This is a genomic window from Bradyrhizobium liaoningense (assembly GCF_018130955.1).
Classification (GTDB): Bacteria; Pseudomonadota; Alphaproteobacteria; order Rhizobiales; family Xanthobacteraceae; genus Bradyrhizobium; species Bradyrhizobium liaoningense_C.
Genome location: NZ_JAFCJM010000010.1, coordinates 55,956 through 113,076, shown reverse-complemented (window position 1 = coordinate 113,076; position 57,121 = coordinate 55,956). Strand labels below are relative to the sequence as shown.

At 64.9% G+C, this 57,121-nt stretch carries 49 protein-coding genes and 1 tRNA gene (2 of these 50 only partly in view); 22 read left to right on the top strand and 28 right to left on the bottom strand.

Annotated elements, in window-relative coordinates; translation table 11 throughout:
• The 3 genes from JQ632_RS11190 to JQ632_RS11180 all read right to left on the bottom strand — a co-directional run.
• On the bottom strand, positions 1-2,311 hold the 5' portion of the coding sequence (locus JQ632_RS11190; RefSeq protein WP_212402362.1) for a xanthine dehydrogenase family protein molybdopterin-binding subunit. The gene continues 11 nt to the left of window position 1, outside the view; only the first 2,311 of its 2,322 coding nucleotides appear in the window; its start codon is at positions 2,309-2,311; its stop codon lies off the left edge, out of view.
• A 233-nt stretch (positions 2,312-2,544) separates the two neighbouring features.
• Positions 2,545-3,420 (bottom strand): dihydrodipicolinate synthase family protein, encoded by an 876-nt coding sequence (locus JQ632_RS11185; protein ID WP_212402361.1) that lies wholly within the window; start codon positions 3,418-3,420, stop codon positions 2,545-2,547.
• Positions 3,421-3,485: 65 nt separating this feature from the next.
• Entirely contained in the window at positions 3,486-4,451 is a 966-nt protein-coding gene (locus JQ632_RS11180; RefSeq protein ID WP_212402360.1) for a VOC family protein, read from the bottom strand.
• A 266-nt stretch (positions 4,452-4,717) separates the two neighbouring features.
• On the opposite strand from JQ632_RS11180, the gene JQ632_RS11175 reads away from it, so the two are divergent.
• Together JQ632_RS11175 and JQ632_RS11170 are read left to right on the top strand one after the other, a co-directional pair.
• On the top strand, positions 4,718-5,584 hold the full coding sequence (locus JQ632_RS11175; RefSeq protein ID WP_212402359.1) for a S1C family serine protease: 867 nt from the start codon (positions 4,718-4,720) through the stop codon (positions 5,582-5,584).
• Positions 5,581-5,952 (top strand): LuxR C-terminal-related transcriptional regulator, encoded by a 372-nt coding sequence (locus tag JQ632_RS11170; protein ID WP_212402358.1) that lies wholly within the window; start codon positions 5,581-5,583, stop codon positions 5,950-5,952. The genes JQ632_RS11175 and JQ632_RS11170 overlap by 4 nt, the downstream gene beginning before the upstream one ends.
• 2 nt (positions 5,953-5,954) lie before the next feature.
• On the opposite strand, the gene JQ632_RS11165 is transcribed toward JQ632_RS11170, so the two are convergent.
• From JQ632_RS11165 to JQ632_RS11150, 4 genes are all read right to left on the bottom strand, one after another.
• Positions 5,955-7,028 carry a HAMP domain-containing sensor histidine kinase gene (locus tag JQ632_RS11165; protein WP_212402357.1) on the bottom strand — a complete coding sequence of 358 codons (1,074 nt, stop codon included), beginning with the start codon at positions 7,026-7,028 and terminating at the stop codon, positions 5,955-5,957.
• Positions 7,015-7,707: a response regulator transcription factor gene (locus JQ632_RS11160; protein ID WP_212402356.1), complete on the bottom strand. Its 693-nt coding sequence runs from the start codon at positions 7,705-7,707 to the stop codon at positions 7,015-7,017. The genes JQ632_RS11165 and JQ632_RS11160 overlap by 14 nt, the downstream gene beginning before the upstream one ends.
• Positions 7,708-7,804: 97 nt before the next feature.
• A complete protein-coding gene (locus tag JQ632_RS11155; protein ID WP_212402355.1) occupies positions 7,805-8,335 on the bottom strand; it encodes a hypothetical protein in 531 nt (176 codons plus the stop codon).
• A 129-nt stretch (positions 8,336-8,464) separates the two neighbouring features.
• Positions 8,465-10,801, bottom strand: coding sequence for a Tex family protein (locus JQ632_RS11150; RefSeq protein ID WP_212402354.1), 2,337 nt, complete (start codon positions 10,799-10,801; stop codon positions 8,465-8,467).
• A gap of 390 nt (positions 10,802-11,191) precedes the next feature.
• On the opposite strand from JQ632_RS11150, the gene JQ632_RS11145 reads away from it, so the two are divergent.
• Both JQ632_RS11145 and JQ632_RS11140 read left to right on the top strand, forming a co-directional pair.
• Entirely contained in the window at positions 11,192-11,479 is a 288-nt protein-coding gene (locus tag JQ632_RS11145) for a hypothetical protein (protein WP_212402353.1), read from the top strand.
• Positions 11,480-11,734: 255 nt separating this feature from the next.
• Positions 11,735-13,210: an amidase gene (locus JQ632_RS11140; protein WP_212402441.1), complete on the top strand. Its 1,476-nt coding sequence runs from the start codon at positions 11,735-11,737 to the stop codon at positions 13,208-13,210.
• A 19-nt stretch (positions 13,211-13,229) separates the two neighbouring features.
• Here the strand turns inward: JQ632_RS11140 and JQ632_RS11135 are convergent, their stop codons facing one another.
• Positions 13,230-13,544, bottom strand: a complete 315-nt coding sequence (locus tag JQ632_RS11135) for a hypothetical protein (RefSeq protein WP_212402352.1) — start codon at positions 13,542-13,544, stop codon at positions 13,230-13,232.
• A gap of 229 nt (positions 13,545-13,773) precedes the next feature.
• Between JQ632_RS11135 and JQ632_RS11130 the strand changes: the two genes are divergently transcribed.
• Both JQ632_RS11130 and JQ632_RS11125 read left to right on the top strand, forming a co-directional pair.
• Positions 13,774-14,685, top strand: a complete 912-nt coding sequence (locus tag JQ632_RS11130; RefSeq protein ID WP_212402351.1) for a PaaI family thioesterase — start codon at positions 13,774-13,776, stop codon at positions 14,683-14,685.
• 68 nt (positions 14,686-14,753) lie between these two features.
• Complete coding sequence (locus JQ632_RS11125; RefSeq protein WP_212402350.1) at positions 14,754-15,119, top strand: hypothetical protein; 366 nt, start codon at positions 14,754-14,756, stop codon at positions 15,117-15,119.
• Between the two features lie 5 nt (positions 15,120-15,124).
• Here JQ632_RS11125 and JQ632_RS11120 read toward each other — a convergent pair whose 3' ends face one another.
• Together JQ632_RS11120 and JQ632_RS11115 are read right to left on the bottom strand one after the other, a co-directional pair.
• A complete protein-coding gene (locus JQ632_RS11120; protein WP_212402349.1) occupies positions 15,125-15,757 on the bottom strand; it encodes a 2-dehydro-3-deoxy-6-phosphogalactonate aldolase in 633 nt (210 codons plus the stop codon).
• Positions 15,758-15,770: 13 nt separating this feature from the next.
• Entirely contained in the window at positions 15,771-16,682 is a 912-nt protein-coding gene (locus tag JQ632_RS11115) for a 2-dehydro-3-deoxygalactonokinase (protein WP_212402440.1), read from the bottom strand.
• Positions 16,683-16,919: 237 nt separating this feature from the next.
• Between JQ632_RS11115 and JQ632_RS11110 the strand changes: the two genes are divergently transcribed.
• Both JQ632_RS11110 and JQ632_RS11105 read left to right on the top strand, forming a co-directional pair.
• Positions 16,920-18,017: an LLM class flavin-dependent oxidoreductase gene (locus JQ632_RS11110; RefSeq protein ID WP_212402348.1), complete on the top strand. Its 1,098-nt coding sequence runs from the start codon at positions 16,920-16,922 to the stop codon at positions 18,015-18,017.
• 122 nt (positions 18,018-18,139) lie between these two features.
• Complete coding sequence (locus JQ632_RS11105) at positions 18,140-18,694, top strand: flavin reductase family protein (protein ID WP_212402347.1); 555 nt, start codon at positions 18,140-18,142, stop codon at positions 18,692-18,694.
• A gap of 165 nt (positions 18,695-18,859) precedes the next feature.
• Here JQ632_RS11105 and JQ632_RS11100 read toward each other — a convergent pair whose 3' ends face one another.
• The 5 genes from JQ632_RS11100 to JQ632_RS11080 all read right to left on the bottom strand — a co-directional run bounded on the left by JQ632_RS11100 (position 18,860) and on the right by JQ632_RS11080 (position 27,836).
• Positions 18,860-20,716 (bottom strand): sigma-54-dependent Fis family transcriptional regulator, encoded by a 1,857-nt coding sequence (locus tag JQ632_RS11100; RefSeq protein ID WP_212402346.1) that lies wholly within the window; start codon positions 20,714-20,716, stop codon positions 18,860-18,862.
• Positions 20,717-20,813: 97 nt separating this feature from the next.
• Positions 20,814-24,119, bottom strand: a complete 3,306-nt coding sequence (locus JQ632_RS11095) for a carboxyl transferase domain-containing protein (RefSeq protein ID WP_212402345.1) — start codon at positions 24,117-24,119, stop codon at positions 20,814-20,816.
• Positions 24,120-24,256: 137 nt separating this feature from the next.
• A complete protein-coding gene (locus JQ632_RS11090; RefSeq protein WP_212402344.1) occupies positions 24,257-24,661 on the bottom strand; it encodes a YccF domain-containing protein in 405 nt (134 codons plus the stop codon).
• Positions 24,662-24,766: 105 nt separating this feature from the next.
• Positions 24,767-26,449, bottom strand: coding sequence for a methyl-accepting chemotaxis protein (locus JQ632_RS11085; RefSeq protein WP_212402343.1), 1,683 nt, complete (start codon positions 26,447-26,449; stop codon positions 24,767-24,769).
• A 124-nt stretch (positions 26,450-26,573) separates the two neighbouring features.
• Entirely contained in the window at positions 26,574-27,836 is a 1,263-nt protein-coding gene (locus JQ632_RS11080; RefSeq protein ID WP_249151736.1) for a serine hydrolase, read from the bottom strand.
• Positions 27,837-27,993: 157 nt separating this feature from the next.
• Here JQ632_RS11080 and JQ632_RS11075 point away from each other — a divergent pair, with 157 nt between their 5' ends.
• Positions 27,994-28,365, top strand: a complete 372-nt coding sequence (locus tag JQ632_RS11075; protein ID WP_212402342.1) for a hypothetical protein — start codon at positions 27,994-27,996, stop codon at positions 28,363-28,365.
• Between the two features lie 161 nt (positions 28,366-28,526).
• On the opposite strand, the gene JQ632_RS11070 is transcribed toward JQ632_RS11075, so the two are convergent.
• Entirely contained in the window at positions 28,527-29,234 is a 708-nt protein-coding gene (locus JQ632_RS11070) for a hypothetical protein (RefSeq protein ID WP_212402341.1), read from the bottom strand.
• A gap of 242 nt (positions 29,235-29,476) precedes the next feature.
• Here JQ632_RS11070 and JQ632_RS11065 point away from each other — a divergent pair, with 242 nt between their 5' ends.
• Together JQ632_RS11065 and JQ632_RS11060 are read left to right on the top strand one after the other, a co-directional pair.
• Entirely contained in the window at positions 29,477-30,196 is a 720-nt protein-coding gene (locus JQ632_RS11065) for a hypothetical protein (RefSeq protein ID WP_212402340.1), read from the top strand.
• Entirely contained in the window at positions 30,186-30,461 is a 276-nt protein-coding gene (locus tag JQ632_RS11060; RefSeq protein WP_249151734.1) for an Hsp20/alpha crystallin family protein, read from the top strand. Before JQ632_RS11065 ends, JQ632_RS11060 begins: the two co-directional genes overlap by 11 nt.
• Here JQ632_RS11060 and JQ632_RS11055 read toward each other — a convergent pair.
• Positions 30,450-31,280, bottom strand: coding sequence for a dienelactone hydrolase family protein (locus JQ632_RS11055; RefSeq protein ID WP_212402339.1), 831 nt, complete (start codon positions 31,278-31,280; stop codon positions 30,450-30,452). The two genes, JQ632_RS11060 and JQ632_RS11055, sit on opposite strands and share 12 nt — an antisense overlap.
• Before the next feature lie 94 nt (positions 31,281-31,374).
• Between JQ632_RS11055 and JQ632_RS11050 the strand changes: the two genes are divergently transcribed.
• The 4 genes from JQ632_RS11050 to JQ632_RS11035 all read left to right on the top strand — a co-directional run bounded on the left by JQ632_RS11050 (position 31,375) and on the right by JQ632_RS11035 (position 35,229).
• The gene (locus tag JQ632_RS11050) at positions 31,375-32,304 is read left to right on the top strand and encodes a GlxA family transcriptional regulator (RefSeq protein ID WP_212402338.1); all 930 of its coding nucleotides are present in this window, start codon (positions 31,375-31,377) and stop codon (positions 32,302-32,304) included.
• A gap of 328 nt (positions 32,305-32,632) precedes the next feature.
• Positions 32,633-33,898, top strand: a complete 1,266-nt coding sequence (locus JQ632_RS11045; RefSeq protein ID WP_212402337.1) for a glycosyltransferase family 2 protein — start codon at positions 32,633-32,635, stop codon at positions 33,896-33,898.
• Positions 33,895-34,941 carry an HlyD family secretion protein gene (locus JQ632_RS11040; protein ID WP_212402336.1) on the top strand — a complete coding sequence of 349 codons (1,047 nt, stop codon included), beginning with the start codon at positions 33,895-33,897 and terminating at the stop codon, positions 34,939-34,941. The genes JQ632_RS11045 and JQ632_RS11040 overlap by 4 nt, the downstream gene beginning before the upstream one ends.
• A 12-nt stretch (positions 34,942-34,953) precedes the next feature.
• Positions 34,954-35,229 (top strand): hypothetical protein, encoded by a 276-nt coding sequence (locus JQ632_RS11035; protein WP_212402335.1) that lies wholly within the window; start codon positions 34,954-34,956, stop codon positions 35,227-35,229.
• Between the two features lie 30 nt (positions 35,230-35,259).
• On the opposite strand, the gene JQ632_RS11030 is transcribed toward JQ632_RS11035, so the two are convergent.
• Complete coding sequence (locus JQ632_RS11030) at positions 35,260-36,129, bottom strand: DUF1989 domain-containing protein (protein ID WP_212402334.1); 870 nt, start codon at positions 36,127-36,129, stop codon at positions 35,260-35,262.
• A 94-nt stretch (positions 36,130-36,223) separates the two neighbouring features.
• Positions 36,224-39,007, bottom strand: a complete 2,784-nt coding sequence (locus JQ632_RS11025; protein ID WP_212402333.1) for a UPF0182 family protein — start codon at positions 39,005-39,007, stop codon at positions 36,224-36,226.
• A 491-nt stretch (positions 39,008-39,498) separates the two neighbouring features.
• Between JQ632_RS11025 and JQ632_RS11020 the strand changes: the two genes are divergently transcribed.
• The 4 genes from JQ632_RS11020 (at position 39,499) to JQ632_RS11005 (ending at position 45,972) form a co-directional block, all read left to right on the top strand.
• Positions 39,499-39,969 carry an aminoacyl-tRNA deacylase gene (locus JQ632_RS11020; RefSeq protein WP_212402332.1) on the top strand — a complete coding sequence of 157 codons (471 nt, stop codon included), beginning with the start codon at positions 39,499-39,501 and terminating at the stop codon, positions 39,967-39,969.
• Between the two features lie 230 nt (positions 39,970-40,199).
• Entirely contained in the window at positions 40,200-40,619 is a 420-nt protein-coding gene (locus tag JQ632_RS11015) for a CBS domain-containing protein (RefSeq protein WP_212402331.1), read from the top strand.
• A 140-nt stretch (positions 40,620-40,759) separates the two neighbouring features.
• Positions 40,760-45,586, top strand: coding sequence for an NAD-glutamate dehydrogenase (locus tag JQ632_RS11010; protein WP_212402330.1), 4,827 nt, complete (start codon positions 40,760-40,762; stop codon positions 45,584-45,586).
• Positions 45,587-45,651: 65 nt separating this feature from the next.
• Complete coding sequence (locus tag JQ632_RS11005; RefSeq protein WP_212402329.1) at positions 45,652-45,972, top strand: hypothetical protein; 321 nt, start codon at positions 45,652-45,654, stop codon at positions 45,970-45,972.
• Positions 45,973-46,035: 63 nt separating this feature from the next.
• On the opposite strand, the gene JQ632_RS11000 is transcribed toward JQ632_RS11005, so the two are convergent.
• Positions 46,036-46,110: transfer RNA gene (locus tag JQ632_RS11000), tRNA-Glu, on the bottom strand.
• Between the two features lie 163 nt (positions 46,111-46,273).
• A complete protein-coding gene (locus JQ632_RS10995) occupies positions 46,274-46,609 on the bottom strand; it encodes a hypothetical protein (RefSeq protein WP_212402328.1) in 336 nt (111 codons plus the stop codon).
• On the opposite strand from JQ632_RS10995, the gene JQ632_RS10990 reads away from it, so the two are divergent.
• Both JQ632_RS10990 and rpoH read left to right on the top strand, forming a co-directional pair.
• Entirely contained in the window at positions 46,608-47,615 is a 1,008-nt protein-coding gene (locus JQ632_RS10990) for an RluA family pseudouridine synthase (protein WP_212402327.1), read from the top strand. The two genes, JQ632_RS10995 and JQ632_RS10990, sit on opposite strands and share 2 nt — an antisense overlap.
• Positions 47,616-47,832: 217 nt before the next feature.
• Positions 47,833-48,732 (top strand): RNA polymerase sigma factor RpoH, encoded by a 900-nt coding sequence (rpoH, locus tag JQ632_RS10985; protein ID WP_212402326.1) that lies wholly within the window; start codon positions 47,833-47,835, stop codon positions 48,730-48,732.
• Between the two features lie 122 nt (positions 48,733-48,854).
• Here the strand turns inward: rpoH and JQ632_RS10980 are convergent, their stop codons facing one another.
• The 6 genes from JQ632_RS10980 to JQ632_RS10955 all read right to left on the bottom strand — a co-directional run bounded on the left by JQ632_RS10980 (position 48,855) and on the right by JQ632_RS10955 (position 54,878).
• Positions 48,855-49,484: a peptidoglycan recognition family protein gene (locus tag JQ632_RS10980; protein ID WP_212402325.1), complete on the bottom strand. Its 630-nt coding sequence runs from the start codon at positions 49,482-49,484 to the stop codon at positions 48,855-48,857.
• Positions 49,485-49,518: 34 nt separating this feature from the next.
• The gene (locus JQ632_RS10975; RefSeq protein ID WP_212402324.1) at positions 49,519-50,484 is read right to left on the bottom strand and encodes an ABC transporter ATP-binding protein; all 966 of its coding nucleotides are present in this window, start codon (positions 50,482-50,484) and stop codon (positions 49,519-49,521) included.
• Complete coding sequence (locus tag JQ632_RS10970) at positions 50,481-51,455, bottom strand: ABC transporter ATP-binding protein (RefSeq protein ID WP_212402323.1); 975 nt, start codon at positions 51,453-51,455, stop codon at positions 50,481-50,483. Before JQ632_RS10970 ends, JQ632_RS10975 begins: the two co-directional genes overlap by 4 nt.
• Before the next feature lie 3 nt (positions 51,456-51,458).
• Positions 51,459-52,319, bottom strand: coding sequence for an ABC transporter permease (locus JQ632_RS10965; protein WP_212402322.1), 861 nt, complete (start codon positions 52,317-52,319; stop codon positions 51,459-51,461).
• The gene (locus JQ632_RS10960; protein ID WP_212402321.1) at positions 52,316-53,260 is read right to left on the bottom strand and encodes an ABC transporter permease; all 945 of its coding nucleotides are present in this window, start codon (positions 53,258-53,260) and stop codon (positions 52,316-52,318) included. Before JQ632_RS10960 ends, JQ632_RS10965 begins: the two co-directional genes overlap by 4 nt.
• A gap of 79 nt (positions 53,261-53,339) precedes the next feature.
• Entirely contained in the window at positions 53,340-54,878 is a 1,539-nt protein-coding gene (locus tag JQ632_RS10955) for an ABC transporter substrate-binding protein (protein ID WP_212402320.1), read from the bottom strand.
• A 241-nt stretch (positions 54,879-55,119) separates the two neighbouring features.
• Here JQ632_RS10955 and JQ632_RS10950 point away from each other — a divergent pair, with 241 nt between their 5' ends.
• Positions 55,120-56,076 (top strand): MurR/RpiR family transcriptional regulator, encoded by a 957-nt coding sequence (locus JQ632_RS10950; RefSeq protein ID WP_212402319.1) that lies wholly within the window; start codon positions 55,120-55,122, stop codon positions 56,074-56,076.
• Between the two features lie 48 nt (positions 56,077-56,124).
• On the opposite strand, the gene JQ632_RS10945 is transcribed toward JQ632_RS10950, so the two are convergent.
• On the bottom strand, positions 56,125-57,121 hold the 3' portion of the coding sequence (locus JQ632_RS10945) for a GGDEF domain-containing protein (RefSeq protein ID WP_212402438.1). The gene runs 212 nt beyond the window's last position; 997 of the gene's 1,209 nt are visible here — the last part of the coding sequence; its start codon lies beyond the right edge, outside the window — the gene reads right to left on this strand; its stop codon occupies positions 56,125-56,127.

Sequence of the window (57,121 nt, the reverse complement as noted above, 5' to 3'; positions counted from 1 at the left end):
TCGCGCCCTTGATCGCCTGCCAGATCTTCTGCGGCGTCAGGGGCGTGTTGAGCTGGGTGATGCCGAGTTCGCTCAACGCGTCCATTACGCCGTTGGTGACGCAGGGCGGGCCGCCGATGGCGCCGGACTCGCCGCAGCCTTTTGCGCCCAGCGGATTGGTGCGGCAGGGCGCGGAATCATCCAGCGTCACCACGATCGGCGGGACGTCGTCGGCGCGGGGGATGCAGTAGTCCTGGTAGCTCGCGGTGAGGAGCTGGCCTTCGGCATCGTAGGCGACGCCTTCGTAGAGCGCCTGCCCGATGCCCTGCGCGACGCCGCCATGGATCTGGCCCGTGACCAGCATCGGGTTCACCGCGACGCCGACGTCGTCGACCGTAGTGTAGCGCACGACGCGGGAGACGCCCGTTTCCGGATCGATCTCGACCTCGCAGATATGCGTGCCGTTCGGCCAGCTCGGCCCGTCAGCCTTGCCCTCGGAATCGACGCTGAGCTTGGCGCCGTTCTCCTTCTCCGCGAGCTCGAACAGGCTGATGCGGCGGTCGGTGCCGACGACAGTGAGAACGCCATCGCGGTATTCGATATCCTCGACGGAGGTCTCCAGCACGTTCGCCGCCTTCTCGCGCGCCTTCTGGATCATGTCGTTGGAGGAGACCGCCACGGCCGTGCCGCCGACGAACAGCGAGCGCGAGCCGACGCTGCCAAAACCGGTGGCGAGATCGGTGTCGCCCTGCACGACTTCGATCTTGTCCATGGGGATGCCGAGCGTGTCTGATATCATCTGGGTGTAGGTCGTCTGCAGGCCCTGCCCCATCGCCATGGTGCCGGAATGCAGGATGACGCGACCTTGCGCAGTCGCGTGCAGGCTCACTTTCTCGGTGTGGACGTTGCCGCCGGTCCATTCGATGTAGGAGGTGAGGCCGCGCCCGTAGAGCAGGCCCTTCTTCTTCGCGGCACGCTTGCGTGCGGCAAAGCCGTCCCAGTCAGCGAGCTTGGCGGCGCGATCGAGCAGGTGCGCGAAGGCACCGGAATCGTAGACCTGGCCGGCGGCATTCTTGTAGGGCAGTTGCGCCGGCTTGATGTAGTTGGCCTTCCGGATCGCGCGCGGATCCATGCCGATCTTACGTGCAGCGGCGTCGAACAGGCGCTCCACGATGAACACGGCCTCGGGGCGGCCCGCGCCGCGATAGGCGCCGACCGGTGCGGTGTGGGTCATCACCGTCTTCACCTCGAAATGCACCAGCGGCAGATCGTAGACGCCGGTCTGCACGAAGGGCCCGAGCACCAGCGGGATGATGTTGGCCGCACCCGACGAATAGGCGCCGGTGCAACCGATCGACTTGACGCGATAGGCCAGCACCTTGCCCTTCTCGTCGAGTGCGAAGGATGCGGTCGAGGTGAGATCACGGCCATGGGTGCCGCCGATGAACTCGTCGGTGCGATCGCCGCGCCAGCGGATCTTCTTGTTCAGCTTGGTCGCGGCATAGGCGACGATGCCGTCTTCCGGATAGAGATTGGTCTTCTGGCCAAAGCCGCCGCCGATGTCGCCGACCAGGACGCGCACGCTGTCCGGCGGCCGCTTCAGCACGGCACCCGCGAGCACGTCGCGGGTCGAGGCCGGTGTCTGCGACTGCACATGCAGCAGGAGGCGACCGGTCTTCTTCTCAACCTCGGCAATGGTCGAGCGCGGCTCCATGGCCGATGGCACCAGCCGCTGGCTGACGACGTCCAGCTCGACCGTATGCGTGGCCTTCGCGAAGGCGTCATCAACCTTGGCGGCGTCGCCATAGCTCATCGCGCCGACGATGTTGTCGGGCGCCTCGTCCCACACCACGGGCGCGCCGGGTTTCACGGCCTCGACGGGATCGACCACTGCGGGCAGCACCTCGTACTCGACCACGATCGCCTCGGCCGCGCCCTGCGCCAGCACGCGTGAGGTCGCGACCACGGCCGCGACCGACTCGCCCGCATAGCGCACGGTCTCATGAGCGAGCAGCCGCCGCGGCGGCACCGTCATCGGCTTGCCATCAGGGCGCTTGAAGATGTTCAGTGTGGGAATGTCACCGATATTGTCCCTGACGAGATCGGCGCCGGTGTAGATCGCAGTCACGCCGTCCATCGCAGCGGCCGCGCTGGTGTTGATCGACACGATCCTGGCATGCGCATGGGGCGAGCGCAGCACGTGCAGCCACAGCGCGCCGTCTTCCGGCTTGTCGTCGATGAACTGTCCCTTCCCGGTGAGCAGCCTCTGGTCTTCCAAACGCTTGACGGGCAGCCCCGCTCCGAAACGCAAATTGCCGGGAAGAATGTTCATTCCAATGGGTCCTTAAAGTGAAGCGCGGGCCGCCTTTTAGCGGATCGATGCCGGGCAGGCCAGACGCGGTTTTGGGCTGCCCAACCCACATTTCCGTCATGCCCGGGCTTGTCCCGCCTGCGGGGCGCCGAAGCCCCTTCGGCGCGGCGAAGGCCCGGGCATCCACGTTCTTGCTTCCGAGCGGAACGACGTGGATGGCCGGGTCAAGCCCGGCCATGACGGGGGGAGAGAGCTCAACCCACTTCGCGCAGCGCCGCCTCCACGACCTTGCGCTGGTCGGCCGTCAGCGCGGCCTGCGGCGGGACGGGATCGCCGACGTCATAGCCCTGGATCGAAAGGCCCGCCTTGATGCAGGCGGCGAGGTTGAAGCGGGCAAAAGCCTCGTTGATCCGCCACAGCTTCCGCTGCAGCGTCATGGCTGCATCCCAGCGGCCGGCCTTGCAGAGGTTGTAGAGCTCGACGCTCTGGCGCGGGATGATGCAGGCGGGCCCGGCCATCCAGCCGAGGCCGCCGATCAGCATGACAGCCGCGGGAATGTGGGCGGAGGCCGAGAACACGCGAATGCCGTCGCCACAGCGATTCATGATCGAGAGCAGCCGGCCGGTGTTGGTCGAGGCATCCTTGATGTAGCCGATGCGAGGATGCTCGGCGAGGCGCGCGATCACGTCGAGCGTCAGGTCCGAGCGCTGGAATTGCGGATTGGTGTAGATGACGACGGGAATGTCGACGGCGTCAGCGATGCTGCGGAAATAGGATTCGATCTGCGCATCGGCAATCGGGAAGTAGGCTTCCATGATCGCCAAAATGCCGTTGGCGCCAAGTTTTTGGTAGTCCTTTGCCTGCGCCACCGCATCCGCTGTCGCGGTCGAAGCAACTCCAGCGACCACGGGGACACGGCCCTTCGCGGCTTCGATCGTGGTCCGCACCACCTCGGTCCGCTGCGCGGCGTTGAGATAGGCGAACTCGCCGGTCGAGCCGAGCGACGTCAGCCCATGGACACCGGCGCCGATCAGATCGTCGCAGAGTTGTCCGAGGACATTTGTGCGCACGGTGCCATCAGCATCGACGGGCGAGACGAGATAGGGAAAGACGCCGTGAAATTCGGACATGTCGGGGGTGGATCCCGGAAAGCTGGTTTACGCTCTCCGGGTCTTAGCAACGCGCGCACCCTTGATCAAACCTTGATCAGCCGCACCCGCGTGCCCCAGGGATCGACGGCCTCGACGCCGTTCGTGAGCGCCTCGACCTTGGCGCCCGCCTTGCGCAGGCGCGCTTCCTGGGCGGCCAGCAGGTCCGGCTTCTCCGTCACTAGCGAGAACCAGGCAAGGCCCGTCATGCTGTCGTCGCGGGCGCCGGCGCCCTGGCTCTGCCAGACGTTCATGCCGAGGTGGTGGTGATAGCGGCCCGACGAGAGGAACGCGGCGCCGTTGCGGCGGCGGGTCGGATCGAGGCCGACCGTGCCGTGATAGAAATTCTCTGCCTGCGCGAGATCGCCGACGCGTAAGTGCATATGGCCGACGCGCAGGCCATCCGGCGCCTTGGCGTAGTCGCTGACGCGCGTGTTGGTGAGCGACAACAGGTCTGGGATGTTGAGCTCGTCGGTCGCCATCTTCACGGAACCCTCGCTCCACTGCCATTGCGATGGGTCGCGGTCGGCATAGACTTCGATGCCGTTACCTTCGGGATCATCGAGATAGACGGATTCAGAGACGAGATGGTCGGCAAAGCCCGACAGCGGCACGCGATGGCTCGCGGCATGCACCAGCCAGCGTGCGAGATCCTTTCGCGTCGGCATCAGGAACGCGGTGTGATAGAGGCCGGCCGCGTTGCGCGGCTCGATCACCGCCTCGGGACGCGCCTCCAACACCAGCAGCTTGACGCCGCCGGCGCCGAGCTGCGCTGAGGCTGTGGAGCGCTCCATCACCGTCAAGCCGAGCACGTCGCGATAATAGTCCGTGACGACATCGATCTGCTTGACCCGCAGCGTTACCATGCCGACCCGCATCGGTGTGCGGCTGGCGTAGGTGGGCCCGCTGCTCTCTGCATTGCTTTCGGCGCGCGCGGCGCCTGCGGCGGCCGCCGCGAGCGACGTCGCGCCGGCGAGTTGAAGGAGGGTGCGGCGGGTGAGGTCGATGGTCATCGTCGTGAGGCTCGCTGAAATGTCTTGTGCGCCCCGGGGAGCGCAAACTGCACCCCAGGGAGCGCAAACTCTGCGCCCCAGGGGGAGCGCAAACCTGCGCCCCCGGGAGCGCCAACCCGGCCGATTGCTACACTTTCCCGTGACCGGCTCCCAATCACATGTTCGTCGGATCGGCCTATCCGGGCACCACAAAGCGACGTCCTGCCCATCCGGCCAGTTTTCGTAAGGCACGCGACATCCCAGATTGTGGACAACAGGAGCCTGCCATGACCGACCTCACCCCCCTCACCTCGCTCTCGTCCGCTGTTGCCGACGTCGTCGCGCGTACTGCGCCTTCCATCGTCTCCGTGCATTCCCATCGCCTGCGGGCCTCCGGCTTCGTCTGGAAGCCCGGCCTGATCGTGACCGCCGACGAGGCGCTGGCCGATGACGGCGACGTCGAAGTGAAGCTGCCCGACGGCAGCACGAAGCCGGCCAAAATTGCCGGTCGCGACCACACCACCGATATCGCGCTGCTGCGGGTCGAGACCGACATCGCCCCGATCACGCTGTCAACCGCCGTGCCCACGCTGGGCTCGCTCTCGGTCGTCGTTGCCGCCGACCGCGGCGCGGCGACGGCAGCGCTCGGCATGGTTTCGCTTGCGGGCGCGCCATGGAAGAGCCTGCGCGGCGGTGAGATCGACGCCCGGATCGAGCTCGATGTGCGCCTGCGCCACAGCCAGCAGGGCGGGCTCGCGCTCGACGCGTCCGGGAAGGCGTTTGGCATGGCCGTGCTGGGGCCGCGGCGCGTGCTGGTGATCCCCACTGCGACCATCGCGCGCGTGGCAGCGCAGCTCGAGACAAGCGGCCGCATTGCCCGCGGTTATCTCGGGCTCGGCCTCCAGCCGGTGCGGCTCGACGACGGCGTCGGCGCGATGGTGATGAGCGTCGACAAGGCCGGCCCCTCCGCCGCTGCCGGCATCAGGCAGGGCGACGTGATCGTCGCGGTCAACGCCGAAAAACTCTCCGGTGTGCGCGCGCTGGCGCGGACGTTGGGTCCGCAGAGCGTCGGGGCGACCGTCGACGTCGCGGTGCGCCGCGGCGGTGAACCCGTCAGCTTCAAGGTCACGATCGCCGAGAGGCCCGAGGCGTGAGCGACGACGACACGCCCGACATCGCGATCGCGCTCGAGGTCGACGATCCCGTGCTGGCCGACCGGCTGGCGGCGCTGCTCGACGGCGTCGCCGGCCTGCGTCTCGCCGCACCGGGCGAAGCCGCGCTGGCAATCGTCTCGCGCGACCGGCGTGCGGCGCCGCCCGCCGATATCGCGCTGACGCCGCGCGAGCTCGATGTGCTCGGCCTGATGGCCGAGGGCGCCTCGAACAAGATGATCGCGCGCCAGCTCCGAATTTCAGTGCACACCGTGAAATTCCACGTCGGCTCGCTGCTCGACAAGCTCGATGCCACCGGCCGCACGGATGCAGTCGCGCATGCGGCCCGTCGCGGCGTGATCAATCTGTAGGGCTAGCCCTTGGTGCTCGGGAATGAGAGCTTGAATTCCAGCCCCGGCGCGTTGTCGGAGAGCTCGATCTCGGCGCCATGGAGGCGCGCGATCGCCGCGACGAGGCTGAGGCCAAGACCGTTGCCGGGCGTGTAGCGGCTCTGCTCGAGCCGATAGAAGCGCTTGAACACGTGGTCATGCTGCTCGGCGGGAATGCCGGGGCCGTCGTCGGCGACCGCGATCACCGCACCGCCTTCCGCAGCCTTGCAGGTCACGCGCACGCGCCCCTTGGCGCGGCCGTGCTTGATCGCGTTGTCGACGAGATTGGCGATGGCGTCGAACAGCAGGTCGCGATCCCCGGTCACCAGCACGTTCTTTTCGCCGGCGAGACTGAGATCCGTTCCATTCTGCTCGGCCGCGGCGTCATAGAGCTCGACAACTTCGCCTGCGATCTCCGTCAGGTTGAGTTCGCGAAAGGCACCCTTGCGGGCGCGGGTCTCGATCTCCGAGATCCGCGTGATCGAGGTGAACATGCCGAGCACGGCGTCGAGATCGGCGATGGTGTCGCCGATCAGGGCCGCATCGGTCTCGCTGTTGCGGGGCGCATGATAAGCCTTCTCTAACCGCCCGCGCATCCGCGTCAGCGGCGTGCGCAAATCATGCGCGACGTTGTCGCTGACCTGCTTCACCTCCCCCATCAGGGTCTCGATGCGGTCGAGCATCTGGTTGAGATTTTCCGCGACGCTGTCCCATTCGTCATGGCTGCCGCGCAGTGGAATGCGCTGGTCGAGCCCCGACAGCATGATGGCGCGGCTGGTGGCGTTGATCTGCTCGATCCGTCCGACAGTTCGCCGCGTCACCAGCACGGCGGCGAGGCCGGCCAGCACCAGGAGCAGCACGGCGAACACGATCAGCGCCAGCTCGATCGTGGCCGCAAAGCCGTCGTGGTCGCCGACATGGCCGAGGCGGCTCTCCACATAGGCGAGCGTCGCGAAATAGACATAGGCGATGATCGCGCAGACGATCAGGCCGAACGTCGCGATCGCGACCAGCGCCAGCTTGAACGTCGAGGACTTGAGCGTCTTAGCCAGGAGCACGGAGACAATATCCGATGCCGCGGATGGTATGGATCAGCGGATAGGCCTGGGTATCGTCGACCTTGCGGCGGACGCGGCCGACATAGACGTCGATGATGTTGGTCGAGGGATCGAAATGCAGGTCCCAGACGTGCTGAAGCAGCATCGCGCGAGAGACGACACGGCCCTCGTTGCGCACGAGATATTCGAGCAGCTGGAATTCGCGCGGCAGAAGCGGAATCTTGCGGCCGCGCCGGCTCGCGGTGCGCGCGATCAGGTCGACGGCGAGGTCACCGACACGCAAAATGGTTTCCTTGGCGATGGTCTCGCTGCGGCGGCCAAGCGCCTCCAGCCGCGCCAGGAGCTCGACGAAGGAATACGGCTTGACCAGATAGTCGTCGCCGCCGGCGCGCAAGCCGCGGACGCGATCATCGATCTCGCCGAGCGCCGAGATGATCAGGAACGGCGTGCTGACGCCGTCGTCGCGGAGCTGCCGCATCACGGTGATGCCGTCGATGTCGGGCAGCATGCGGTCGATGGTGATGACGGCATAGTCGCGGGCGGTGCCGTGGCTCAGCGCCTCGCGGCCCGTCGCCGCGAGATCGACCTCATAGCCCGAGGTCGTGAGCTCCTCCACGAGCTGGCCTGCGGTCTCCAGATCGTCCTCGACGACCAGGATGCGGCGGTGACCTCCGGTCATGACATGCTCCGCGCGACGATCGCCGCCAGACTATCCCGTTCCGGGGCAGGGCGGAACTGCCCGGCGACGATCGCGACAATGGTGCGGTCCGGCGATACTAATACCAGTAGTCCCCGCACACATTGACCCATTGCCAGCCATAGGGCGTCCAGGTCCTGCGCCAGCAGCCGTCATCGTAATAGTTGGCGTAGACGAAGGGCGCGCCGACGAAGGCGAACCGGTGGAAGCGATGATGCCGGAAGAAGAAGGCGTGGCGTCCGACGAAGGGCCTGCCGTGCCAGGCCGTGCCGGCAAAGCGCGGCCCGAAGGCTGCGCGGGTCGCTAACGGCGCACCGGCAAAGCGCGGCCCGACGAAGGCCGCGCGGGCAGCCATTGGGCTGCCTGCAAAGCGCGGACCGAAGGCCGCACGCGCGCCCATTGGGCTACCGGCGAAGCGCGCGCCTCCAAAGCTTGCTCCGCCAAAGTGGCCGCCGCCCATGCCGCCCACGTGCATGCCGCCGCCACCACCAAAATGCGCACCGCCCCCGCCGCCAAAGCCGCCGGGACCTCGCGCCAGCACCGGCGAAGCAACCGCCAGCGTCGCAGCGACGGTCGCCGCGACGAAGCCGGTAAGAAGCCTGTTGGTCATCGGAATATCCTCCATACAGCGCGGCGACAGTCTCGCCGCACGAAGAGGACCAGATGACGAGACGGTGCAGCCGCCTTCAACTTACAAATGCGCCAGATTCTGACGCTGAAGTTAGTTTGGCAGGCGGCGTCACACCCGCTTGCCGCCGCTCTTTTCCGCCGCACGGCGCAACGCCTCGGCGAGCGCACCGCCACCGGAGGATTCCTGCGGCTTGCGCGGGGCGGATGACGTCATCTTGCCTGGGCTGCGCGTATTGTCGCGCGCCATGCCCGGCGCATCCTTCTTGGCACCGACCTCGTCGTCGAGCCGCAGCGTCAGCGAGATGCGCTTGCGGGCGACCTCGAAGTCCAGCACCTTCACTTTGACGATGTCGCCAGGCTTCACCACCTCGCGCGGATCTTTGATGAAGGTTTTTGACATCGCCGAGATGTGCACGAGGCCGTCCTGGTGCACGCCAATATCGACGAAGGCGCCGAAGGCGGCGACGTTGGTTACCGTGCCCTCCAGGATCATGCCCTTCTGGAGATCCTCGATCTCCTCGACGCCTTCCTTGAACACCGCCGCCTTGAAAGCCGGGCGCGGGTCGCGGCCGGGCTTTTCCAGCTCGCGCAGGATGTCGGTGACGGTCGGCAAGCCAAACGTCTCGTCGACGAAATCCTTCGGCTTCAGCGTGCGCACGATTTCGCCGCTGCCGATCAGCGTCTTGATGTCGCTCTTGGTGGCGCTGAGAATCCGGCGCACCACCGGATAGGCTTCCGGATGCACGCCGGAGGCATCGAGCGGGTCTTCACCGCCGAGGATGCGCAAAAAGCCCGCGCACTGCTCGAACGCCTTCGGCCCGAGCCGCGGCACGTCCTTGAGTGCCTTGCGCGACTTGAACGGGCCGTTGGCGTCACGGTGCTGCACGATGCTCTGCGCCAGCCCCGCGCCGACGCCCGAAACCCGCGCCAATAGCGGCGCCGAGGCGGTGTTGACGTCGACGCCAACCGCGTTCACGCAATCCTCGACCACGGCATCAAGCGATTTTGCGAGTTTGGCCTGGCCGAGGTCGTGCTGATACTGGCCGACGCCGATCGCCTTGGGCTCGATCTTGACCAGCTCGGCGAGTGGATCCTGCAGGCGCCGCGCGATCGAGACCGCGCCGCGCAGGGTGACGTCGAGCCCGGGCAGCTCCTCCGAGGCAAAGGCCGAGGCCGAATAGACGGAGGCGCCGGCTTCCGACACCACGATCTTGTTCATCTTCAATTCGGGCAGGCGCTTGACGAGCTCGGTCGCGAGCTTGTCGGTCTCGCGCGAGGCGGTGCCGTTGCCGATCGCGATCAGGTCGACGCGATGCTTGATGGCGAGCTTGCCAAGCGTGGCGAGCGACTCGTTCCACTGCCGCTGGGGCTCGTGCGGATAGATCGCGGTGGTATCGACCACCTTGCCGGTCGCGTCGATGACCGCGACCTTGACGCCGGTGCGGTAGCCGGGATCGAGGCCCATGGTGACGCGGGCGCCGGCGGGCGCCGCGAGCAGGAGGTCGCGCAAGTTCGAGGCGAACACGCGCACCGCTTCGGTCTCGGCCGCATTCCAGAGACGCATGCGCAGGTCGATGTTGAGATGCACCTGAATTTTGGTGCGCCAGGCCCAGCGCACGGTGTCGATCAGCCAGCGGTCGGCCGCGCGCTTGAGATCGGCGATGCCAAAGCGCTTCATGATCTTGAGCTCATAGGCACCCGGCACGCCGGCGGGTGGCGCTTCCGGCTCGGCCTGGATCTGGAGATCGAGGATCTCCTCCTTTTCGCCGCGGAACATCGCCAGGATTCGATGCGACGGCAGCTTGGTCAGCGGCTCGGAGAACTCAAAATAGTCGGCGAACTTTTCGCCCTCGGCATTCTTGCCCTTGCGCACGGTCGAGGCCATGCGCGCATTGCTCCACACGTCCTCGCGCAAGGCGCCGATCAGGTCGGCGTCCTCGTCGAAGCGTTCGACCAGGATCGCGCGCGCGCCGTCGAGCGCGGCTGCGGCATCGGCGACGCCCTTCTCGGCGTTGACGAACGCCTCGGCCGCGACTCTTGGATCGCTGTCGGGCTTGGCCAGCAAGAGGTCGGCGAGCGGCGCGAGCCCGGCTTCCTTGGCGATCTCCGCCTTGGTGCGGCGCTTCGGCTTGAACGGCAGGTAGATGTCTTCCAGGCGCGCCTTGCTGTCGGCGGCCATGATGGAGGCTTCCAGCGCCGCATCGAGCTTGCCCTGCTCGCGAACCGATTCGAGAATGGCCTTGCGGCGGTCTTCGAGCTCACGCAGATAGGCCAACCGCTCTTCCAGCGTGCGCAGTTGCGCATCGTCGAGCGCGCCGGTGACCTCCTTGCGATAGCGGGCGATGAAGGGAACGGTCGCGCCTTCGTCGAGCAGCGTCACCGCGGCCTGGACCTGCTCCTCCCGTACACCAAGCTCTTGCGCAATCTTTTGATTGATGTTTGCCACGCGAGAATCCCTCTGTCCAAGCACGCGACGCAACCGAACACCGGCTACGGGGACGCCGCTTATGGACCAACCTCGGCCGATTCATCAAGGTGCGGCGGGGAACCTTCGACAGGGGATTTTATCGCAGCCCTCAAATCGGGTCATCCGCCATCTCGCCACAATCCTTCGTTGGCGGCGGGAAGAGAGTCCGGATCGTCGTCGCTTCGCACCATGGCGGTGCGCGTGCGGCAACACATGGTTCGCATGAAACCATTTCGTATCGCGATGAAACCTTCCTGAAACCAAATTACCTCGAACCGGATGAACGATTTTCGATGTGGGCGCGACCCAAGACCGATAGCGCTCGCGACCAGCAATGGTGCGTAGATTAAGACTCGAACGGAGATTGAGATGAAGCGTCTTTCCCTTATCACGGGTGTTGCCTTGGTCGCATTGAGCGCAGCGGCAGCCTCGGCCGCGGAGCTCCCGAGCTATGAGCTCGCGGGCATGCCGATCTCGGCCCATCAGGTCGCGGTGATCGGCGCCGCCAACGTGCAGGAACAGTCCGCGGTCGCCTCGCTCAGCGCGGGCGGAATGCCGGCCTCCCCGACCCAGATCATGGTGTTGTCGCCGCGTCATCGGGTCGTGGAGCAGGCCGCGATGGTTTCCTCCGACACGGTCGGCGTCTCGACGCGCTGACACAACTCCCCTTTTGCCCTGAAACGACGACAGGAAAGACCGGATGCCAAATGGCGTCCGGTCTTTCGGCCGTTGGGCCCACTCTTCCGCCTGTCAACGCGCGGCATCAGGATCCACCGGCTGCGAGCACCTTTCCTAGGCCTGCCCTGACTCGGGCCCCTCCTCGCGGCGCAACCCAGCCCTTCGTGCGGCTCGATTGACTGGCCTCGTCCGATGGATGAGGAAGGGCGCTGTACGAAGAGGGATATGAGCAGCATGACTTTGCCGATGAGCTGGAGTGAATGGGCGCAGCATGACGGCGTCGGGCTCGCCACACGCGTCAGGAAGGGCGAGCTGAAGCCCGCTGAATTGGCCCGTCAGGCGGCCGCCGGCGTTGCCAAGGTCGATTCCGCACTGTCCGGCGTGGTGGAGCTGTTCGACGACGTCATTGCCGATCCGGCCAAGGACGGCGCCAATCTCTCCGGTCCCTTCGCCGGTCTCCCTTTCCTGATGAAGGACCTCGGCCCGACGATGAAGGGCCGGTTGCAGGAGATGGGCTCGCTCCTGATGCGCGGCAATCGCGCGGCGGCAGACACCTTCCTCACCATGAAATTCCGCCACGCCGGATTGAACCTGATCGGGCGCACAACCACGCCGGAATTCGGCGTGTGCAGCTCGGCCGACAATCCGGCGGTGTATGTCACGCGCAATCCCTGGAATACCGACTACACCACTTGCGGCTCGTCGGCGGGAAGTGCGGCGATGGTCGCGGCCGGCGTGGTGCCGATCGCACATGCGACCGACGGCGGCGGCTCGATCCGCATTCCCGCCGGCGTCAACGGCAATATCGGGCTGAAGGTCTCGCGCGGCGTGTTCTCGCTGGCACCGATGATGTCCGATCTCACCGGCCTCGTCTCGATCCAGGGCTGCCAGTCGCGCAGCGTGCGCGACACCGCTGCTTTCGTCGACCATGCGAGAGGGCCTGCGCCCGGCGAGTTCATGCCGTTCTGGACCACGGCGCAGCCCTACACCGAGATGATCAAGCGCGATCCCGGCAAGCTGAGGATCGCCCTTTCCACGCAATGGGGCGATTATCGCGCGACACCGCACATCGCGGCCGAGCTGGAGAAAACCGGCCGCTTCCTCGAAGGCCTCGGCCATCACGTCGATTTCGCGCTGCCCGAGCTCGACTTCCGCGCCGCATTCGCTGCGCAGACCACCTGCTACATCAGCAATTTTGCGGTCGTGATCTCCAACATGCTGGCGGCGCGCGGACTGGAGCGGCCGCCGGAAGATCTGATCGAGCCGATGAACATCCGGATCTGGGAAGCCGGGCGCCACACGAGCTTCGCCGACCGCGCTCGCATGCAGGCCGTGTTCAACACCACCTCGCGCGCCTTCGGCGCCTTCTTCGAGCAGTGGGACGTCATCCTGACGCCGGTCACCGCGCTGCCGACGCCGAAGGTCGGCGCCAAGGAATATCTGACCATCTCGGACAATCCCGACGTCTACGACTGGTTCGGCAATCTCTGGCGCAACTTTGCCTACACGCCGCTTGCAAACCTCTGCGGCATCCCCGCGATCTCGCTGCCAATGGCAACCCACGAGCACGGCCTGCCGCTCGGCATCCAGGCAATTGCGAAACAGGCCAATGACGGCCTGCTCCTGCAATTCGCCGCCCAGATCGAGCGCGCCATCGACGGCAAGTGGAACGCGGGCCAGAAGCCCAAGGTGCATGTGACGAACGGCTGACGCGCGCCTGCGAAGCGCGTCAGTTCTTGATCGCGGGAATGGGCTCCGCCTGGATCTGCCCCTGGCCCTGCTGAAACATGGTCAGCGCCTTGTCGAGCGCCTCGCGCAGCGCGGTCGCCGCCGCCGGGCTGCAGCGGATGTGGCCGGTCTGGATCACGTCGATCCGGACGCCCGCACCGACGGGCATCAAGAGGTTCGTCGCCAGCTCGATCTGGATCGTGCCGTTGTGATGGCCGAAGCAGGACACGCCATCGAAATAGATGAACGGCGCGCGCTCGGCACTCGCCGGAGAAATTGTCACGCCCACCTGGTTGGTCGTGTCGGAATCTGCCATGGGGGCTCCTTGCGGGGAATGAATCGAGGTGTTGTGCAAGCATCGTCGGTTCCCCCGCGCCTGTCGAGCCCTGCGCGCCGCCTGCGCGATCTTTTGCGCGCCTCGCGCCGCTGGTCTAGAGCGTTTTCGAGCGAAGTGGATACCGGTTCGCGTGAAGAAAACGCGTCAAAGCTGGAATCCAGAGCCCGTTCCGATTTCATCGGAACGGAAAAAGCTCTAGAACATCACCATGTCCAAATCGCAAAATTCGACGCTATCCTTCGACGAGCTGGCTGAGGCCATCAAGGGCCGCCGTTCAGTCTATGGCCAGATCAGCGGCTTGCGGCTCGATCGCGCGGCACCGGGCGAGGCCTGGTCGAGCCTGCCCTATCGCCCGGTGTTCGTCGGCGACACCGAGACCGGCGTCCTGCATGGCGGCGTCGTCACCGCGATGCTCGATGAGAGCTGTGGCTTGGCGGTGCAGCTCGCGCTCGACGGCACGCGCGCGATCGCAACGCTCGATCTGCGCATCGACTACCAGAAGCCCGCGACCCCCGGCCTCGACATCAAGGCGCATTCGATTTGCTACCGCACCACGCGCTCGATCGCTTTCGTGCGCTCCACCGCCTATCAGGACTCCGAGGACGATCCGGTCGCGACCGCGACCGCCTGCTTCATGATCGGCGCCAACCGCACCAACATGCTGATGGACCGCCCCGCCGGAGATCATGCCATCCCGACACTGGACGCGCCGGAGGATCCGACCGGTCCCTTCGCCAACAGCCCGTTCGCGCGCTGCCTCGGCATCCGCATCGTGGACAACGGCACGCTGATGATGCCGTTTGCGCCAAAGATCATCGGCAACCCGATCCTGCCGGCCATCCATGGCGGCATGACCGGCGCCTTCCTCGAGACCACGGCGATCGTCGGCCTGACGCGCGAGCTCGGGGTGTCGGCGCCACCGAAGCCGATCGGCCTCACCGTCAACTATCTGCGCTCCGGGCGCGCGCTCGACAGCTTTGCCAACGTCTCGATCGTCAAGCAGGGCCGCCGCATCGTCGCCTTCGAGGCGCGCGCCTGGCAGGACGATCCCGGCAAGCCGATCGCCTCCGCGTTCGGCCATTTCATGCTGCGGCCGACACCGGGCGTCGAAGAGGAATAGGCGGATTCGGGCTTGACGGCCGCGGTTCCGGCAACAACGATATCGCGTTTCCTGCGAAAGGTACCGCGGTGCGGCATCCCATCGACATCATTGCCATGTTCGCCGCCATCTGGCTGCTGGCGTCCATGGTGCTGGATGCAGTGACCCCGAAAGAGTTGACGGCGGTCATGATCGGGATTGCGATCGGGCCTGCCGTCGTCATCACCGCGGTGTTCTATTATCTGCGCTTTCCGCGGATGGATTTTGCGGTGCTGTTCGCCGCGCTCTGGCTGATCTCGGATATCGCCATCGCGTTCATCTCGCCAAAACCGTTGCCGGGCTTCCTCATCATTCTCGGCTTCGTCCCGGCGCTGCTGGTCGGCATGGTGCTGCACTGGCACCGCTTCGCGCGCCGGCACGAACGGCTGGTGTGGCCCTCCGCGCGACGAAGCTGACGGCTTTACTTACCTTGAAGAGCCTGATCGTAAGCGTCGATCGTCGCCTTGGCGCGCACCGCGATGTCGGCGGCCGTCATCCCGGGCTTGTAGAGGCTCGAGCCCATGCCGAAGGCGTGGACGCCGACCTTCATGTACTCCGCAAAGTTTTTCTCGGAGATGCCGCCCACGGCGGCAACGACCGTGTTGGGCGCAAGCACGGCGCGGATCGCCGAAATGCCGGATGCTCCAAGCACGCTCGCCGGGAAGAATTTCAGGCTTGAGGCGCCCGACTTTGCGGCGAGCAGAGCCTCCGTCGGCGTGAACACGCCGGGCATCGTCACCATCCCGTGCTTGCCGGCACGCGCGAGCACCTGCGGATCGACATTCGGCGCCACTAGCAGCTTGCCGCCGACATCGTTGAGACGATCGACATCGTCAGTGGTCAGCACGGTGCCCGCACCGACGAGCACACCGGCCGGCGCGCGCTTGACCGCCGACGCGATGGAGCGGAACGGATCGGGCGAGTTGAGCGGGATTTCGATCGCGGTCAGGCCGGCCGCGATCAGCACGTCGACGATGCCGTCGGCTTCGTCGGGCTTCACGCCGCGCAGGATCGCGACCAGCGGTCGCTTCATCGGCGGGAACGGAACGCTCATGCGAAAATTCCTCTCATCGTGTCCAGATGGCGCGCGCGGCCATGGAAAGCCCGCGGCGAACAGCTTCGTCGGCGTCGATGACGCGCACGGTCACCGACAGCGCCTCGATCGCCGCCCGATAGCGCGCTGCAAGCTGTCCTGACGCAATCAGTGTCACGGCGGCGCCGCGCGCGGCGGGAAGCTCCGCGGCCATCTCCAGCCCGATCAGGGTGCCGGAAATGCTCTCGCGCGCCGCAGCCGCGGTGCCGCCGAACAGGAGTTGCCGCGACCGCACCCGGAACAGAAGATTGGCGGCCTGCGCCGGCGCCTCGAAGGCCCCGACCAGCGCCGCCTTGAAGGCCTCGCGGTCCTCCGCTTCGCCGGCACCGTTGACGGCATGCGATAGAATCGTCTCGCGCGAGATGGCGCTGAACAGTTCGCCGGTCATGAAGGTGGCGAAGCGCGCCACCGTGCCGCCTGTCACCGTCACCCATTTCGAATGCGTGCCGGGCATGCAGACGAGCGCGTCATCAGCGGCGTCCAGCCCGAGCGCACCGAGCAACTGGGTTTCCTCACCGCGCATCACATCGGGCGCGCGCGCATCGCGCTGCGCGATACCGGGCAAGATGCGGATGTCGCGGGACTGGCCGGGAACGGAAACGGCGCCCTCCAGGATCGCGGCAAGACGCGCCGGCGTATCGATATAGCCGGCCTCGACCCAGCCCTGCCGCGCGCCGGCCATGCCGCAGATCAGCACGGGCAGGTCGGAGGGAGCACCGACGGCGTCGAGATGCGATTGCAGCACGTCGGCAAAGCCGGCCTTGGCTGCCGCCGTCATGCCCTCATCGCTTCGCCGTTCAGCGCGGATGTCGCCGCCGCGGTCGATCAGCCAGAGCCGAAAACTGCTGGTGCCCCAATCCACCGCGACATAGGCCGGCTCGCTCATCTCGATCGCTACCCTTGCATCTCTCATCACCCCAATCGTCTCATCCGCAAGACACGTCTTGCGACGCGTGAGACGATCCTGGACGTGCGCCTGTCGAGATACCGGCTATTGCCGGCGCAAACCAGTCCTTTCTCCACCCCTTGCCGCCTTTCAGGCACTGGCACACCGCTTGCTCCATGGCCGAAACCGCGCATCCAAGACGCGACCGCAAAGCAGCAACGAAAGAGAGGAAGCACCATGCAGATCGGCTACTTCACGATGCCTTCGCATCCGCCGGAGTGCGGCTTGAAGGAAGGGAACGACTGGGACCTGCAAACCATGCGCTGGCTCGACGAGCTCGGCTACCAGGAAGCCTGGATCGGCGAACATCACACCGCGCCCTGGGAGCCCAATCCCACGCCGGATCTTTTGATTGCGCAGGCGCTGCTGCAGACCAAGAACATCCGCATCGGACCCGGCGGCTTCCTGCTGCCCTATCACCATCCCGCCGAGCTCGCCAACCGCGTCGCGATGCTCGACCATCTCTCCGAAGGACGCCTGAATTTTGGTGTCGCGGCCTCGGGCCTTCCGAGCGACTGGGCGATGTTCAACGTCGATGGCATGAGCGGCCAGAACCGCGACATGACCCGCGAGGCGCTGGAGATCATTTTGAAGCTGTGGACCGAACCGGCGCCCTTCACCCACAAGGGCAAGTACTGGACGGTGACCAAGCCGGACACGATGTTCGATTTCCTGAAGCCCCACATCAAGCCGGTGCAGGCGCCGCATCCGCCGATCGGCGTCGCCGGGCTGTCGAAGAACTCGGACACGCTAAAACTTGCCGGCGAGCGCGGCTTCATCCCGATGAGCCTCAACCTCAACCCGGCCTATGTCGGCAGCCATTGGGACTCCGTGGAGATCGGCGCCGCCAAGACCGGACGCAAGCCGAACCGGCAGGATTGGCGGCTGGTGCGCGAGGTCTTCGTCGCCGACACCGACGAGGAAGCCTGGAAGCTGTCGACCGGCGACATGATGGGCCGGATGATGAGCGAATACTTTTTGCCGCTGCTCGGCCATTTCGGCTTCAAGGACTATCTGAAGCACGCGCCCGACGTGCCCGATAGCGACGTCACCGTCGAATATTGCGCACGGCGGAACTGGATCATCGGCTCGCCATCGACGGTCGCCGAGAAGATCGAAAAGATCTACGACGAGGTCGGCGGCTTCGGCGTGCTGCTGGTATTTGGCTTCGACTACAAGCACAAGCCGCAGGCCTGGCGGCATTCGCTCGATCTGCTCAAGAACGAGGTGATGCCGCGGCTTAAGCATCTCAACACCTCGCGCAAGGCAGCGTGATGTCATCGCTCCCATTCCAGGGGAGCGGTGCTCAAAGCGCGGGTGAGGGATTACGGTTTCAGGGAACCAATATCCCTCACCCGGATCGCCAGGCGGTCCCGGGTCTTGCAAGAGACCAGCGCATGAGCATCGACCCCACGAATTTCAAGCAGGCCATGCGGCAATGCGCAGGCGCTGTCGCGCTGGTGACCGTCGGCGCCGAGCACGGCAGGCGCACCGGCCTCACCGTGACGTCGGCCTGCTCGCTGTCGGATAGCCCGCCGTCACTGATCGTCTGCGTCAACCGCAACGCCAGCGCGCATGCGCGGATCCGCGAGGAAGGCGCCTTCGCCATCAACTTCCTCAGCGAGGACCACGCCATGCTGGCGCTGACCTTCAGCGGCCAGAAAGGTGTCAACGGCGACGACCGCTTTGGCTTCGGGCAATGGACCACGGCGGCGACCGGCGCGCCGGTGCTGCAGGATGCCGTCGCCACATTCGACTGCGTGCTGGCGCAGGAGTTCGAGACCAAGACGCATTCGATTTTTGTCGGCGAAGTGCGCGGCGTCTCGCATTCCGCCGAGGCAACCCCGCTCGTGTACCTGCGCAGCGGTTTTCACACCCCGCGTGAGACGCGCGACGCGGTCACGGTCGGCGACCTCGATTCGCGGCATCTGAGCTGGACGGATTTTTCGTAGACTCGGTCTTCTTCCCTTCTCCCCTTGTGGGAGAAGGTGGCGCGAAGCGCCGGATGAGGGGTTCTATCCAGGTACTGCCAAGCGAGTTCGCTGAGAGAGACCCCTCACCCGTCTCGCCGCTTTGCGAGACACCCTCTCCCACAAGGGGAGAGGGTAAGCGACACGCTACTGCCCCGGCTCGATCTTCAACAGCTTGATCTTGCGATAGAGCGTGGCGCGGCTGAGTTTCAGGGCGCTTGCGGCTTCCGTCACACGGCCGCCGTGTTTGCGTAAGGCCTCGACGATCGTCGCGCGTTCGGCCGAGACCAGATCCGGCTCCCCCGTGCGGCCGCCGAACGGCGGCAGGTCGAGATCGGCATCGGCGATCACGCCGTCCTCGGCCGTGCATCCCGCAAGCCGCAGCACATGACGAAGCTGCCGCATGTTGCCGGGGAACGGGTAGGCTGTAAGCAACGACCACGCTTCAGGCGAGAGCCGGCAGTCGGGCGCCTCTTCGCGCGCGATATCGCGGATCAATTCGGCCTTGTCGGCGCGCTCGCGCAGCGCCGGCAATTTTACCTCCATGCCGCGCAGACGGAAATAGAGATCGGCGCGGAAGGCACCCTCTTCCGCCATGCGACCGAGATCGCGATGGGTGGCGCTGATCAGGCGGATGTCGACGGGCACAGGCTTGAGCGCACCGAGCGGCCAGACCTCTCGGTTCTCCAGCACGCGCAACAGCCGCGTCTGCAGCGCGATCGGCATGTCGCCGATCTCGTCGAGGAACAGCGTGCCGCCATCGGCCTGCACGATCAGGCCCTTGGAGCCGTCGCGCCGCGCGCCGGTGAAGGCGCCGGCCTCATAGCCGAACAGCTCGGCATCGATCAGGCTTTCCGGCATCGCCGCGCAGTTCAGCGCGACATAGTGGTTGCGGGCACGGCTGCTCGCAGCGTGGATGGCGCGGGCGAACACATCCTTGCCGACGCCGGTCTCGCCACAGAGCAGGATCGGCAGATTGTGATCACCGATGCGAGCAAGCCGCTTCACGCTTTTGATCAGGCCGGGGTCTGCACCCGCGAGCCGATGCAGGCCATCAAACCGGCTGACCGGGACGTCACGGCGGGCGGCCGGCGGACGACGTACAGGTCTTGCGTGCAGCGGAGGCGCGATATGGCCCTGCCCCAGCGGGTTGCCATCGGCGCGTTGCAGCTCGATCATATCGTCTGCGCCGCTGCCGGCCTGCACGTAGCGCGCCAGATCAATGCCCGACGCGATCATGCCGTCGGTCAGGCCCAGCATCATGCGCGCGGCACGGCAGGCGCCGACCACGCGGCGGTCGTCGTCATAGGCGATCAACCCGCTGCCGCCGTCGCCCGGCACGGTCGCGATCCAGGCGTTGCGGAAATGATTGCGGAAGATCGTGCCTTCGATACGGCGCGTCGCCTCCATCGTCACGGCAAGTGCGAGCTGGTGCGCGGCGCGGCTGAGATCCTCGCGGCAGGAGGTGATGTTGACAGCGCCCGCAAGCCGCCCGGCCTCGTCGAACAATGGCGTCACCGCGCAGGAGAAGATGCCCCATTGCTCGCGAAAATGTTCGTCGCGATGCACCAGGATCGGCTTCTGTTCGGCGAGCGCCGTGCCGAGCCCGTTGGTGCCCTCGAAGGCTTCCGAGAAATTGGAACCGGTGTAGACCTTCCAGCGCAGGAAGATGTCGGCGTCGGCCGCGCCGGGCAAGCGGCTGAGCAACATGGTCGCGTTGGGATCGGCGAGATTGACGCAATAGCCGGCCTCGCGCAGCACCCGCGCCAGGTTGTCGAGCTCGGGCGTTGCGAGGCGGATCAGCTCTTCCATCGGCTCGGCGACATGCCGCACCTCGGCCTCGGTGAGCGTTTGCGGCGGGCCCTGACGGGCGGGATCGAGCTTGTGGCTGATCAGGCAGCGCCGCCAGGACGTCGCGATCCGCGAGCCGGCATCGACGTCGGCCACCTCCTTGGCGACCGACAACACACGGGCGACATGGTTCGAGGCCGCGAGGCTGGCCATCCCGTACGTCTCCACCCTGAATTATTGTGCAAAGTCTGGCAGCCCAGGCGGGGATGTCAATCGGGAACCGGGAGGAGGCAGCGTCGCTGTGCTGCCCTCACCAGGTGTCGACGCAGGGGCGCTTCTTCTCGGTCCGCGCCGGTGGTTTCGGCACCGAGCGCAGGCCGGCCATGATCCAGCGGCGAGTCTCGGAGGGATCGATGACGTTGTCGATCTCGAACACCGAGGCGATCGAGACGGCCTTGCCGTTGGCGTAGAGCTCGGCGACCTTGTTGCGATAGTAAGTCTCGCGCTCGACGGGGTCGGCGATCGCCTCCATTTCCTTGCGGAAGCCGAGGCGCACATAGCCCTCCAGGCCCATACCGCCGAACTCGCCGGTCGGCCAGGCCGCCGTAAAGAAGGAGGCGTGGAAGCCGCCGCCGATCATCGATTGCGCCCCCAGCCCATAGCCCTTGCGCAGGACGATGCCGAACAGCGGCACGGTGAGGCTCGCGCCTGTCACGAACATGCGCGCGACGTGGCGCACGATCGCGGTCTTTTCGGCCTCGGGGCCGACCATGAAGCCGGGCGTGTCGCAAAGCGAGACGATCGGGATGTCGAAGGCGTCGCAAAGCTGGAGGAAGCGCGCCGCCTTGTCGCCGGCATCGGCATCGATCGCGCCGCCGAGATGGCGCGGATTGTTGGCGATCAGGCCAAAGGGCTTGCCCTCGATGCGGATGAAGGCGGTGATCATGCCGACGCCGTAGTCGCGGCGGATCTCGAGCACGGAGTCGGTGTCCGCGAGCAGATCGATCACGGTGCGGATGTCATAGACGCGCAGCCGGTTCTCGGGAATCGCGCGGCGCAGCAGGCGCTGGTCGGGGGCCTTCCACTCGGTCAGCGCTCCTTGAAAGTAGGACAGGTATTTTTGAGCGACGCGCGTCGCCTCTTCCTCGTCCTCGACGAGGATATCGACGACGCCGTTCGGCGATTGGAAGGAGACCGGGCCGACCTCGGCCGGGTGATAGACGCCGAGCCCGCCGCCCTCGATCATGGCGGGGCCGCCCATGCCGATCGAGGCGTTCCTGGTGGCGATGATGACGTCGCAGCAGCCGAGCATCGCCGCGTTGCCGGCGAAGCAATAGCCGGAGACGATGCCGACCACGGGCACGAGGCCGGAGAGTTTTGCGAATTGCACGAAGGACGGGCCGTCGAGGCCGGTCATGCCGAGACGGTCGGTATCACCCGGACGGCCGCCGCCGCCTTCGGCATAGAACACCAGCGGAATGCGCCACTGCTCCGCCAGCGTGAGCATGCGGTCGATCTTCTTGTGGTTCATGTGACCTTGCGTGCCCGCGAGCACGGTGTAGTCATAGGCGACCACCATGCAGCGCGCGCCTTCCGGGCCGAACGCCTCGGCATTGACGGTGGCGACCCCCATGATGAGCCCGTCGGCCGGCGTGTTCTTGATGAGGTCGTCCAGCTTGCGGCGGCGGCGCTGAGCGGCAATGGCGAGGCTGCCATATTCCATGAACGAGCCGTCGTCGACGAGCTGCGCGACGTTTTCGCGCGCGGTGCGCTGATTGGTGTTGCGGCGGCGCTCGACGGACGAGGGGCGATTTTCGTCCAGCGTATTGGCCTGGCGCGCGATCAGCTCGGCAAGGTCGGGGCGGATGTGGTCGAGGTCGATATCGGTTTCCTGGGAGGTGGTATCGGCGGCGACATCGAGTGGTTCGAGATAGAGGATCGGCTCGCCATGCATCAGGGTGACGCCGTCGCCCGCGACCAGCTTCATCACGCGGCCGCCCTGCTCCGCCATGACGAGATGCTCCATCTTCATGGATTCGATCACCGCGAGCTGCTGGCCGGGCCGCACGATTTCGCCCTCGGCGACCTGGATCGTGACCACCGTGCCCTGCAAGGGGGTTGCTACCATCACCGCGCCTTCCGGCACGGCTAGCGCAACAGGCGTTGGCGCTCCGTGTTCGCCAGCGTGGTCGGTGGTGGCGAAGAACAGCGGCCGCGCGGCGCCATCGGCGGCTTCCACCAGCTTTGCGATGTTGCGATCGATGAAATCGGTCGCGATGCGATTGGTCTTGAAGTCGGGATGGGCCAGGACCGCCTGGAGAAAGGCGATGTTGGTGACGACGCCGTCGATGCGGAACTCGCGCAAGCCGCGCGACGCCTTTGCGACGACGTCGTGCCAGGCCTCGCTCGGCGTATGCACGATGACTTTTGCGAGCAGGGAGTCGAAGGCGGCGCTGGTCTTGTAGCCGGCATAGCCAAAGCTGTCGACGCGCACGCCGGGCCCCGACGGCGGCTCGAACACCGCAAGAGTACCGCCGGTCGGATGCGTCGCGCCCGTCTCGTCCAGCGTCTCCATGTTGACGCGGAGCTGCATGGCGTAACCACGCGGCTTTTGAACGGACTCTTGCGCAAGACCAAGCGACGCCAGCGTCGCGCCCGACGCGACCGCGAGTTGGGCGCGGACGAGATCGACACCGAGCACAGCTTCAGTGACGGTGTGCTCGACCTGGAGTCGCGGATTGGCCTCGATGAAGGCAAAGCTCTCCTCGGCGGTGCCGTCGACCAGGAATTCGAAGGTGCCGAGATTGTCGTAGGCCGCGGCCGTCGCGAGCTGCTTCGCCGCCTCGATGATGCGGCCGCGCAAGGTATCGCTGAGCGAGGGGCTCGGCGCCACCTCGACCAGCTTCTGGTGGCGGCGCTGAATGGTGCATTCGCGCTCCCAGAGATGGCTGATCGCGCCATGATGGTCGCCGATGATCTGCACCTCGATGTGACGCGCTTTCCGGATCAGGCGCTCGGCATAAACGCCGTCATAGCCGAACGCGGCCTTGGCTTCGGACTGGCAGCGCGCATAGGCCTCTGCGAGATCGCCAGCCTTCTCCACGACGCGCATGCCGCGACCGCCGCCGCCGGCCATCGCCTTGATGACGATGGCGGCGCTCTTGCCGAGCGACTCGAAGAACGCCTTGATCTCCTCGAGCGAGGACGGGCCGGAGGTGCCGGCGATGATCGGCACGCCGCAGCGCTTTGCGAGCTGCCGTGCCGCGACCTTGTCGCCGAACAGCTCGAGTGCGGCGGCCTTCGGCCCGACGAACGTGATGCCCTGTGCCGCGCAAGCCTTGGCGAAGTCGGCGTTCTCGCTCAGGAAGCCATAGCCGGGGTGCACAGCGTCGCAGCCGGCGGCTTTGGCGGTCTTTACCACGCTCTCAATATCGAGATAGGCCCGCGCACCGCGGCCCGGAATTTCGACCGCCTCATCGGCAACGCGGACATGCAGCGACAGCTCGTCATCAGCAGGATGGATCGCGACCGTGGCAATGCCGCTATCTGCCGCGGCACGCGCGATGCGGATGGCGATCTCGCCGCGATTGGCAATCAGAAGTTTTCGGAACGACATTGAGCGGTCTCCATTCGCCACAGGTTTTGCGGCGGATGCACGGAGACGTCAACTTCTGTCGGGCGCGGAGTCAAGCGAAACGGCGATCGCGGCGCGTGCCGATGCCGCGAGCCGGAATATCAGCCCAGGCGACGGCGTCACGCCGGCACGATCACCTTGCCGATCGGCCACAGCGCGATGCCGGCAAGCTTCAGATGCGCCCAGGCGAAGGGAATGCCGATGATGGTGACGGCCAGCACGATCGCGGTGAGCACGTGCCCGATCGCGAGCCACCAGCCGGCGAGCACGAACCAGATCAGATTGCCGATCACGCCAAGCGGCCCGGTGCCGATATCGCTTTGACCAGTCAGCTCGTCACGGCGCACGGCCCTGGAGCCAAAGGGCAGCAGCGTGTAGACCGCGATATTGAAGGCGGCGCGCGCCCAGGGCAGGCCGATGATGGTGATGGCCATGATGACGGCGGCAACCAGCCAGCCGAACGCCATCCATGCGCCACCGATCAGAATCCAGAGGATGTTGAGGAGGATGGAAACAGGCTGCATGGCAGGACACCTTTCGCGCCGTGGGACGACCTGCTCTATGTAGGTCTCGGGCGTGAGATGCGGTAGGCCCCGCCTACCGCATCGATCGTGTCGCGCGTTATTTCGCTACGCCGCTCGCACACCCGCCACGAAGGCGGTGACTTCATCCTGCAGCGATTGCAGCTTGTGGGTCAGGCGGCCGCTCGATTGCAGCACCTTGCCTGCGGCCTGGCCGGTCTCCGAGGTCGCGTCGGTGACGCCGGCGATGTTCTGCGAGACCTGGTTGGTGCCGGAGGCGGCATCCTGCACGCTGCGGGCGATCGCCTGCGTGGCGGCGCCCTGCTCCTCGACCGCGGCGGCGATCGAGGAGGAGATCTCGTTGACCTCCATGATGGTGTTGCGGATGTTCTGGATGTTGCCCACGACCTGCTGCGTCTCGGCCTGGATCGCGGTGATCTGCGCGCTGATCTCGTCGGTCGCCTTCGCGGTCTGGCTCGCCAGCGACTTCACTTCGCTTGCGACCACCGCAAAGCCCTTGCCGGCCTCGCCCGCGCGCGCCGCCTCGATGGTGGCGTTGAGCGCGAGCAGATTGGTCTGCGAGGCGATCTGGTTGATGAGGTCGATGACCTCGCCGATCTTGTGCGCGGCGTGCGCAAGGCCTTCGACGGTCTCGTTGGTGCGCTGGCCGTCGGCGGCCGCCTTGTCGGCCACCTGGGCGGCCCGCGCCACGCGCTGGCTGATCTCCGTGATCGACGTGGACAATTGTCCGGCTGCGGACGCGACCGTCTGCACGTCACCGGAGGCCTGCTGACATGCGGTGGCGACGAAGCTCGCACGCTCGGTCGCCTTGTTCGCGGTCTCCGACATGCCCTGCGCGGCCTGCTGCATCTCGCGCGCCTCGACGAAGACGTCGCGCACCACGGCCTGCACGCTAGCCTCGAACTTGCCGGCGAGATCGACCATCACGCGCCGCTTCTCGGCGTCGGCCTGCCGCTTCATCTCTTCCTGCTCGGCGTGCATCTGGCGCACGGCAGACGCATTGTCCTTGAACACGGCGAGCGCCTTGGCGAGGCCGCCGACCTCGTCGCGACGATTGGTGTAGGGCACGTCGAACGCACTGTCGCCCGAGGCAAGACGCTCGGTGAGATCGGTGATCCTGGCAAGCGGACGGGTGACGCCACGGCCGATCAGGAACGAGGAGATCAGCACGAGCACGAGCACGCCGAGGCACAGCCAGGCGAAGGTCATCGCGGTCTGGCGGAACACGGCGTCGACGTCGTCGAGGTAGATGCCGGTGCCGATGATCCAACCCCAGGGCTCGAAGCCCTTCACGAAGGAGATTTTTGCCACCGGCTGCTCAAAACCGGGTTTTGGCCAGAGATAGCTGTAGAAGCCGGCGCTCTGCTTCTTCACGACGTCGACGAAGCCGAGGAACAGCGCGTTGCCTGCCGGATCCTTCATGCCGGACAGATCCTTGCCGTCGAGCTCGGGCTTGATCGGATGCATGACCATCTTCGGGGCCATGTCGTTGATCCAGAAATACTCGACCTTGTCGTAGCGAAGCCCCTTGATCTCGGCCATCGCTGCGGCCTGCGCCTGCTCGCGCGTCAGTTTCCCGCCGGCCTCGAGCTTCTGATAATGCGCGAGGATGCCATAGCCGATGTCGACCATCTGCTGCGTCTTGGCCTGACGGTCGGCGACCATCTGGCCGCGCATCGTATAGAGCGCAATCGGCGCCAGCGCGACCATGCCGACAAGGCCGATAGCGACAATCAGGACTAGCTTGAAACTGACACGGGAGAAAATCATCGTGGCTCGCATGAATTGGCAATACTGATATGTCAGACTATCCCGAATGCCTTAGCGAAGAATTAAGGATTGCGGTTCCATCGCGAAACGCTGTTTGCCGATGCACGTCGAGTCGCGCGTGCCGTCAGGCCTGGCGCAGCGCCTGGCAAATCCCACGCTCGAATTGCCGGTAAGCCCTGAGCGCCGCGTGATCGGCGAAGGGCAAGATCTGCATCATGATGACGCCGGCCACACGCATCGCCGGATCGATCCAGTAATAGGTGTTGTACAGGCCGGCCCAGGTCATGCTGCCGGCGCTGCGGCCATAAGCGACCGGATCGGCATTGATCATGTGTCCGAGTCCCCAGCGCAGATGCGTGCCGGGGAAAAAGTCGACATCGTTCGAGAGCGCGGGATTGGTCGTCCTGAGGATTCCAGCCTCGAGATTGCCGATCTGGTTGGTGGACATCATGGCGACGGTGTCGACTGCGAGGATGCGCGCGCCGTGCAGGCTGCCGCCGTTGAGCAGTGCCTGCAGCAGAGTCAGATAGTCTGGCGCGGTCGAATAGATGCCGCCGCCGCCCGAAAACGTCCTGCCCTCGGTCGGCTTCTCCAGCGGTTTCGGCAAAAGCTTTCCGGCATGATCCCGCACATGCAGGTTGGCCTCGCGCGCGCGTTGCTTCTCGCTGAGCACGAAGACGGTGTCGTTCATGCCGAGCGGTCCCGTGATGTGATCGCGAAAGTAGCGATCGATCGGCTCGCCGCTGGCGATCTCCACCATCCGGCTGACGCGATCGATGCTGCCGCCATAGGCCCATCGCTCACCGGGGTCGAACATCAAGGGCATGCGCGGCAGGGACTTGTTGCTGCGTGCCAGAGACACATAGCGAAGAACCATGGGATCCCAGAGCTGATAGCTGAATCCCGAGGTGTGCGACAGCAGGTGGCGCAGCGTGATTGCCTTGGTCGCGTCGTGGAGTTGCGGCGCGCCGTTGCGATCGAAGCCGGCGAGGACCCGTGCCATGGCGAGCGTCGGGTCGATATCGGCGGCGGGCGCATCCAGCCGCAGCTTGCCGCGTTCCACCAGTTGCAGCGCCGCGATCGAGGTCAGCAGCTTCACCATCGAGGCGATGCGAAAGATCGTATCTGTCGACATGCGGGCTTCGCCGGCCATGCTGCGCAGGCCGAACGCGCCCTCATAGAGCACCGACTGCGCATTGGCGGCCATCGCCACCACGCCCGGAATTTCGCGAGCCGTTACACTTGCCTGCAAGGCGCTGTCGATGCCGGCGCTCCGTATGGATTTCAGCGATGTTGCGGCGTGACTCGGGATGACGGGAACCACGCTCGCGGCCGCAAGCCCCATCGTCTGCAACAGCGCATCGCGGCGGCTGAGCCAGGCCGTCATGCAGCTTCCCCGCAAGCTGGTCCGGTTTCGGAGGGATTGTAGACCCTGGCCTGCATGAGTGAAAGCGGGACGACCCACTTGAGAAATTGTTCCCGCTGGGATCAGATTGGATGGAAAGATGCCTGCCGCCGATCTGCGATCAGGGGCTTGAGACGACATGACGATGTCGATCGATCAATTGTGGAGCCTGCCCGAAACCGCGCTGATCGGCGCCTATGCCGAGGCGCGGCGCCGCTACGCCGACAAGAAGCTTGAGCGCGACACCCAACGGGCGCGGCTCGAATGGATGCGGGCAAAGATGTTCGTCAATGCGTCCGGCAACGTCACCGAGCGCAAGATGGCGGTCGACGTGTCCGAGGAGCTGGCGCGCAAGGGCCAGGAGGTCCGCGAAATCACCCGCGAGCTGGACATGCTGAAGATCGACGTCGACGTGATCGAGATGATGATCCGGCTGCGCGGCGCCGGCGGCAGTCCGCCGGCTCCGGCCGAGGAGGCGACGGAAAAGCCGGCAGAGGACGAGGGCGGGTGATTTCGAGGCACTGACGGCCGGGACCGCGCTGCTTGGACGGAAGAGCGCTGCCTAAACAGGCACGGCCGATTCATACGCACCGCGACCGGCAGCTTCGTGAGCGCGCGGTCAAGCGCGATCCCAGAACACAGGCCGCCATAACAGGCACGCGAGCCCTGCCTCTATCGGACGAGATCGCGTTGCACCTGTGCCAACGCCTGCGGCTCGACCAGCAGGCCTTGCCGTTCGTAGCGGCCGCGTGTCCTGCTGAAGCGAACGACGACGGCATGCCTGGCACTCTTTGCCTTGGCGCGCCGGGTGAGCAAGGCATCGCCGGCCGGCAAAAAGGCGAGATCGTCGAGGCCAACGCAGCGCAGGCACACCGGCCCGGGAGTTTCCATCTTCAAGAGGTCGCCGGTGCCGCCACATCGATGGCATGTCCACGCGGAATTCAACGGCAGGATTGCCACCAGCTCCGGGGCAAGGCCTGCCTTTTCCGCCAAGCGCTCACGCTTCTTCTCGGAGAGCTCGGGCGAAACCCAATGCGTCCGATATGAGGCCTCGATCGCCGGATGTCCGCTCACGCTGAAACGGAGCACCTGACGCTGCGGCGTGCGCGCGACATACGCCGTCTCGCTTGCGAGCAATCCTCTCGCCATCGCCCATCCGCGGAAGAGCTTCATGGCTTCCGAGATGCGCGGCAGGTTCGTCCGGACCGCTTCCTCCAGGCAATCGATCTCCCCGCGGCGCCAGCGCTCCACCGCTTGGAATTCAAGCCATCCGATCCCCAAGAGGATGTCGATGGCGCTGACGAAGTGCCGAGCAGCAAGTGCCGCGTCGGCAGCCTCGGCGACGCGATCGGCAAGTGGAACCCGCTTCCTGCCGCTCATTGCAGTTCCCCGCATCCTTCCAATCGACGGCGCGCCCTAATCTTCGGTCACGGGTCCTCGCGCGGCGCACCCGCCAATCGCTCGATGGGGCCGCATGGGTTCGACCCATCCTAGGCGCTTCCCCGCCGCTCGAACAGATCGCCCAGGCAGTCGCCTGTCGATTTCGGAGCATTGCCGTTCCGCGAATCAATGGATGGCATTAACGATGACGAAGAGCTGGCGGTCCAACTCGGGAGAGTTTCATGCCCCTTCCTCTCGTCCAACGTTGGCCAATCCTGCCTTGGAGCGGCGATATGCCGTCGACGCGCGACGATATTCTCGCTCGCTATCTTCACCTGCGTGAAATCTCCAAGAGACTTCACCAGGAGATTCTTGGCGCGATATCCAACGACGCATTGCTCCATCAGGCGCGGCGCCTCGGATTGGCACGGGGAAAGACCCTGTTTCTCGATCACGAGGACGAGGCGTACTACGTCTACGACTTGGCCATCTACACGGCCCCGGCGGATCGTTCGCGTGCGGTCGACCGCTACGCCAGGTCGGCCGGATTCGAAGCGGGGTCCGACGAGCGGCTGATGCTGGACGCGATGCGAATTTCGCAGTTTGCGATTCTCGCGATCGAGCACCGCCACGACACGGCGGGCCTGGTTGCGAGGGACGTTCTTCGCAATTCCGAAGTATGGCTGCTCGACGTCGGGCTCGAAAATTCGCTGGACGAAGGGGAACTGCTCGCGACACGACTCATCACCCCCGGACCGTTCTCGATGACCGCCGGCGTCAACGTTCCGTTCGAGATCGAGATGCTCGACTTGGTGTGCTCGCTGTTGCCGCAACGGGTAGCCACCAACAAGCTCAGCAAGATTGCCGACGACTGGCGGTTCGCCGAGGCCGTCTATAAGGCGGGGCTCGCGGACGGGGTCATGGATCGTCTGGCCTATCTCGATTTGCCGGATGGTGCCTGATCGGGACGGATCGGAGAGATGGTCCGCGTCGTGGCTCGGTCCAATCGCGCCGCGTCGCCAATGGCGGACTCACCATCAAAGGCGAGAGGCGGGTAGAGATCGAGGAAAAGAAGGACCACTGCGTCTCCGAGCGTCGCTATGGGCTTTCGAGCGGTATTTCGCCATACCGGACGACGTCAACGCCGACAAGATCGAAGCGACGTTCAAGAACGGTGTGCAGGCGCCTTCAATTTCAAAAAGGCGCGGGCCATGCTCAAGACGATGACTGCGAGGCGAGCCTGAGCCTGAAGAACGCCAGGATCTCGTCGCGTGCGGTGACCGTCGGCTGGCCGGCCTCGTCGATCAAATGCGCGGTCACGACGCTATGCGGGGTGGTCACGTGGCGCGCGAAGAACGGCGCAAGATCGGTATTCGCCGCGCTGTCCGGAAGCACTCTGCCGATGAAGCGGTCACCGAGCGCCTCCGCATAGGCCGCGAAGCGCTGCGCCATGCAGAACTTGTCGCCCTCGAAGCGATAGGCCATGACGGTCAAATCCTCCCGCTCCAGCCGGTCGCGGACGGCCTTGATCTCGTCCGGCGCGATTTCGATGCCGGCCGGATCGTTCAACGGCAGCGACGGTTGCGACAGCACCGGCGCCAGCATCGACGGTTCGAGCATCATGGTCAGCGCGAAGTTTCCCGTGAAGCACATCCCGATGGCGCCGACGCCGGGACCGCCGCACTCGCCATGCGCAAACCGCGCCAGCGAGCGCAGCCATTTCGTCACGGGACTGGATTCGTCCGAGGCCAGCGCGCGAAACTCGGCGCTCACACACGCGCGCTGAAAGATCGCGGCGCCCTCCTCCGCACCCGGAACGGCTCCGTCGCGGCCGAACAGCGACGGCATGTAGACGGTGAAGCCGGCGTCGCGGACCCAGCGGGCGAACCGCGCGACATGCGGGCTGATGCCCGGCATCTCCGTCATTACGATGACGGCGGGCCCGGTGCCGGCGACGTAGACGCGCTTGCCGACGCCGTCGAGCGTGACGTCCCGGCGCGCAAAATCCTCCAGCGCATCGTCCTCTTTCATGGACCGTTTCGGCATCGGCGCATTTCCTCGTTGATCGATGGACCGATCGTTGCGATCTGGCGGCCGGCGGGCTAGTGTCAAAAATGACATTTATCGGGTATTTTTTGACATGACCAAAATCGCGGTTGTCGAGATCGAGAGATGCATGGCGTCGAGTGCGGCGATCACCCATGACGTACTGGCAACTGCCAACCGGGTCGCTGCTGCCAAGCGAGCGCCACCGTTCGAGGTGACGACGGTGCGTTGCGGATCCCGCCGTCGCGACGTCGATCTTTCCGGGGTCGAGATTGTCATCGTTCCCGGTCTTGGAACGCCAACGGCGGACGAACTGGAGCGGAAGCTGAAAAGCCCGGCGTGCCGGCACGCCGGCGACATGCTGACCGGTGCGTTCGACAGCGGCGCTATGTTGGCCGCGTCCTGCGCGAGCACGTTCCTGCTGGCAGAGGCCGGCTTGCTCGACGGACGGCGGGCGACCACGACGTGGTGGCTCGCGCCGCTGTTCCGCCGCCGCTATCCCGACGTCGAGCTGCTGACGGAGCAAATGGTCGTCGCCGATTGGCCGATCGCCACCGGCGGCGCGGCCATGGCGCAGATGGACCTGATGCTTGCGATCGTCAGCCGGTTCGCCGGACCGGGCCTGGCAAAAGCCTGCGCCAACTATCTCCTGCTGGACGAGCGGCGCTCGCAGGCCCCGTTCATGGCCCTGGCCTATCTGGCAAGCCAGGACGTGAAGATCGAAAGGGCCGAGAAATGGGTGCGGGACAACATCGCGCGTGACTTCGCGGTCGAGGAGCTCGCTGCAGCCGTCGCGCTGGCGCCACGGACATTCGCGCGGCGCGTTGCGGCGACCTGCGGCGTTTCACCGATCCAGTTCGTCCAGCGGATCAGGCTGGAGACCGCGCGATTCCTGCTCGAGACCACGCGCCTGCCGGTCGACGAGATCGCACGGCAGGTCGGATATGCGGAACCGTCCACGCTTCGCCGGCTGATCCGGCGCAACACCAAACATCCGCCCGGGCATTTCCGTCCCGTCGCCTGAATGTTGCCGCGTGCGATGCCGCTGGGAACCACGAACAATTGCGGTCGACGGAAGGACTGGAAAGAACGGCGCGCACGCGCGATAGAACTGCAAACTTCTCTGAGATTTGTATCTAGTTCCCTGGCCCCGCCAAGACAGCAAGCGCGGACCGAGCCCGGTTGCTGCAAAGGACTGGACTAAACTCGAAGTTGATGGTCATCTTCGCGAATTGACGCACGCCAGGATGGCCCGGTCCACCCATAACCGCCTCGCTCTCGTGTGAGCAGCCCGGCTCTCTTCGTCCGGGTGCCCATCCGGCGTGGCGCGGTGTCCGGGAAGGTAGGTCGGCATGCTCGAGGCATTGCAGTTGATCGCCGATACGAACTGGATCCAGTTCGCGCTCGCCGTCATCATCTTCGACATTCCCCGCTACACGCTGTCGCTGCTGTCGCTCGCTCTGCTTGGCCTGACCGGACTGCTTGCCCAGGCCCATACGCCGACCCGCGCATCGGTCAGCGTGATCGTGCCGGCTTTCAATGGCGGTCCCGCGCTGCTTCGTTCGGTCGAATCGCTCCGTCAACAAACGACGCCGCCGCTCGAGATCATCGTGGTCGATGACGGCTCCACCGATGACACGCGCGCGATTGCCGAGCGGGCGCGCGCGGCCGGGCTGGTCGATATGGTCATCTGCCACGGCACGCGCTGCGGCCGAAGTGCTGCGATCAATGCCGCGGCCCGGTTCGCCAGCGGCGAACTGCTCCTGACGGTGGATGCCGACACGCTGTTCGAGCCAACCGCCGTGGCCAGGCTTGCATCCGCATTCACGGATCCACGCGTCGCGGGCGCAAGCTGCAACATTGCGATCAGCGACGAAGCCGGTTCGATCTGGACCCGGCTTCAGAGCATCGAGTACCTGATGTCGATCAGCGCCGGTAGGACGATCCTCGACATCGTCGGCGCGATCGCCTGCCTCTCCGGCGCGTGCTCGATGTATCGCCGCGATGTCTTCTTGCGGCATGGCGGGCTCGACGTCGGTCCCGGCGAGGATCTGGAGTTCAGCCTGCGGCTGCGGCGGCTGGGTTATCTCGTCCGCTTCGTGCCGGAAGCCTGGGCCGAGACGGCGGGCCCTGTCAGCGGCCTCGGCCTGCTGCGGCAGCGCGCGCGGTGGGATCGCGACGCCTTGCGAATTCGCCTCATCACGTATGGCGAATTGCGGTTCTTCCATCGCTTCGAGCGCCTGCCTGACACGCTGCAAAGGCTGGACTTCATTCTGTTCGACCTGATCCCCACGCTCAGTCTTCCATTCTATCTTCTCTATCTCGTGGGGTTGTTCGGCTCCGACGCGTTCTGGTTTCTCGCGGCGATCTACTTCCTGCTGGCGTGGATTTCGTTCTTCAACCTCGGCCTCGCCTTCGCCCTGTTCAAGCGCTCGCCAAGCTTCCTCAATCTTGGCGCGGCCCTGCTCTTCCCGATCTATCAAGGCGTCTGGCTGAAATGTGCCCGGCTGGTCTCCTACTCCTCCGAGATCATCTTCGCCGCCTCCAAGGACGATGACTTCGTGCCGCCACGCGTCCGTCGCGCCCTGTTCGCCGGATCGGAAGGAGTGCGCCGATGAACCTCGCCATCAACAGGCTCGACCCGAACGTTCCGGATCCCGTCGAAAGCCGTCGCAGCGCCGCGGGACGGCTCGTGCGCTTTACCTATGCGACGGGCGTATTCGGCGTGCTCGCCTTCCTGGTCGTCTATTTCGGTGCGCCACTGGTCTATCTGAGCGGACCGGGGACCGTCTCGTCGCCGCCGCACGTCGTTTCGCTTCCCTATCTCGTGCAGGTCGCGGAGATCAGGGTGACGCCGGGCACCACGGTCAAGGCCGGCGACTGGATCGCACAAATTCGCTCCCCCGAGCGCGACAACATCGTGGCGACCTATATGCGCGCGCTGGCCGAGATCGCGAGCCGGCGATCGGAGCTGCGCATCAGGGAACGGGTCGCAGAGGAAACGCTCGAGGCGTCGAAAGCATACAGGCAAGTGACCGAAGATGCCGTCGACCAGATCGAAGCATCGAGCGCGGCGAGCCTGACGTTTCGCCTCGAACTGCTGCGTGAGCGCGGCCTGGCGCGCAAGGCCGTCATTTCACAGGAGGCCGAGATTGCGGAGTCCATCACGCAATTGGCGGACCTGAACAATTTTGGTCAGCAGCTTCGCGACCATCTCGACGAGGTGGAACGCAACTTCGCCGGCGGCCGGGTGCTGGCGCCCATCGCCGGCATCGTTTCAACCAACCTGGCGAATGTCGGGCAATCGCTCGTGGCGGGCACGCCGATCGCCGAAATCCTCGATCCAACCGACATCTTCGTCGACTGGTACATACCGAATGCCCGCCTGGTGGAGCCCAGGGTCGGCAATCGGGTGCTCGTGCTGTTCGGCAATCGCCGCATCGCGGGAACGATTGCGGAGATCCTGCCGGTTTCGCTCGTGTATGCCGCAAGCCGGCAACCGCTGACGCGTGACCGCCCCGCGGCCCAGATCGCACGCGTTCGGTTCGACGTGGAGGCCGCGCCGCCGCCGCTGAATTCAACCGTCTACGTGCACATGTATTATGCGAGCCTGACATCCCGATTAGCCGCGGCCGTGGTCCGCCTGCTGGGCCTGCAATAGGCCGGACGCGTCATGTCGGAGGACACGAAGTTGCAAATCAGCGTGGATCAAACGATGTGCCCGGTCTGCCAGAACCGTCTCGCGTTCGATCCGATCCTGCATCACATGATCTGCGCCTATGTCGGACCGTCCAGTGACTTTGTGGAGACGACCGACGGTTATATCTGCCCGAAATGCCGGCGCGGCATCGCATCGAGCGACCCCGCTTGCGAAATCGTCGGCACGAGCGCCCGGTGCGGCGCCTGCGGCAAGGAGATGATCGTGTCGCCGGGCGCGAGCGGCGCGTGAGACGCGGCGGTGGCGATGGGTCGATGTCCTTCAAAGTCCAGCAGGCATGCCGTGGCGACGATGGTACGCGCTCGGTGACGACCAGGGCCAGCCCCCGAGCGTGGTTCGATCAGGCTCAAAAATCTCGACCTTGAGCGGGTAGCACGCCGCTGCATCGCTGGAATGGCTCGCGCCACAGTCGCCGCCTGGACAGGCCGACAATGCGCCGAGCAAATCGATCTCCGCGAAGAATTCGAGGAAATCGCCGGGACGCACGGGACTTGCCTTCATGAAATATTGGTGCGTGTCCTTGGTGAACCCCGTGCACATGAAAACGTTGAGCACGTCGTGGACATGATGCTCCACCGCGCGCGGCGGCATCTTCAGCTCAGCGCCAAGCGCGCGCGACAGGTTGGAATGGCAGCAGAAGTCGTAGTCGGTGCCGTTCAGCAGCAGATTGGCATAGGGGTCGCAGCGCGTGCCGATGACGTCGTGGACGCCAGCGCCGTCTGCATCGAAGCCATACCAGCCGAGCGTGTCATGGCTGATGGTCGCCATGGGACGAAGATGCGGCATGCTACTCCAGAGCCGGTCGCCGACGCCGACATGCGTCGCATGGAGCGCCCGCGTCTTGCCGCTGAAGAAGCGCTCGGAGAGGTCGTCCGCGTTCCAGAGATTGAGATCGCCGACCTGCGGACCCTCAACACTGACGATCCGAAAAAACTGGCCGCGCCCAACCCGAAACGTGCGAGCGTCGCGCGGCGGCACCACGATCTCGTGCGCTCTCACCATGGTGCGGCGCGCGGATTCTAGCACGGCCATATCAGGCTTGGGCATGGACCCCGCGGGATAGGTGATGGTCGGCCTGGCCGCGCGGCGCAGGGCCGCATCGGCGGGTGCAGACTGAGTTCTGGATGACATGGTTTGACCTCGAAGCAGCTCGGTTCCCGTTGGCTCGCACAGACGTACAAAGCCAACTGCTACCACCTCACAGCAGACGAGGCGACTTATGCGGCTAATGGCCGGTGGAGCGTCGGTTCATTTCCTCCAAAAGCTCACGCATTGCGTCGAACTGCGTGCCAAAACCTTTCCAGTCGCCGGATTTCAATCGCTCCACTGCCTGATTGTAGCGATCAAGCGCCTGCCGTGCCTGATTTGCCGCCGGGCCTGTCGCCGGGACTCCTTCTTTCGTGCCTGCAATTGACGGCGCAGCGCCAGGCTCGGTGAACAGAGCTGACAAGGCCTCGTCGAGCGTCTCCTTCATCACCACATGTTCACCATAGGCTGCGATGACGCGTTTCAGCTCCGGCAGGTGTCCGTGCTCCGCTCGCAAATAGAGCGGCGTTACATAGAGAATCGAGTTCTCGATCGGGATCACGAGCAGGTTCGCACCGCGAATTACCCGCGAGCCCATCTGATTCCACAGCGTGATCTGTTGCGATATCTCGGTGCTCTGATTGATCCGCGCTTCGATCTGGAACGGCCCGTAGACGAGCTTCTCCTTGGGAAATTCGTAGACAATCAGCTTGCCGTAGTCTGGCGCGTCGCAGCGCGCGGCGAGCCACGCAATCATATTGTCGCGGCGGCTGGGCACCATGGGAAGCATGAGGAAGAACTCGGCCTGCGGCTCACCGGGCAGGCGCATGATGATGTAATATGGAGCCATCGTTGCAACGCCGCCGCCGCCCGGCTGGCGCGGAAACTGCCAGAGATCCTCGCGGTTGTAGAAAACGTCGGCGGCCTCCATGTGATAGGCCTGATAGAGCTGAGCCTGGATCAGGAACAGGTCCTCCGGATAGCGAATGTGCTTCTGCATATCCGCCGGCATGACCGAGAATGGCTTGAACAGGTTCGGAAAGATGCGCTGGTAGGTCGCGACAACCGGATCACCGGTGTCCATCAGGTAAAAGTCGACGGTTCCGTTGTAGGCATCGATGATGACCTTCACCGAATTGCGGATGTAGTTGAGATCCTGGTCTTGCGCCGGCTGCGCGGAGGGGAAGTAGGAACTCACCGTGTAGGCGTCTTGCATCCAGAACATCCGCCCATTGCTGATGACCAGATATGGATCGTGATCGAGCCTGAGGAACGGAGCGATCGTTCGCACCCTTTCCCCGATATTGCGGCGGATCATGATCCGGCTGTCGGCCGTGACGTAGCTTGAGAGCAGCAGGTTCGGGTCGTTGAAGTAGTAAGCGAACAGGCCTCTCCACACCATCGCTCCTATCGGAACGCCGCCCGAACCGTCATAGGCCGCGTAGACGTTGTCCTTTCCCTTCGGATAGTCGAACTCCGGCGTGCTCCCCTTGACGATGACATAGTTGTCGCTTCGTTCGCCGTAGTAGATGCGCGGCTCGTGGATTTTGGGGCCTCCATCCGCAACCGGAGGGATATCGCGCAAATAGAGCAGCGGCAGCCCCTCGGTGCTCTTGCGCGTGACCGGGCTCATCACCGCGCCATTGCCGTGAGTAAACAGCACGTGGCGGTTGACCCATGTCTGGGCGTTTGGCGGCAGCAAGGAGGGCCGCAGTTCGCGAGCCGAGAGCATTACGCTTTGGTAGGAGCCATCGAGCCAGTAGCGATCGACGTCGAGATCATGGAATTTGTAGTAAGTGCGGATCTCCTGCAGCTGCGCGTAGGTGTCCGACAAGGGCAGCCAGTCCCACAGCCTGATATTGTCGATTGTCGCCTTGTTGGCTTCGAGCGTCTTGAAGCTGAGCTTCTGTTCGGCGGCAAACGGCTTGGCTGCGATCTGATCGAGATTGTATGCCTGCCGGGTGAGCGCGATGTTGCGCTCGATGTAGGGCCTTTCCAGCTCCAATTCGCTTGGCTTGACGAAGAACTGCCGGAACAGCACGGGAAGCACGCCGGACAGCACGAAAGACCCGATCACGACAAGCAGGAACGCGGCGGCAGGAAGCCGGTAGGTGCGCACCCGCAGGTTTGCCCACGCGGCGAGAGCCGCGATGACCGAAAGTCCGATCATCAGCCACAAGGCCGGCAGCCCTACATGGACATCGGTGTAACTTGCACCGACGACCACGCCGTTATCGCCGTAGAGCAGCAGATAGCGATCAAGACCATAGGACCAGGCCTTCACCGCAAAGAAAAGACCGAGCAACGCCGAGCCATGTGCAATGACTGTCGACGACATCGATCGGCGACGAACGTCGTATTCGATATCGCCGTGCACCCAGTAGATCGCCGCGGCGAAAAGCGCGCTCAGAACGATCGCGAGCATCATCCAGTTCTTGATGAGGATATAGGCGGGCAGTGAAAAGAGATAGAAGCCGATGTCCTTGTTGTAGAGCGGATCGTCTGCTCCGTATGGCACCTGATAGACAAACTGCACGAAGACACCCCAGTTGCCGACTTCGGCCGCAGCGACAAGCAGAGCGAGCAAGGCCGCGCCGCCTGCAATCAACCGGGGCCACGGCATTCGATCGCGCACAAGCGCAAGCAGATCTGGCGGCGGGTTGCCCGCGGCGCTCCACATCGTAGCGGCGACAACCTGCGTCGACCGCCGTCGGGCGAGGCGCAGTGCGAGCCATCCGTTCAACCAAAGGCTGACGGCGGTTCCCGTCCACACCGCAAGAAAGACGACGGCCTTGGCGCCGATTGTTGTCCAAAAGACCTGCAGATAACCGATCGACGAAAACCACAGCCAGTCGACCAGGACGTCGCTCGCGAGCCAGAGCGGGATCAGGAAAATCCCAATGGCGACGGCCGCAACAATGAGCCCGGCCACGGCACTTTGCCTTGGTACCTTCCGTTCGGGTCCGGTAATCCCGATCGTCATGGTTTGATCATAGCGGAAATGAGGGACGCCGGCCGCTTGATTCGCAGTCGGGACTACGCCGCAAGGCGGGCAGAGGCGGACGCTCGAACGACACTGCGCTCACCAAGCGCTGCAACGTACGAGGTCGCGGACTTGGCGCGCCGCTCAGAATTGGATTACGAGCTCTTATATCATTGAAATTGCCCTATAATTTCGACAGAAGCTTCTGCCTCAACAGAATCTGCCCCAGTTGATCCTCGCGTGCGCTCAAACGGAGAGCCGCCAGATCCCGGTCGGGAGAAGAAGCGCATTGCGGCGCTCACGTCCTCTTCCACCGGCCGCGCTTGTATCCCGGCTATCCCGCGATCGCGTTAGTCAAAGACGGCGAATTGCAGCACGCCGATAGCCGACCTATGTTGGGTCTATAACCACGCAGCCGCCCATCGTACGGCGAGAGTCTGCAGGGAAGACCTCACGGTGGATGGTTTGCATTTTGCACCGGAGGTGATGTCATGGCCATTGCTCCCACGCTCCAGAAATACCTGGCCGCTGAAAACATCCAATACGAGGTGATCCCGCACGAACTCAGCATGACGTCCGCTCGAACGGCTGAGGCATGCCATATCTCGGGCGACCGCCTCGCCAAAGGCATCGTGTTGCGGCGCGACGGCGGATACATGCTGGCCATCTTGCCTGCATCGCATCACCTCCGCCTGTCGGACCTGCGGGCAAGCCTCGGCGACAATGTCCACATGGCCGATGAAACCGAGATTGGTCGGCTGTTCAGCGACTGTGCACACGGTGCGGTTCCCGCCGTCGGCAAATGCTACGGGCTGGATATCATCGTCGACGACAGCATCGAGGCACAGCCGGATGTCTATATGGAAGCCGGTGATCACGAGACGCTGCTTCATATGGGTCACGCGCAGTTTGCGCGGCTGACGGCCAACGCGCCGCACGGGCGCTTTAGCGCGCACGACTGAGGATTTGTACACCGCCCATTGCCTTTGCAATCTTGGGCGGAACCTCGGCCGCGAAGTCGCTGCCAAATTGTTCAGGAGGGCAGCGACAGCGGTGGCCTTTGCCTGGTCGGATCGCCAAAGGGTGGCGCTTTCTCCTGCGACCTCGGACACGATCGGTTGTATAGTTCAGAAAATGGGGGACGCTGCTGCGTTGCATCAATGCAACTGAAACCCAGGAACGGAGGCGCGCCATGAAAGTCAAAGACGTGATGCACAAGGGTGTCGACTGGGTCAGCCCCAACACCCCTATCACCGAGCTCGCCAAATTGATGCGGGCGCATGACATCGGCTGCATGCCGATCGGCGAGAACGACAAACTGGTCGGGATGGTGACCGACCGCGATATCGTCTGCAAAGGGCTCGCGAGCCACAACTTCGATGCCGGCCGCGCAACGGCGCGCGATGTGATGACCGAGGGCATCCATTGCTGCCGGGAGGACGATGACCTCGCAAAGGCGATGCATCATATGGAGAAGCTGCAAGTCCGCAGGCTGCCGGTGATCAACAAGAGCAAGCGAATGGTCGGCATCATCAGTCTGGGTGACGTCAGCCATTCCACGTCAGGTGATTTGCTAACCGAGACCATGAGGAGCATTTCGGCGCATCATTGAAACGCGGCCAGCTCTCCTCCGCGATCGCCGCTCGATCCGACGTTGAGTAGAGCCCGGGCCATGCACCTATCACGCAACTATCGCGCGGCGCGAGAGCGGCGGCGCGAAGCGCTTGCGACTGCGGTCGGACGGCGCGGCAAATGGAGGACATTATGGCGTGGCGTGACGACAAGGCCCGGGCAACCCTGATCCGCGATGCAGCTGGCAGCGTGCCAGCAGGCAAGAGCCCCCGGGCCTTTGCCGAACCCTTGTTCGGCTACACGAATATCGAGGACCTCGCCAACTACGATGCCGCCTCGCTTGCCCATTTGGCGGAGCAGGCCTGGGAGCATGTGCAGCGGCGCACGGCCGGCAGCGCCGATATCCGCGTCATCAATCCGACGTTGCCGAACGGGCGCGAGATTTCCGTGCTCGAAATCCTCAACGACAACATGCCCTTCCTGTTCGATTCCACCATGGCGGAGCTCGCCGAGCAGGGCATCGAAGTCACCCTCGTCGCTCACCCGATCATCGCCGTGGAGCGCGATGATGGGGGCAAGCTGCTGCGCTTCTACGGCGAAGCACTGCCGGAGGGTGCAAGAGGCGCGCGCGAAAGCCTGATTCATCTCCATATTAACCGCCTGGACGCGGATGCCGATCGCCAGAAGCTGATCGACGGCCTGACCAGGACGTTGAACGACGTCCGCGCCTGCGTCGCCGACTGGCGCACCATGCGTGACCGCGTCGAGGAAGCGATCAAGACGTTCTCTTCCAATCCGCCGCCGCTGCCGATCGACGAGGTCGCCGAAGCCAATCAGTTCCTGCAATGGCTCTGCGCAGACAATTTCACCTTCCTCGGCGTGCGCGAATATCGCTTCTCGCCCGACAGCGAGGCGTCGTCGGACGACATCACGACCGGCGAAGGCCTCGGCATCCTGCGCGATCCGGGCGTGAAGGTCCTGCGCCGCGGCAGCGAAATGGTGGTGATGACGTCGGAAATCCGCGAGTTCATGCACGAGCCGACCCTGCTGATCGTCATCAAGGCCAATGTCTCCAGCCGCGTCCATCGCCGCATCCGGATGGACTATGTAGGCATCAAGCTCTATTCGCCCGACGGCCGGCTCGAGGGCGAGCTGCGCGTCGTCGGCCTGTTCACCTCGGGCGCCTATACGCGCTCGGTACGGCAGATCCCTTATGTTCGCCACAAGGTTTCGCGAGTACTGCAGCGCGCCGGCTTCGACCCGAACGGACATTCCGGCAAGGCTCTGATGCACATTCTCGAAGAGTATCCGCGTGACGAGCTGTTCCAGATCGACGTCGACACGCTCTACAATTTCGTCCTCGAGATCCTGATCCTCTACGAGCGCCCACGCGTCCGGGCGCTGGCGCGGGTGGACAAGTTCGATCGCTTCGTCTCCATCCTCACCTTCATTCCGCGCGACAAGTACGACACCGACGTCCGCACGCGCGTCGGCGCCTTCCTGTCGCAAGTCTACAAGGGGACCCTGTCCGCCTCCTACGTATCATTCCCTGAAGGCGCGCTTGCGCGCGTCCACTTCATCATCGGGCGCTATGAAGGAAAAACGCCCATCGTCGAGGGCGCCGCGCTCGAAGCCGGGATCAGCGCCATTGCCGCGACCTGGGCCGACAAGCTGAAGGCCGCGCTCGCTGCGTCGACCGATGGCATGCGGGCCCGCATGCTCACCAACCGATATGCCCGGGCCTTTAGCGGCGGCTACACCGAGGTGTTCGGCGCGGAACAGGCGATCACCGATATCACGACCATCGAAAGGCTGACGCCAGCCCGCCCGGTGACGATCTCGGTTTACCGCATCGAAGGCGACGACCCAAGGCGCTTCGGCCTGAAGGTCTTCTCGGACGCCGCACCGCTGTCGCTGTCCTACCGCGTGCCGGTGATCGAAAATCACGGCCTGCGCGTGGTCAACGAACGCACCTATCAGATCGTGCCCGGTAACAGGCCGGAGCCGGTCTGGCTGCACGACATGACGATCGAGACCAGCGACGGCCAGCCGATCGAGATCATCCCGGAATTCAGCCATCGCCTGGAAGCCTCGATCATGGCTGTTGTCACCGATCGCGCCGAATCCGACGGATACAATGCCTTGATCCTGCGCACGGCCCTGGGCTGGCGGGAAGTCTCGACCATCCGGGCGCTATCCCGCTATCTGCACCAGATCCGTGCTCCGTTCACCCAGGACTATATGTGGGAGACCTTGCGCAAGAACGCCGCGATCACAGCCAACCTCGTCGCGCTGTTTCAGGCCCGCCGCGATCCGCGCCTCGTCCTTACGGATCGCGAGCGTTCGGCACGCGAGACAGCTCTCCTTGCCGAGATCGAGGAGCAGCTCAAATCCGTCGCCTCGCTCGATGAAGACCGCATCCTGCGCCGTTTCACCAATCTGGTGCTGTCGACCATTCGTACCAATCTGTGGCAGGTCGGCGAGGACGGACATCCGCGCCCGGTGATCTCCTTCAAGTTCGACGCGCGCGGGATCGATGACCTGCTGCCGCCACGACCGCTCTACGAGATTTTCGTCTATTCACCCCGTGTCGAAGGCATTCACCTGCGTTTCGGCAAGGTGGCGCGGGGCGGCCTGCGCTGGTCCGACCGGCCACAGGATTTCCGCACCGAGATCCTGGGCCTCGTGAAGGCACAGCAGGTCAAGAACGCCGTGATCGTGCCCGTCGGGGCCAAGGGCGGCTTCGTGCCGAAGCGCCTGCCACCGCCCTCCGATCGCGAGGCGTGGCTGGCCGAAGGCACGGAAGCCTATCGCATCTTCGTTCGCTCGCTGCTCGAACTCACGGACAATTTCGACGGCGACAACATCGTGCCGCCCGACTTGACCGTGCGCCACGACGGCGACGACCCGTATCTGGTCGTCGCCGCAGACAAGGGCACCGCCACCTTCTCCGACGTCGCCAACGCGATCTCGGCCGAGAAGCACCATTGGCTCGGCGATGCCTTCGCCTCCGGCGGCAGCCAGGGCTATGACCACAAGAAGATGGGGATCACGGCCCGCGGCGCCTGGGAGGCGGTCAAGCGCCACTTCCGCGAGCTCGGCACCGACATTCAGACGATGCCATTCACCGTGGTCGGCGTCGGCGACATGTCCGGCGACGTCTTCGGCAACGGCATGCTGCTCTCGCCGGCGACGAAGCTCGTCGCCGCATTCGATCACCGCGACATCTTCATCGATCCCTCCCCCGATCCGGCGACCAGCTTCGCCGAACGCAAGCGCCTGTTCGACCTGCCGCGATCGAGCTGGCAGGACTACAACAAATCGCTGATCTCGCAGGGCGGCGGCGTGTTCTCGCGCTCGCTCAAGGCGATTCCGCTCGCCCCGGAAGTGCGCACCCTGCTCGATCTCGACAAGCCGCAGGCAACGCCGTTCGAGGTGATGACGGCGACCCTGAAGGCGCGCGCGGACCTCCTGTGGTTCGGCGGCATCGGCACCTACATCCGTGCGTCGGCGGAGAGCGACGATCAAGCCGGCGATCGCGCCAATGATCCGATCCGCATCACCGGGTCCGACGTTCGCGCCCGGGTGATCGGCGAAGGCGCCAATCTCGGCGTCACCCAGCGCGGCCGCATCGAAGCGGCGCAGAAGGGCGTCAAGCTCAACACCGACGCGATCGACAATTCGGCCGGCGTGAACACGTCCGACCTCGAAGTCAACATCAAGATCGCGCTGGCGCGCCCCGAGCGCGAGGGACGCCTCAGCCTCGCCGACCGCAACAGCCTGCTTGCCGCGATGACCGACGAGGTCGGCACGCTGGTGCTGCGCAACAACTATCTTCAGACGCTGGCCCTCTCGCTTGCCGAACGCAAGGGCGTGGCCGAGACCGGCTTCCTCACACGCCTGATGCAATCGCTGGAGCAGCGCGGTCTGCTCAGCCGTGCGGTGGAATTCCTGCCCGACGATGCGGCGATCACCGAGCGCACAAGGCGCGGACAGTCCCTGACACGGCCTGAACTTGCCGTGTTGCTCGCCTACGCCAAGCTGACGCTCTACGACGACCTGCTCGCCACCAGCGTGCCGGACGATCCTCATCTTGCCCGCAGACTGTCCCTTTATTTTCCGCGCGAGGTTCTCGACAAATTCCCGACCGCGGTCGAACTCCATCGCCTCCGACGCGAGATCATCGCAACCAGTCTCGTCAATGCCGTGATCAACCGCGGCGGCCCGGCCTGCATCGTGCGCCTGACCGACGAGACCGACGCCGATATCTCGACCATCGTCATGGCGCAGGTTGCCGTGGACGCGATCTACGAGTTCAGGCGGCTCAATGACGCCATCGACGCGCTCGACACACGAATCGACGGGCAGTTGCAGCTCAGCCTCTACGCGGCGATCCAGGATCTCCTGCTCTCCCGCATGGTCTGGTATGTGCGCAATGTCGATTTCAAGGATGGTCTGAGCGCGATCATCGCCCGGTTTGGACCTGCCGTCCGCGAGATCGCAGCCTCGCTCGACAACGTCCTGCCGCCGGACTTGCAGGCCGCTCGCAGCAAGCGCCGCCAGGACCTGACCGATGCCGGCGTCCCGGCCGGACTCGCCGGCGAACTGGCCGACCTCGACGCTCTGCTCTCGGCACCCGATATCGTGACGGTCGCCGAGCGCACCAGCCGCCCCATTGGCGACGCCGCCGCGACCTTCTTCGCCGCCGAGGCGAATTTCCGTCTCGACCGCATCACCGCCGCCGCGCGCAGCGTGCCGGCAAACGACTATTTCGAGCGTATAGCCATCGATCGCGCCGTTGAGCAGATCGCAGCCGCCGAAAGACGACTGGCTGCGGACATGCTGGCAACCGGCCAGTCCGGCCAGCAGGCCGTCGAGACCTGGCTCGCGGCTCACCCCGAAGCGACGCGCATCCGCCGCTCAGTCGAGGAGATTGCCGCCAGCGGCCTGACGCTCGCCAAGCTGACGGTGGCGGCGAACCTGCTGGGGGACTTGGTCAAAGCGTGAGGGCGTCGCGAGGCAGCGACGTGAGACGCTAAAGTGCACTGCTAGCCGGCGAATGGAGGAATCCAATGATCCACGCGACTTGCCATACCGCCGATAATGTCCGCTGCATCGAGTTCGATGCCACGCCCTGGTTCAGCGAGGCTGACGCTCCGAGCATCATCGACTTGGCCCAACGCGGATGGGCCAGTACGGCGATTGCAGATTCCCTCGAGGGCCGACGCGGATACGAACGGCTGCATGACCTCGTTGAGTATGCGGCGAAGCGACTGCAATCGGAATCCCTGGAGGACCCAACCTGGGAAACCTTCGCGTGCGTCGTCGATGGACCGGAGGCCGTGGCCTGGCTCGAGAAAAACCGGCCCGACGTGGTGACAAGGATCCGCTAAGCCACGGGAAGCGCTGCCACGGCGGCGCTTGATCGGCGGCATTGCGATTGCAAACGAAGGAAATGGCGCTCCCTAGGGGAATCGAACCCCTGTTTCAGCCTTGAGAGGGCCGCGTCCTAACCGCTAGACGAAGGGAGCGTGAGGGACAGGACATAGCCGCGAATTCCGCCGGCGGCAAGCCTCGATCGCCTCGTCGTCCTGGCGAAAAGCCGGACCCATGACCCCGAATGGTCGTTGTTGCGGCCAATACGGGGCCGCTATCTCGCGTAACCATGCGTGGCGGCGTTCCCTCAAGCAGGCCTCACGGCTCGTTGGCAAATCTCAGCCGCCCGGCGGGTTTCAGCGTGTGGGCGTCGAAGGTGCGGATTTCCATCGTTCCGCCGACATCGAGCGTGATCACCAGTCGGTCGCCGGCGACCGCGGTGGCTACGATTTTCGCGCCCTTGGGCAGCGTCGCGGTGATGTCAGAGGCCTCGGCCGCCCTTCCCTCGGACTTGAAAAGGCGGTAGCCCACCGCGATCAGCACGGCGCTTATCGCAAGCGCCGTGGTCACCCCCGCGATCAGCATCATCCGCCGCACCCGCGCAAACAGCGCGGCCTGCTCGGGGCTCGGTTCGGGAACAGCGGTTTCGGTCATGGAAGGCTCGGGTTCGGCTCAACGGTTGGAAGTAACGGTCGCGGGCGACGAGGGATCGGCCCGGCTCGACCGCGTGCTGGCGGCGCGCCTGCCGGACCTGTCGCGATCGCGGCTGAAAGCCTTGATTTTGGCGGGTGCGGTGACGCGCGAGGCGGCCGCGATCCGCGACCCCGCTTATCACGTCGCCGCCGGCGATACGATCACAATCGATGTGCCGGAGGCGGTGCCCGCGGAGCCCAGGGGCGAGGATATCGCGCTCGACATCGTGTTCGAGGACGACGACATCATCGTCATCAACAAACCTGCGGGCCTCGTGGTGCACCCCGCCGCCGGCCACGAAACCGGCACGCTGGTGAATGCGCTGATCGCCCATTGCGGCACCTCGCTGTCGGGCATCGGCGGGGTGCGCCGCCCCGGCATCGTGCACCGGCTGGACAAGGACACCACGGGACTGATGGTGGTCGCCAAGAACGACCTGGCACATGCGTCGCTGACCGCGCAATTCGCCGACCACGGCCGCACCGGGCCGATGCGACGCGGCTACATGGCGTTCGCGTGGGGCGTGCCGAACCGGCACCGCGGCACCGTCGATGCGCCGATCGACCGCCACCCGCACGCGCGGGAAAAGATGGCGGTGCGCCAGAGCGGCCGCGAGGCCGTGACCCATTGGGAGATTCTTGAAAGTTTTGCCGGGCGCGACGGCAAGCCGGTCGCCGCCCTGCTCGCCTGCGAGCTCGAGACCGGACGCACCCACCAGATCCGCGTCCACCTTGCCCATATCGGCCACCCCCTGATGGGCGACGCCGTCTACGGCCCGCATTTCAAGACCAAGGCGAACCAGCTCGGCCCGCAGTCGCAGGCGGCCCTGACCGTCCTTGGACGGCAGGCCTTGCATGCTTATCTGCTGGTATTGGAGCACCCGAGAAGCAGAGAACTTCTTCATTGGGAGGCGCCCCTGCCGGAGGATTTGCTTCTCCTCGAGGGGGCCCTGAAAGCGGCGCTATGACGCAGGTCGCTTCAGAAAGGCTTTACATTACAAAAAGTTATAGCGGCCACACGGGGACGTGACGTCAGTAATCCTTCCCTAAATGCCCCCCCATGGGGTATATTGCGCCTGCGTCAAAGAGATTGACGCGGAACATCGCAGCCCGGCCGGCTTTGACACAGCGGTCGTCTGCCTGGCCCGCCGCTATCGGGGGCCTGAACACTTTGGAGGGCGCTCAATGGCCCGTACAGCTACGTTGCCGGTTCTGAATGGAGAATCCGGCCTTTCCCGTTACCTCGCCGAGATCCGCAAGTTCCCCATGCTGGAACCCCAGCAGGAGTACATGCTCGCCAAGCGTTGGCGCGAGCATGACGATCGGGACGCGGCGCATCAACTCGTCACCAGCCACCTCCGTCTCGTGGCCAAGATCGCCATGGGCTATCGCGGCTACGGCCTGCCGATCTCCGAGGTCGTCTCGGAAGGCAATGTCGGCCTGATGCAGGCGGTGAAGCGATTCGAGCCCGAGAAGGGCTTCCGTCTCGCCACCTACGCCATGTGGTGGATCAAGGCGTCGATTCAAGAGTACATCCTGCGTTCCTGGTCGCTCGTGAAGATGGGCACCACCGCGAACCAGAAGAAGCTGTTCTTCAACCTGCGCAAGGCGAAGAGCAAGATTTCCGCCCTGGACGAAGGCGATCTCCGCCCCGACCAGGTGAAGCTGATCGCCAGCCGCCTCGGCGTCACGGACCAGGACGTGATCGACATGAACCGTCGCCTCGGCGGCGACGCGTCGCTCAACGCACCGATCCGCGACGACGGCGAAGCCGGCGAATGGCAGGACTGGCTGGTCGACAATACGCCCAACCAGGAAGCCATGATGGCCGAGCACGAGGAATACGATCATCGCCGTGACGCCCTCCATGGCGCCATGGGCGTGCTCAACGCGCGCGAACGCCGCATCTTCGAGGCGCGGCGCCTCGCCGACGAGCCGATGACGCTGGAGGACCTCGCGGCCGAGTTCGGCGTGTCGCGCGAGCGCGTCCGCCAGATCGAAGTCCGCGCCTTCGAAAAGGTGCAGGCCGCGGTCAAGGGCACGATCGCAAGGCAGGAACAGGCTGCGCTGGAAGCCGCGCACTAAGCGCGCGATTTCAGCGCCATCAATTGGCGGATCGACGAACAAGGAAGCCGGCGGAAACGCCGGCTTTTTGTTTTTGACAAAGGCGGTTCCCCTCCCTGTGGGAGAGGAGGAAGACGAGGCCCCTATTCCCACTCGCGTGCGAGCGTGGCGAGCGCGCAGCCTTCGCAATAGCGGGCGTCCTTGTAGTCGATCCAGTTGTGGGCGTAGACACGCTCGCGCGGGATGGCGTAGCGGGCGCGCAGGACGCGGACGAGGATCCGCCACGCCGCAATCTGCGCCTCCGTCGGACCTTTGGCGACGTCAGGATAATTGCCGGCGAACTCCACGCCGATGGAATTGTCGCGCACGACCTGGCGGTAGGTCGGCTTGTTGTCGATATACTTGTTGTCGTTGCGGTTGGCGCCGTCGCCATGGGTCGGCACCAGGGTTTCCGAAACCGCCCAGTAGACCGTGCCGTCAGTCTCGACCCAGACGGTGACGCCGCGCCGAGTCGGGTTCTTGGCCTGCTCCAGCGCGCCGCCGCGCGCCGAGCCCGCCGGTCCCTCGGTCTGGTGCACGATGATGTTGCGCCAGGGATGCGCTTTGGCGACGTCGCCCCAGGGCGTGAGCCAGACGATCTTCAGGCCCGGAATGTCAGGCGTGCCCGACGACCGCGCAATCGTCGCGAGCGCCGTTTCATCGGCCTTCGTCCCGACGGAGGCGAAGAGCGCCAGGGCCGACAGCGCGGCCGCGAGCAGGCGAATGCTGATCATGATCGTGAAACGAACCTCTCCGTTCCCGGGTGGCCTACACGTTATGGCAGGCGACCAGCCTGCCGTCTTCTGCGGCGGGGCGCAGTTGCGGGACGTCCGCCAGGCAGCGGTCGCTTGCGATCGGACACCGGGCCGCGTAGGCGCAGCCGCGCGGGCGTGCGAACTGGCTCGGCGGCTCACTCGCTTCAATCGCCGCCACGATCCGTCTTGACGGGTCCGGCCTTGGAATGGCCGCCACGAGCGAACGGGTATAAGGATGCAGCGGACCATCAAGGACCGTCCGTGTCCCGGCCTGCTCCACGATGCGGCCCATATACATCACGGCAACGCGGTTGCTGATTTGTCCGATCACGCCAAGATCATGCGAGATGAAGACCATCGACAGCTTCAGCTGCTCGCGCAAATCCATCATCAGATTCAGGACCTGGGCCTGCACGGACACGTCGAGGGCCGAGACCGGCTCGTCGGCGATGACGACGGACGGCGTGGGAAGAATGGCTCGGGCGATTCCGGCCCGCTGACGCTGCCCGCCGCTCAGTTCGTAGGGATAGCGGGTGGCGAAAGACGGATCCAAGCCGACGGCCGTCAAGGTCGCGGCGATCGCCGCGCTGCGCTCGGCGCGGCTCCCGAACATGCCGTTGATGTCGCCGGCCTCCGCCACCGAGTCTCCGATCACACGCCGCGGATTGAGCGATGCATAGGGATCCTGGAAGACCATTCGAACGTTCAGGCGCATCTCGCGAAGGGTCGCACCGCCGGCTCCGATCAGATCGGCTCCCTTGAACCTGATCGCGCCGCTGTCGGGCCGGGCCAGCCCGACGATCGACCGGCCCACCGTAGTCTTGCCGCAACCGGATTCGCCCACGATCCCGAGCACCTCGCCCTCGACCACCGACAGCGATGCACCGTCGACCGCCTGCACGCGGTATTTTCGACCGGCCCGCCTGACGCTGAAGGAGACCCTCAGGTCCCGAACATCGAGGACGACATCGCCGCTCATGGCGCCACCCCGCCGTCCAGGGGGAACGCGCACAGCACCTCATGTCCTTGCGCGATCTCGGTGCGAGGGGGCGCCGCCAGGCGGCACGACTCGCGAACCGCTGCGCAGCGTGAGGCAAAGACGCAGCCGGCACCGACCGTGCCGGGCGCCGGCGGCTGGCCGGCTATGGTTGGCAGGCGTCGCGCGCCGGAGTTCCGCGACGGCATGCAGTCCATCAATCCGCGCGTATAGTGGTGGCGCGGCCTGCCGAACAACGACTCCACGCCCGCGGTTTCCACGATCCGGCCCGCATACATGACGGACACGCGATCGGCGAGTTGCGCAATCACCCCCATGTCGTGGGTAATGAACAATATGGCCATCTCGAGCCGGCTGCAGAGCTCGCGCAAGAGCCCGAGAATCTGGACCTGGATGGTGACGTCCAGCGCCGTGGTCGGTTCATCGGCGATCAGAACCTGGGGCCTGCAGGCAAGCGCAATCGCGATCATGACCCGCTGGCGCTGGCCGCCGGACAACTGATGCGGATACGCCGACAGCTGCATTGCGGGATCGGGCATGCGCACCATCTCGAGCAGTTCACGCGCACGAGAGAGCGCCGCGGCTGCCGAAACTCCCTCGTGAACGCGGACGGCCTCGGCGATCTGATCACCGATCCGACGAACCGGGTTGAGCGAGGTCATTGGCTCCTGGAAGATCATTGCGATCCGGCCGTGCCCCGCTTCGACGCGTTGCCAGGGCTGCAACTGCGTCACGTCACAGCCTTCCAACAGGACCTTCCCTGCCCGGAGCCGGGGGCCGGGCTGCGGCAGCAGGCCCATGACGGCGAGCGAGGTCATGCTCTTGCCGCAACCGGATTCGCCGACGAGACCCAGTATTTCGCCCTTGCCAAGGCCGAAGGACACGCCGGCGACGATGTCGACCGGTGCGGTCTCCGAGCCCAATGACACCGTAAGATCGCGAACGGACAACACGGTCTAGCCCTTCTCGCCAAAGACCTGACGGAACCGCGGATCGAGTCGATCGCGCAGTGCATCGCCAACCAGATTCAGAGAAAATGCCGTCGCCACGATCATCATGCCCGGGAAAAAGAGCAGCCACGGGGCGCGGGTGATGAAGGTGCGCGATTCCGCCAGCATGTTGCCCCAGCTCGGAATCTCCGGCGGAGCCCCGAGGCCCAGAAAATCGAGCGAGGCCGCGCCAAGCTGCGCGAAAGCGAAGACGAAGCTCGCCTGCACGAGGAGCGGCGAGATCAGGTTCGGCAGAATGTGCCTGCCGATGAGCCATGTCGTCCCGGCGCCCATGCTGCGCGCCGCCTCGACATAGGTTTCCGCACGCAAGCGCAGCGTCAGGCCGTATACGATGCGCGTCGTCGTCGTCATGTAGCCGAGGCCGATGGCCAGAATGGCATTGGCCACGCTTGGAGCCAGGATGACGATCAGCCCGAGTGCGAGCAGCAGGGTCGGGAAGGCCATCAGCACGTCGACCATGCGCATCAGCACGTGGCCGAGCCGGGGGAACAAGGCTGAAAGCACCCCGATCGGCACTCCGGTCGCGAGCGCGAAGACGACCACGCCCGAGCCGATCAGCAGCGCCATGCGCGCCGAGTGGATGGTGCGTGACAGGGTATCCCGGCCGAACTGGTCGGTGCCGAACCAATGGGCCAGGCCCGGAGGCGTCAGGCGGATCGGCGGATCGATGGCATAGGGATCATAAGGCGACAGCCAGGGTGCGAAGGCGGCAGCGAACACTGTCGCCAGAAGGATGCCGAGCCCCGCCAGCGCGATCGGGCGGGCGACGAACGGCTTGAGCCAAAGGATCGCGGCGTCGCGACTCATTGGAGTTCGACCCGCGGATCGAGCAGACGGTAGCTCAGGTCGACGATCAGATTGATCAGGAGATATACGACGACGATGACCAGGATGACGCCCTGGATCACCGGGTAGTCCCGGCGCAGGATCGACTGAACGACGAGGCGGCCGATGCCGGGCAGGGCAAACACAGTTTCGGTCACCACCGCTTCGGATAGCAGCGCCGCGAAGGTGAAGCCGAACGCCGACACCACCGCCAAGAGAGCGTTGCGCAGGATGTGCCGGCGCACGACCTGCCAGGGCCTGATGCCCTTCGCGCGCGCGGTGCGCACGTAATCCTCGCGGGAGACATCGAGCATGCTGGCGCGCGTCAGCCGCAGAATCAGCGCGGCATTCGGCGCCGCAAGCGCCAGGCTGGGAAGGACGAGGTAGCGGAGATTGACGGCGCCGCCTTCGAACACCGACGGATAGCCGGAACTCGGAAACCAGCCAAGCCACGCGGCAAAGATCAGGATCAGATAGAGCCCGACCCAGAACGTGGGTATCGAGGCCATCAGCATCGCCGCGCCGGACAGCCCCTGGTCGAGCCATGTGCCGTGCCGGACCGCCGCGATCATGCCGATCGGCACGCCGATGATCGCGACCCAGATCATCGTCATGGTGGCGAGCAGGATGCTGGTTTCGGCGCCATCGGCAATGACCGAAAGCACCGGCGCCTGGAAGAAGATCGAACGTCCGAGGTCGCCCTCGAGCACATGGCCCATCCAGCTCACGTATTGAACGATGATCGGCTGATCGAGACCGAGTTGGTGCCGCAAGGCGTCGATCTGATCGGGAGTCGCGGTATCGCCGAGCAGAACATAGATGGGATCACCCGGCACGACATGGATGAAGGCGAAGATGATGACGGACGCCGCCAAGAGCGTCACCGCCGTCGTTCCCGCGCGCTTGAGTGCATACGACCACATGTGATTGTGCGACTGATCAGCGCCAATGATGCGCGCCGATGCCGGCGCTCGACACCCCTCGCGGCCTCATCGCTCGCCCCTATTTCGCGGTGACATTCCAGAAGACCGGACCGTTCGGGTTCAATCCCTTGAGCTTGGGAGAAGCGATGTCGTAGGTGTAGGCGTCGCCCACTTTCATGACCGGCACCTGTTCGTAGATCAGCGACTGGATCTTGTCCCACGTCGCCTTGCGCGCGGTCTGATCGGACGATTTGATCAACTCGGCCCGAAGCGAGTTGATCTCGGGGCTGTCCCACCAGCCGGGATAGCTCGCATTGAGGAAGGTGAAGAGCAGCGGGTCAGGCGAGAACGAATGGTGGGTGACAAAGATGTCCCATTGTTCTGGCTGGCCTCGCATCTTCAGAAGGGTCGCCCAATCGACGACCATCATTTGCACGTTGATTCCGGCATCGGCCAGCTGGCGGGTGAAGACGGACGCTTCGTCGTAATGCGCCTGATAGTTCGTCGAGACCAGAAGGCGGATCGGCGTCCCCGTGTAGTCCGCCTCCTTCGCGAGTTCCTTGGCCTTCTTCGGATCATGCGGACTGTAACCGCTGACGCCTTCCATCGAGTGCCAGGGCGTGCCTTTGGGATAGATCGACCCTTCCGCGCTCCACAGGTCCTTCGGGCCGAACGCCACGCGCAAGGCCTGCGACTTGTCCAGTGCAGTCTGGATGGCGCGGCGAAGCTTGTAGTTGTCCTTCAGGATCCCCTGCTTCGAGTTCATGAAGAAAAGGCCGAAGATCGGCGCATTCGTGCGCTGCACCTGAACCGACCCGTCTTTGCTCAGGGAGTCGTAAAGGTCGCCGGAGATCATTTCCGCGTAGTCATAGTCGCCCGCTTGTACCCCGCTCACGCGCGTACCGACGTCCGGCACCGGAATGAAGCGGATCTTGTCGAAGAAAGCGACGCGGGCGCCAGCGAAGCCGTCGCCTTTCTCCTTGACCGGCTTGTAGCCGTCGAACCTCTCCACCTCGACATGGCGGTTCGGCCGCCACTCCACGAACTTGTAAGGTCCGGTGCCGATATAATCCTTCTGCTCAATCGGCCGATTTCCGGCATTGGCTGCGATTTCTTCCGGATAAATCGCGAGACCACCATTGACGTCCGCAACGAGGTTCTTCCAGGCGCCGTTCGGGGCCGACAATTTCAGGGTGACTTCATACTTCCCGGTTGCCTCGACCGACGTGGCCGCCCCCATCAGGAGCTTGCCGCGCGCACCGAAGTTGCCCCACCGCGTCATCGAGGCGACCACGTCCTTTGCGGTCATCTCCTTGCCGTTGTGGAAGCGAACATCCTCGCGGAGCTTGATGACGATCGTCCTGCCCCCGTCTTCCTCGCGATCGCTGTCGGCCAGCATCGGACGCGGCACATAAGTCGAGTCCCACGCATAGAGCGTCTCGAAGATGTGGCGGCCGATGACTGATGCGACGTCGGCAGTCGTCAGCATGACATCGAGCGGGGGCGGCTCCCCAACGGTTGCTTCGCGCAGCAAGGTGGCCGCGCTGGCCTGCGCGTTCAGGAACAACGCGGCGGCGCCGACGGCGGCACGCATCAAGACACTTGGACGGCATTTCATGATCGCCCCTCCCAACTTCTTCGCGCCGCCTGCCTCTTTGTGCAGGGGCGTACCCTCGGCTGCTAGCAACCGTCAGTACGTTATCGTTGTTTGAAAGTTACATATAGATTATGCTAAGTTTCAAGGGAAAAATGGCGAATTTCGCGAATCTTCCGATGCTCGCCAGGTCGGCTCTGAAGGTTTCTTACGATTGTTTCTTGGCCAGGGGCGCAGGTTGATGTGACCTGAGGAAGGGCGGGCGATGCCGCGTACGAAGCGAATTCAGCGGGCGAAGGCCGCCCAGGCGCCGATCTCGACGCCGCCAAGTCGCGACAATTTCGCCGCTGGCGACATCATCTCGTTCATCCGACAGAGCGCTCCGAGTCTCAGCCCATCGGAGCAACGCGTGGCCGCGGCGCTGCTTGCCGATGTTGAGTTCGCCATTCACTCGAGCAATGCCGAACTGGCCCGTCGGGCGCGCGTCAGCGAACCGACCGTCACCCGGTTCAGCCGCTCCGTCGGCTGCCGCGGCGTCCGCGAGCTGAAGGTCAGGCTGGCCCAAGCGATGGCGGTCGGGCGGATTTACGTCGAACCGCCCCCGCATGTCGGGACCGATTTGGCGCGCCCCGCTCTCTGGCGGTCGGTGTTTCAGGAAATTCGCCGCGCAATCGCCGCCGCCGAGGAGGGGCTACGGAAGGAGGACATCGAGCAGGCAGCCGAAGCCATCTCCCGCTGCTCGAAACTTGCCGCGTTCGGCGTGGGCGGCGGCTCGACGCTTGCGGCGGCGGAGGTTCAGAACCGGTTCTTTCGCCTCGGGGTCGCCGTCTCCCACGCCTCCGATCCGAGATTGATGCGCATGATCGCCGCGACGCTCGGCCGGGACGATGTCGTCATTGCAATCTCGACCACCGGCGCGGCAATCGAGGTGATCGAGGCAGCCAGCATCGCCAAGCAATACGGCTGCCTGATTGTTGCGATCACCAAGCCGCAAAGCAGGCTGGCCTCAATCGCGGATATCGCGCTCGGGATGTACGTGCCCGAAGCACCCGATGCGCTCAAGCCGACCGCATCGCGCTATGCCGTCCTTGCGGCGATCGATTTGCTCGCCGCTTCGACGGCCTATTGCAAGCCGCTCGAGGCCCAGGCGCGCATGCGGCGCATCAAATACGAATTGCTGAAAGGGACCGACGGGGATTCAAATGGACCGCTCGGCGATTGACGATATCCGGCCTCAGCGCGCCTTGAGGCCCACCCGCCTGAGCACAGTTCAGGCGACCTCGCGCGCGACGCCGGACGGGACCGCGTCAGGCTGCAGCGTCGGTGCGGGATCGTAGGCCGCGTAGTCGTTCTTGCCGTTCTTCTTGGCGGCGTAAAGCGCCTGGTCGGCATGGGCCATCAGCCGGTCCGGATACTGGCCGACGGCATAGTCCCATTGCGCGACGCCGATCGAGACCGCGATCGGGATATCGCCGCCGGTGCAGGTCTCGGCATCCCTGCGGCAGACGTCGAGCACCCGGCGGGCGATCGCGGCGCCCTCATGCAGATTGGACGACGGCAGCACGACGCAGAACTCGTCGCCGCCGGTGCGGGCGAGCATGTCGCCGGGACGGAGCCGGGTCTGCGCCATCAGGGTGAAATGCTGCAGGCAGGCATCGCCCGCGGCATGGCCATGGGTGTCGTTGATGGTCTTGAAGCCGTCGAGGTCGATCACCAGCAGCGAGAACGGCTCGCCGCTGCGCATCGAGCGGGCGCATTCCTCCGACAGGCGCTGCAGCAGGTGGCGCCGGTTGGCGACGCCGGTGAGGTCGTCGAGCAGTGCGAGGTCGGCGACCTCGTTGCGCAGCCGGTCCATCGCCATCAACAGGAAGCCGAAATTGAGCGCCATCGACAGGAACAGAAGCCCGAGCACGACGACGGCATTGGCTTGGCCGCCCCCCAACGCCGAGAAGTCACCGCCAAGCAGGTTGCCGATCGCCCGTCCCGCGTAGATGCCGGTGATCGCGATGATGACGAGGCCGGCGAGCCGCGCTCCCGGTGCGGCCCGGCCTTCCCGCTCCGACCACAGCAGTCTCACTGTCATTGCGAGCGGGAATGATTGTCCCAGCGAATAGGACAGCATGCGCAACGGCACGCTCTCGTAGACAAAGGTGAAGAAGACCATCGCGCCGACGCTTGAGCCCACGATCATCGCGGTCGCCCGCCATGAGACGGGCCGGTCATAGAAGCGGCGGATGCCCATGGCCGCGAGGCAGGCGGCAAGGATC

What these genes read in the sequence shown, in the direction of transcription:
- JQ632_RS11015 (WP_212402331.1), top strand. Translation starts at nt 40,200, where the DNA reads ATGAAAGTCAAAGACGTGATGCACAAGGGTGTCGACTGGGTCAGCCCC.
- JQ632_RS11105 (WP_212402347.1), top strand. Translation starts at nt 18,140, where the DNA reads ATGAGCATCGACCCCACGAATTTCAAGCAGGCCATGCGGCAATGCGCA.
- JQ632_RS11135 (WP_212402352.1), bottom strand. Translation starts at nt 13,544, where the DNA reads ATGGCAGATTCCGACACGACCAACCAGGTGGGCGTGACAATTTCTCCG.
- JQ632_RS11065 (WP_212402340.1), top strand. Translation starts at nt 29,477, where the DNA reads ATGCCCCTTCCTCTCGTCCAACGTTGGCCAATCCTGCCTTGGAGCGGC.
- JQ632_RS11175 (WP_212402359.1), top strand. Translation starts at nt 4,718, where the DNA reads ATGACCGACCTCACCCCCCTCACCTCGCTCTCGTCCGCTGTTGCCGAC.
- JQ632_RS11055 (WP_212402339.1), bottom strand. Translation starts at nt 31,280, where the DNA reads ATGCCGAAACGGTCCATGAAAGAGGACGATGCGCTGGAGGATTTTGCG.
- JQ632_RS11035 (WP_212402335.1), top strand. Translation starts at nt 34,954, where the DNA reads ATGTCGGAGGACACGAAGTTGCAAATCAGCGTGGATCAAACGATGTGC.
- JQ632_RS10990 (WP_212402327.1), top strand. Translation starts at nt 46,608, where the DNA reads ATGGAAGGCTCGGGTTCGGCTCAACGGTTGGAAGTAACGGTCGCGGGC.
- JQ632_RS11080 (WP_249151736.1), bottom strand. Translation starts at nt 27,836, where the DNA reads ATGACGGCCTGGCTCAGCCGCCGCGATGCGCTGTTGCAGACGATGGGG.
- JQ632_RS11140 (WP_212402441.1), top strand. Translation starts at nt 11,735, where the DNA reads ATGACTTTGCCGATGAGCTGGAGTGAATGGGCGCAGCATGACGGCGTC.
- JQ632_RS11070 (WP_212402341.1), bottom strand. Translation starts at nt 29,234, where the DNA reads ATGAGCGGCAGGAAGCGGGTTCCACTTGCCGATCGCGTCGCCGAGGCT.
- JQ632_RS11075 (WP_212402342.1), top strand. Translation starts at nt 27,994, where the DNA reads ATGACGATGTCGATCGATCAATTGTGGAGCCTGCCCGAAACCGCGCTG.
- JQ632_RS11060 (WP_249151734.1), top strand. Translation starts at nt 30,186, where the DNA reads ATGGTGCCTGATCGGGACGGATCGGAGAGATGGTCCGCGTCGTGGCTC.
- JQ632_RS11130 (WP_212402351.1), top strand. Translation starts at nt 13,774, where the DNA reads ATGTCCAAATCGCAAAATTCGACGCTATCCTTCGACGAGCTGGCTGAG.
- JQ632_RS11030 (WP_212402334.1), bottom strand. Translation starts at nt 36,129, where the DNA reads ATGTCATCCAGAACTCAGTCTGCACCCGCCGATGCGGCCCTGCGCCGC.
- JQ632_RS11045 (WP_212402337.1), top strand. Translation starts at nt 32,633, where the DNA reads ATGCTCGAGGCATTGCAGTTGATCGCCGATACGAACTGGATCCAGTTC.
- JQ632_RS10975 (WP_212402324.1), bottom strand. Translation starts at nt 50,484, where the DNA reads ATGAGCGGCGATGTCGTCCTCGATGTTCGGGACCTGAGGGTCTCCTTC.
- JQ632_RS11180 (WP_212402360.1), bottom strand. Translation starts at nt 4,451, where the DNA reads ATGACCATCGACCTCACCCGCCGCACCCTCCTTCAACTCGCCGGCGCG.
- JQ632_RS10960 (WP_212402321.1), bottom strand. Translation starts at nt 53,260, where the DNA reads ATGTGGTCGTATGCACTCAAGCGCGCGGGAACGACGGCGGTGACGCTC.
- JQ632_RS11090 (WP_212402344.1), bottom strand. Translation starts at nt 24,661, where the DNA reads ATGCAGCCTGTTTCCATCCTCCTCAACATCCTCTGGATTCTGATCGGT.
- JQ632_RS11155 (WP_212402355.1), bottom strand. Translation starts at nt 8,335, where the DNA reads ATGACCAACAGGCTTCTTACCGGCTTCGTCGCGGCGACCGTCGCTGCG.
- JQ632_RS11100 (WP_212402346.1), bottom strand. Translation starts at nt 20,716, where the DNA reads ATGGCCAGCCTCGCGGCCTCGAACCATGTCGCCCGTGTGTTGTCGGTC.
- JQ632_RS10995 (WP_212402328.1), bottom strand. Translation starts at nt 46,609, where the DNA reads ATGACCGAAACCGCTGTTCCCGAACCGAGCCCCGAGCAGGCCGCGCTG.
- JQ632_RS11185 (WP_212402361.1), bottom strand. Translation starts at nt 3,420, where the DNA reads ATGTCCGAATTTCACGGCGTCTTTCCCTATCTCGTCTCGCCCGTCGAT.
- JQ632_RS10955 (WP_212402320.1), bottom strand. Translation starts at nt 54,878, where the DNA reads ATGAAATGCCGTCCAAGTGTCTTGATGCGTGCCGCCGTCGGCGCCGCC.
- JQ632_RS11085 (WP_212402343.1), bottom strand. Translation starts at nt 26,449, where the DNA reads ATGATTTTCTCCCGTGTCAGTTTCAAGCTAGTCCTGATTGTCGCTATC.
- JQ632_RS11160 (WP_212402356.1), bottom strand. Translation starts at nt 7,707, where the DNA reads ATGACCGGAGGTCACCGCCGCATCCTGGTCGTCGAGGACGATCTGGAG.
- JQ632_RS11020 (WP_212402332.1), top strand. Translation starts at nt 39,499, where the DNA reads ATGGCCATTGCTCCCACGCTCCAGAAATACCTGGCCGCTGAAAACATC.
- JQ632_RS10980 (WP_212402325.1), bottom strand. Translation starts at nt 49,484, where the DNA reads ATGATCAGCATTCGCCTGCTCGCGGCCGCGCTGTCGGCCCTGGCGCTC.
- JQ632_RS11095 (WP_212402345.1), bottom strand. Translation starts at nt 24,119, where the DNA reads ATGTCGTTCCGAAAACTTCTGATTGCCAATCGCGGCGAGATCGCCATC.
- JQ632_RS11010 (WP_212402330.1), top strand. Translation starts at nt 40,760, where the DNA reads ATGGAGGACATTATGGCGTGGCGTGACGACAAGGCCCGGGCAACCCTG.
- JQ632_RS11120 (WP_212402349.1), bottom strand. Translation starts at nt 15,757, where the DNA reads ATGAGCGTTCCGTTCCCGCCGATGAAGCGACCGCTGGTCGCGATCCTG.
- JQ632_RS11145 (WP_212402353.1), top strand. Translation starts at nt 11,192, where the DNA reads ATGAAGCGTCTTTCCCTTATCACGGGTGTTGCCTTGGTCGCATTGAGC.
- JQ632_RS10950 (WP_212402319.1), top strand. Translation starts at nt 55,120, where the DNA reads ATGCCGCGTACGAAGCGAATTCAGCGGGCGAAGGCCGCCCAGGCGCCG.
- rpoH (WP_212402326.1), top strand. Translation starts at nt 47,833, where the DNA reads ATGGCCCGTACAGCTACGTTGCCGGTTCTGAATGGAGAATCCGGCCTT.
- JQ632_RS11040 (WP_212402336.1), top strand. Translation starts at nt 33,895, where the DNA reads ATGAACCTCGCCATCAACAGGCTCGACCCGAACGTTCCGGATCCCGTC.
- JQ632_RS11025 (WP_212402333.1), bottom strand. Translation starts at nt 39,007, where the DNA reads ATGACGATCGGGATTACCGGACCCGAACGGAAGGTACCAAGGCAAAGT.
- JQ632_RS10965 (WP_212402322.1), bottom strand. Translation starts at nt 52,319, where the DNA reads ATGAGTCGCGACGCCGCGATCCTTTGGCTCAAGCCGTTCGTCGCCCGC.
- JQ632_RS11110 (WP_212402348.1), top strand. Translation starts at nt 16,920, where the DNA reads ATGCAGATCGGCTACTTCACGATGCCTTCGCATCCGCCGGAGTGCGGC.
- JQ632_RS11050 (WP_212402338.1), top strand. Translation starts at nt 31,375, where the DNA reads ATGACCAAAATCGCGGTTGTCGAGATCGAGAGATGCATGGCGTCGAGT.
- JQ632_RS11115 (WP_212402440.1), bottom strand. Translation starts at nt 16,682, where the DNA reads ATGAGCGAGCCGGCCTATGTCGCGGTGGATTGGGGCACCAGCAGTTTT.
- JQ632_RS11005 (WP_212402329.1), top strand. Translation starts at nt 45,652, where the DNA reads ATGATCCACGCGACTTGCCATACCGCCGATAATGTCCGCTGCATCGAG.